Source organism: Microcystis sp. M049S2, from assembly GCF_020245625.1.
Taxonomy (GTDB): domain Bacteria; phylum Cyanobacteriota; class Cyanobacteriia; order Cyanobacteriales; family Microcystaceae; genus Microcystis; species Microcystis ichthyoblabe_A.
Genome location: NZ_JADBUN010000035.1, coordinates 1 through 55937 on the forward strand (window position 1 = coordinate 1; position 55937 = coordinate 55937).

At 42.7% G+C, this 55937-nt stretch carries 64 protein-coding genes and 4 pseudogenes (1 of these 68 running past the window's edge); 37 read left to right on the forward strand and 31 right to left on the reverse strand.

Translation table 11 applies throughout. From position 1 onward, the window contains the following. Window positions 1-285 precede the first annotated feature (285 nt). The 9 genes and pseudogenes from IM496_RS02740 (at window position 286) to IM496_RS02780 (ending at window position 5906) form a co-directional block, all read left to right on the forward strand. Window positions 286-630 carry a hypothetical protein gene (locus IM496_RS02740; RefSeq protein WP_110579308.1) on the forward strand — a complete coding sequence of 115 codons (345 nt, stop codon included), beginning with the start codon at window positions 286-288 and terminating at the stop codon, window positions 628-630. A 54-nt stretch (window positions 631-684) separates the two neighbouring features. Beyond that, window positions 685-3201: a tetratricopeptide repeat protein gene (locus IM496_RS02745; RefSeq protein ID WP_287661177.1), complete on the forward strand. Its 2517-nt coding sequence runs from the start codon at window positions 685-687 to the stop codon at window positions 3199-3201. A 72-nt stretch (window positions 3202-3273) separates the two neighbouring features. After that, complete coding sequence (locus IM496_RS02750; RefSeq protein ID WP_002736659.1) at window positions 3274-3495, forward strand: hypothetical protein; 222 nt, start codon at window positions 3274-3276, stop codon at window positions 3493-3495. After that, window positions 3473-3729 (forward strand): annotated as a pseudogene (locus IM496_RS02755) (ParE family toxin-like protein). Before IM496_RS02750 ends, IM496_RS02755 begins: the two are co-directional and overlap by 23 nt. 16 nt (window positions 3730-3745) lie before the next feature. Next, window positions 3746-4057, forward strand: a complete 312-nt coding sequence (locus IM496_RS02760; RefSeq protein ID WP_287661178.1) for a tetratricopeptide repeat protein — start codon at window positions 3746-3748, stop codon at window positions 4055-4057. A gap of 93 nt (window positions 4058-4150) precedes the next feature. Beyond that, window positions 4151-4393, forward strand: coding sequence for a hypothetical protein (locus tag IM496_RS02765; protein WP_002735297.1), 243 nt, complete (start codon window positions 4151-4153; stop codon window positions 4391-4393). A gap of 2 nt (window positions 4394-4395) precedes the next feature. Continuing rightward, window positions 4396-4803 carry a type II toxin-antitoxin system VapC family toxin gene (locus IM496_RS02770; protein ID WP_008197333.1) on the forward strand — a complete coding sequence of 136 codons (408 nt, stop codon included), beginning with the start codon at window positions 4396-4398 and terminating at the stop codon, window positions 4801-4803. 393 nt (window positions 4804-5196) lie between these two features. Beyond that, window positions 5197-5511 carry a nucleotidyltransferase domain-containing protein gene (locus IM496_RS02775; RefSeq protein WP_002737075.1) on the forward strand — a complete coding sequence of 105 codons (315 nt, stop codon included), beginning with the start codon at window positions 5197-5199 and terminating at the stop codon, window positions 5509-5511. Then, the gene (locus IM496_RS02780) at window positions 5508-5906 is read left to right on the forward strand and encodes a HEPN domain-containing protein (protein WP_002736237.1); all 399 of its coding nucleotides are present in this window, start codon (window positions 5508-5510) and stop codon (window positions 5904-5906) included. Before IM496_RS02775 ends, IM496_RS02780 begins: the two co-directional genes overlap by 4 nt. 291 nt (window positions 5907-6197) lie before the next feature. On the opposite strand, the gene IM496_RS02785 is transcribed toward IM496_RS02780, so the two are convergent. Further along, the gene (locus IM496_RS02785) at window positions 6198-6731 is read right to left on the reverse strand and encodes a DUF2062 domain-containing protein (protein ID WP_287661179.1); all 534 of its coding nucleotides are present in this window, start codon (window positions 6729-6731) and stop codon (window positions 6198-6200) included. A 53-nt stretch (window positions 6732-6784) separates the two neighbouring features. Here IM496_RS02785 and mnmE point away from each other — a divergent pair, with 53 nt between their 5' ends. Further along, window positions 6785-8158: a tRNA uridine-5-carboxymethylaminomethyl(34) synthesis GTPase MnmE gene (gene mnmE / locus IM496_RS02790; protein ID WP_287661180.1), complete on the forward strand. Its 1374-nt coding sequence runs from the start codon at window positions 6785-6787 to the stop codon at window positions 8156-8158. A 62-nt stretch (window positions 8159-8220) separates the two neighbouring features. On the opposite strand, the gene IM496_RS02795 is transcribed toward mnmE, so the two are convergent. From IM496_RS02795 to IM496_RS02805, 3 genes are all read right to left on the reverse strand, one after another. Continuing rightward, window positions 8221-8538, reverse strand: a complete 318-nt coding sequence (locus tag IM496_RS02795; protein WP_104396203.1) for a polyhydroxyalkanoate biosynthesis repressor PhaR — start codon at window positions 8536-8538, stop codon at window positions 8221-8223. 112 nt (window positions 8539-8650) lie between these two features. After that, entirely contained in the window at window positions 8651-8947 is a 297-nt protein-coding gene (locus tag IM496_RS02800; protein ID WP_147069333.1) for a polyhydroxyalkanoate biosynthesis repressor PhaR, read from the reverse strand. A gap of 113 nt (window positions 8948-9060) precedes the next feature. Beyond that, window positions 9061-9336, reverse strand: coding sequence for a polyhydroxyalkanoate biosynthesis repressor PhaR (locus IM496_RS02805; protein WP_084990060.1), 276 nt, complete (start codon window positions 9334-9336; stop codon window positions 9061-9063). A gap of 368 nt (window positions 9337-9704) precedes the next feature. On the opposite strand from IM496_RS02805, the gene alr reads away from it, so the two are divergent. Continuing rightward, complete coding sequence (gene alr, locus IM496_RS02810) at window positions 9705-10901, forward strand: alanine racemase (protein ID WP_194014140.1); 1197 nt, start codon at window positions 9705-9707, stop codon at window positions 10899-10901. 416 nt (window positions 10902-11317) lie between these two features. After that, the gene (locus IM496_RS02815; protein ID WP_287661204.1) at window positions 11318-12622 is read left to right on the forward strand and encodes a cytochrome P450; all 1305 of its coding nucleotides are present in this window, start codon (window positions 11318-11320) and stop codon (window positions 12620-12622) included. 90 nt (window positions 12623-12712) lie between these two features. Here the strand turns inward: IM496_RS02815 and IM496_RS02820 are convergent, their stop codons facing one another. The 8 genes and pseudogenes from IM496_RS02820 to IM496_RS02855 form a co-directional block, all read right to left on the reverse strand. Next, window positions 12713-14704, reverse strand: coding sequence for an ABC1 kinase family protein (locus tag IM496_RS02820; protein ID WP_194014131.1), 1992 nt, complete (start codon window positions 14702-14704; stop codon window positions 12713-12715). Window positions 14705-15003: 299 nt separating this feature from the next. Beyond that, the gene (locus IM496_RS02825; protein ID WP_287661181.1) at window positions 15004-16098 is read right to left on the reverse strand and encodes a glycosyltransferase family protein; all 1095 of its coding nucleotides are present in this window, start codon (window positions 16096-16098) and stop codon (window positions 15004-15006) included. A 74-nt stretch (window positions 16099-16172) separates the two neighbouring features. Continuing rightward, on the reverse strand, window positions 16173-16862 hold the full coding sequence (locus tag IM496_RS02830) for an HNH endonuclease (protein ID WP_194017931.1): 690 nt from the start codon (window positions 16860-16862) through the stop codon (window positions 16173-16175). Next, on the reverse strand, window positions 16859-18283 hold the full coding sequence (locus IM496_RS02835; RefSeq protein WP_232306169.1) for an AAA family ATPase: 1425 nt from the start codon (window positions 18281-18283) through the stop codon (window positions 16859-16861). Before IM496_RS02835 ends, IM496_RS02830 begins: the two co-directional genes overlap by 4 nt. 71 nt (window positions 18284-18354) lie before the next feature. Further along, window positions 18355-19428, reverse strand: coding sequence for a magnesium chelatase ATPase subunit I (gene bchI, locus IM496_RS02840; protein ID WP_002803387.1), 1074 nt, complete (start codon window positions 19426-19428; stop codon window positions 18355-18357). 83 nt (window positions 19429-19511) lie between these two features. Further along, window positions 19512-19901, reverse strand: coding sequence for a hypothetical protein (locus IM496_RS02845; protein WP_194017933.1), 390 nt, complete (start codon window positions 19899-19901; stop codon window positions 19512-19514). Between the two features lie 308 nt (window positions 19902-20209). Beyond that, complete coding sequence (gene glyS / locus IM496_RS02850) at window positions 20210-22342, reverse strand: glycine--tRNA ligase subunit beta (protein WP_287661183.1); 2133 nt, start codon at window positions 22340-22342, stop codon at window positions 20210-20212. Between the two features lie 51 nt (window positions 22343-22393). After that, window positions 22394-22600: pseudogene (locus IM496_RS02855) on the reverse strand (transposase); the annotation flags it as partial. 255 nt (window positions 22601-22855) lie between these two features. On the opposite strand from IM496_RS02855, the gene IM496_RS02860 reads away from it, so the two are divergent. The 3 genes and pseudogenes from IM496_RS02860 to IM496_RS02865 all read left to right on the forward strand — a co-directional run bounded on the left by IM496_RS02860 (window position 22856) and on the right by IM496_RS02865 (window position 23988). Continuing rightward, the gene (locus tag IM496_RS02860; RefSeq protein WP_104396191.1) at window positions 22856-22996 is read left to right on the forward strand and encodes a DUF4277 domain-containing protein; all 141 of its coding nucleotides are present in this window, start codon (window positions 22856-22858) and stop codon (window positions 22994-22996) included. A 384-nt stretch (window positions 22997-23380) separates the two neighbouring features. Continuing rightward, a pseudogene (locus tag IM496_RS22605) lies at window positions 23381-23488 on the forward strand (bluetail domain-containing putative surface protein); the annotation flags it as partial. Between the two features lie 176 nt (window positions 23489-23664). After that, window positions 23665-23988, forward strand: a complete 324-nt coding sequence (locus IM496_RS02865) for a HesB/IscA family protein (RefSeq protein WP_002774150.1) — start codon at window positions 23665-23667, stop codon at window positions 23986-23988. On the opposite strand, the gene mraY is transcribed toward IM496_RS02865, so the two are convergent. Genes mraY through mutT form a run of 3 tightly spaced genes read right to left on the reverse strand, consistent with a single transcriptional unit; the run spans window position 23989 to window position 25784 of the window. After that, window positions 23989-25056: a phospho-N-acetylmuramoyl-pentapeptide-transferase gene (gene mraY / locus IM496_RS02870; RefSeq protein WP_287661184.1), complete on the reverse strand. Its 1068-nt coding sequence runs from the start codon at window positions 25054-25056 to the stop codon at window positions 23989-23991. Between the two features lie 45 nt (window positions 25057-25101). Then, on the reverse strand, window positions 25102-25365 hold the full coding sequence (locus IM496_RS02875) for a DUF3134 domain-containing protein (protein ID WP_287661185.1): 264 nt from the start codon (window positions 25363-25365) through the stop codon (window positions 25102-25104). Then, on the reverse strand, window positions 25362-25784 hold the full coding sequence (mutT, locus tag IM496_RS02880; protein ID WP_002746036.1) for an 8-oxo-dGTP diphosphatase MutT: 423 nt from the start codon (window positions 25782-25784) through the stop codon (window positions 25362-25364). The genes IM496_RS02875 and mutT overlap by 4 nt, the downstream gene beginning before the upstream one ends. A 103-nt stretch (window positions 25785-25887) precedes the next feature. On the opposite strand from mutT, the gene IM496_RS02885 reads away from it, so the two are divergent. After that, window positions 25888-26211 (forward strand): 30S ribosomal protein PSRP-3, encoded by a 324-nt coding sequence (locus IM496_RS02885; protein ID WP_002760450.1) that lies wholly within the window; start codon window positions 25888-25890, stop codon window positions 26209-26211. 428 nt (window positions 26212-26639) lie between these two features. Here IM496_RS02885 and atpC read toward each other — a convergent pair whose 3' ends face one another. After that, entirely contained in the window at window positions 26640-27056 is a 417-nt protein-coding gene (atpC, locus tag IM496_RS02890; RefSeq protein ID WP_002735380.1) for an ATP synthase F1 subunit epsilon, read from the reverse strand. 74 nt (window positions 27057-27130) lie between these two features. Further along, a complete protein-coding gene (atpD, locus tag IM496_RS02895) occupies window positions 27131-28579 on the reverse strand; it encodes a F0F1 ATP synthase subunit beta (protein WP_194014005.1) in 1449 nt (482 codons plus the stop codon). 606 nt (window positions 28580-29185) lie between these two features. Between atpD and IM496_RS02900 the strand changes: the two genes are divergently transcribed. Beyond that, a complete protein-coding gene (locus IM496_RS02900) occupies window positions 29186-29329 on the forward strand; it encodes a hypothetical protein (RefSeq protein ID WP_194014007.1) in 144 nt (47 codons plus the stop codon). 51 nt (window positions 29330-29380) lie between these two features. Here IM496_RS02900 and IM496_RS02905 read toward each other — a convergent pair whose 3' ends face one another. Further along, complete coding sequence (locus IM496_RS02905) at window positions 29381-31768, reverse strand: ATP-dependent Clp protease ATP-binding subunit (protein ID WP_287661187.1); 2388 nt, start codon at window positions 31766-31768, stop codon at window positions 29381-29383. A gap of 162 nt (window positions 31769-31930) precedes the next feature. Beyond that, on the reverse strand, window positions 31931-32230 hold the full coding sequence (locus IM496_RS02910; protein ID WP_194014011.1) for a hypothetical protein: 300 nt from the start codon (window positions 32228-32230) through the stop codon (window positions 31931-31933). Window positions 32231-32401: 171 nt separating this feature from the next. On the opposite strand from IM496_RS02910, the gene IM496_RS02915 reads away from it, so the two are divergent. Genes IM496_RS02915 through IM496_RS02925 form a run of 3 tightly spaced genes read left to right on the forward strand, consistent with a single transcriptional unit; the run spans window position 32402 to window position 33312 of the window. Then, window positions 32402-32686, forward strand: a complete 285-nt coding sequence (locus IM496_RS02915) for a helix-turn-helix domain-containing protein (RefSeq protein ID WP_194014013.1) — start codon at window positions 32402-32404, stop codon at window positions 32684-32686. Window positions 32687-32715: 29 nt separating this feature from the next. Continuing rightward, entirely contained in the window at window positions 32716-33045 is a 330-nt protein-coding gene (locus IM496_RS02920; protein WP_194014015.1) for a DUF6883 domain-containing protein, read from the forward strand. Between the two features lie 6 nt (window positions 33046-33051). After that, the gene (locus IM496_RS02925) at window positions 33052-33312 is read left to right on the forward strand and encodes a DUF4926 domain-containing protein (RefSeq protein ID WP_002774162.1); all 261 of its coding nucleotides are present in this window, start codon (window positions 33052-33054) and stop codon (window positions 33310-33312) included. Window positions 33313-33375: 63 nt separating this feature from the next. Here IM496_RS02925 and IM496_RS02930 read toward each other — a convergent pair whose 3' ends face one another. Continuing rightward, complete coding sequence (locus tag IM496_RS02930; RefSeq protein WP_228009492.1) at window positions 33376-33585, reverse strand: BrnA antitoxin family protein; 210 nt, start codon at window positions 33583-33585, stop codon at window positions 33376-33378. Then, window positions 33572-33883, reverse strand: a complete 312-nt coding sequence (locus IM496_RS02935) for a BrnT family toxin (protein ID WP_061430167.1) — start codon at window positions 33881-33883, stop codon at window positions 33572-33574. The genes IM496_RS02930 and IM496_RS02935 overlap by 14 nt, the downstream gene beginning before the upstream one ends. A 458-nt stretch (window positions 33884-34341) precedes the next feature. On the opposite strand from IM496_RS02935, the gene IM496_RS02940 reads away from it, so the two are divergent. After that, window positions 34342-35220: a hypothetical protein gene (locus tag IM496_RS02940; protein WP_287661189.1), complete on the forward strand. Its 879-nt coding sequence runs from the start codon at window positions 34342-34344 to the stop codon at window positions 35218-35220. Window positions 35221-35375: 155 nt separating this feature from the next. Here IM496_RS02940 and IM496_RS02945 read toward each other — a convergent pair whose 3' ends face one another. From IM496_RS02945 to IM496_RS02955, 3 genes are all read right to left on the reverse strand, one after another. Continuing rightward, window positions 35376-35564 (reverse strand): hypothetical protein, encoded by a 189-nt coding sequence (locus IM496_RS02945; RefSeq protein WP_104396182.1) that lies wholly within the window; start codon window positions 35562-35564, stop codon window positions 35376-35378. A gap of 72 nt (window positions 35565-35636) precedes the next feature. Beyond that, window positions 35637-36548, reverse strand: a complete 912-nt coding sequence (locus IM496_RS02950) for a hypothetical protein (RefSeq protein ID WP_061430168.1) — start codon at window positions 36546-36548, stop codon at window positions 35637-35639. Window positions 36549-36639: 91 nt separating this feature from the next. Continuing rightward, entirely contained in the window at window positions 36640-37593 is a 954-nt protein-coding gene (locus tag IM496_RS02955; protein WP_147069581.1) for a branched-chain amino acid ABC transporter permease, read from the reverse strand. Window positions 37594-37792: 199 nt separating this feature from the next. On the opposite strand from IM496_RS02955, the gene IM496_RS02960 reads away from it, so the two are divergent. After that, window positions 37793-37984: a hypothetical protein gene (locus tag IM496_RS02960; RefSeq protein ID WP_194018325.1), complete on the forward strand. Its 192-nt coding sequence runs from the start codon at window positions 37793-37795 to the stop codon at window positions 37982-37984. Window positions 37985-38269: 285 nt separating this feature from the next. After that, window positions 38270-38842, forward strand: a complete 573-nt coding sequence (locus tag IM496_RS02965; RefSeq protein WP_012265686.1) for a manganese efflux pump MntP — start codon at window positions 38270-38272, stop codon at window positions 38840-38842. Window positions 38843-38859: 17 nt separating this feature from the next. Here IM496_RS02965 and queC read toward each other — a convergent pair whose 3' ends face one another. The 4 genes from queC to IM496_RS02985 form a co-directional block, all read right to left on the reverse strand. After that, a complete protein-coding gene (gene queC / locus IM496_RS02970; RefSeq protein ID WP_193961533.1) occupies window positions 38860-39558 on the reverse strand; it encodes a 7-cyano-7-deazaguanine synthase QueC in 699 nt (232 codons plus the stop codon). Beyond that, a complete protein-coding gene (locus IM496_RS02975) occupies window positions 39558-39920 on the reverse strand; it encodes a hypothetical protein (RefSeq protein WP_002789279.1) in 363 nt (120 codons plus the stop codon). The genes queC and IM496_RS02975 overlap by 1 nt, the downstream gene beginning before the upstream one ends. Further along, entirely contained in the window at window positions 39917-40234 is a 318-nt protein-coding gene (locus IM496_RS02980) for a hypothetical protein (RefSeq protein ID WP_194018402.1), read from the reverse strand. The genes IM496_RS02975 and IM496_RS02980 overlap by 4 nt, the downstream gene beginning before the upstream one ends. 334 nt (window positions 40235-40568) lie before the next feature. Next, window positions 40569-41186: a 7-carboxy-7-deazaguanine synthase QueE gene (locus IM496_RS02985; protein WP_194017988.1), complete on the reverse strand. Its 618-nt coding sequence runs from the start codon at window positions 41184-41186 to the stop codon at window positions 40569-40571. Here IM496_RS02985 and IM496_RS02990 point away from each other — a divergent pair. The 6 genes and pseudogenes from IM496_RS02990 to IM496_RS03015 all read left to right on the forward strand — a co-directional run bounded on the left by IM496_RS02990 (window position 41163) and on the right by IM496_RS03015 (window position 43902). Beyond that, window positions 41163-41720, forward strand: a complete 558-nt coding sequence (locus IM496_RS02990; RefSeq protein WP_002781770.1) for a Ycf51 family protein — start codon at window positions 41163-41165, stop codon at window positions 41718-41720. The two genes, IM496_RS02985 and IM496_RS02990, sit on opposite strands and share 24 nt — an antisense overlap. A gap of 19 nt (window positions 41721-41739) precedes the next feature. Continuing rightward, complete coding sequence (locus tag IM496_RS02995; protein ID WP_002750186.1) at window positions 41740-42849, forward strand: iron-containing alcohol dehydrogenase family protein; 1110 nt, start codon at window positions 41740-41742, stop codon at window positions 42847-42849. 294 nt (window positions 42850-43143) lie between these two features. Continuing rightward, window positions 43144-43346: pseudogene (locus IM496_RS03000) on the forward strand (type II toxin-antitoxin system HicA family toxin). Continuing rightward, window positions 43346-43555, forward strand: coding sequence for a type II toxin-antitoxin system HicB family antitoxin (locus IM496_RS03005; RefSeq protein WP_002750184.1), 210 nt, complete (start codon window positions 43346-43348; stop codon window positions 43553-43555). The pseudogene IM496_RS03000 and the gene IM496_RS03005 overlap by 1 nt, the downstream one beginning before the upstream one ends. Before the next feature lie 40 nt (window positions 43556-43595). Beyond that, complete coding sequence (locus IM496_RS03010) at window positions 43596-43676, forward strand: type II toxin-antitoxin system HigB family toxin (protein WP_287661205.1); 81 nt, start codon at window positions 43596-43598, stop codon at window positions 43674-43676. A 4-nt stretch (window positions 43677-43680) separates the two neighbouring features. Further along, window positions 43681-43902, forward strand: a complete 222-nt coding sequence (locus IM496_RS03015; RefSeq protein ID WP_194017990.1) for a hypothetical protein — start codon at window positions 43681-43683, stop codon at window positions 43900-43902. Between the two features lie 188 nt (window positions 43903-44090). On the opposite strand, the gene IM496_RS22275 is transcribed toward IM496_RS03015, so the two are convergent. Then, on the reverse strand, window positions 44091-44135 hold the full coding sequence (locus IM496_RS22275) for a helix-turn-helix domain-containing protein (protein WP_110980728.1): 45 nt from the start codon (window positions 44133-44135) through the stop codon (window positions 44091-44093). A gap of 89 nt (window positions 44136-44224) precedes the next feature. On the opposite strand from IM496_RS22275, the gene IM496_RS03020 reads away from it, so the two are divergent. The 5 genes from IM496_RS03020 to IM496_RS03040 all read left to right on the forward strand — a co-directional run bounded on the left by IM496_RS03020 (window position 44225) and on the right by IM496_RS03040 (window position 48193). Beyond that, window positions 44225-45358: a HetZ-related protein 2 gene (locus IM496_RS03020; protein ID WP_287661192.1), complete on the forward strand. Its 1134-nt coding sequence runs from the start codon at window positions 44225-44227 to the stop codon at window positions 45356-45358. 168 nt (window positions 45359-45526) lie between these two features. Beyond that, window positions 45527-45685: a hypothetical protein gene (locus tag IM496_RS03025; protein ID WP_002776561.1), complete on the forward strand. Its 159-nt coding sequence runs from the start codon at window positions 45527-45529 to the stop codon at window positions 45683-45685. A gap of 2 nt (window positions 45686-45687) precedes the next feature. Next, window positions 45688-47220: a cryptochrome/photolyase family protein gene (locus IM496_RS03030; protein WP_287661193.1), complete on the forward strand. Its 1533-nt coding sequence runs from the start codon at window positions 45688-45690 to the stop codon at window positions 47218-47220. Window positions 47221-47374: 154 nt separating this feature from the next. Continuing rightward, window positions 47375-47716, forward strand: a complete 342-nt coding sequence (locus IM496_RS03035) for a translation initiation factor (RefSeq protein ID WP_002802447.1) — start codon at window positions 47375-47377, stop codon at window positions 47714-47716. 9 nt (window positions 47717-47725) lie between these two features. Continuing rightward, window positions 47726-48193: a TspO/MBR family protein gene (locus tag IM496_RS03040; RefSeq protein ID WP_002799098.1), complete on the forward strand. Its 468-nt coding sequence runs from the start codon at window positions 47726-47728 to the stop codon at window positions 48191-48193. Window positions 48194-48809: 616 nt separating this feature from the next. Here IM496_RS03040 and cobM read toward each other — a convergent pair. Next, complete coding sequence (gene cobM / locus IM496_RS03045) at window positions 48810-49598, reverse strand: precorrin-4 C(11)-methyltransferase (protein WP_194018146.1); 789 nt, start codon at window positions 49596-49598, stop codon at window positions 48810-48812. A gap of 195 nt (window positions 49599-49793) precedes the next feature. On the opposite strand from cobM, the gene IM496_RS03050 reads away from it, so the two are divergent. From IM496_RS03050 to IM496_RS03060, 3 genes are all read left to right on the forward strand, one after another. Then, on the forward strand, window positions 49794-52412 hold the full coding sequence (locus tag IM496_RS03050; RefSeq protein ID WP_194015016.1) for a replicative DNA helicase: 2619 nt from the start codon (window positions 49794-49796) through the stop codon (window positions 52410-52412). A gap of 1 nt (window position 52413) precedes the next feature. After that, window positions 52414-53991, forward strand: coding sequence for a glycosyltransferase family 39 protein (locus tag IM496_RS03055; RefSeq protein ID WP_287661194.1), 1578 nt, complete (start codon window positions 52414-52416; stop codon window positions 53989-53991). Between the two features lie 92 nt (window positions 53992-54083). Further along, on the forward strand, window positions 54084-55400 hold the full coding sequence (locus tag IM496_RS03060) for a family 10 glycosylhydrolase (protein WP_194015012.1): 1317 nt from the start codon (window positions 54084-54086) through the stop codon (window positions 55398-55400). 508 nt (window positions 55401-55908) lie between these two features. Here IM496_RS03060 and IM496_RS03065 read toward each other — a convergent pair. Further along, window positions 55909-55937 carry the final stretch of a hypothetical protein gene (locus IM496_RS03065; RefSeq protein ID WP_184891232.1) on the reverse strand. It continues 145 nt past the right edge of the window, so 29 of the gene's 174 nt are visible here — the last part of the coding sequence; the start codon falls outside the window, past its right edge; the stop codon is at window positions 55909-55911.

Below are 55937 nucleotides of genomic sequence, written 5' to 3' on the forward strand. Positions count from 1 at the left end.
AGTCAGGGGAAAATGTAATAATTTTAAATGATGCAGAGTTTACGCCCCGGGTTTGGTAGGTTTAGCTTTTTCTCGAAATCTTCTAGGTTCTGTGTGATCAGTTTAACTTACATAGGATCGATCTTTGTGTCCTTTGTGTCTGGAGTGGTTCCTTCCACTCCCTCGCTAGGAGAAATGTATCTTAGAATACATTTTACCCACCAAATCCAAGAGAGCCATTTTTGTTACGATATACTGAACAGAAATCTGAATTGTCCCTCGTTTTAATCGGTGAGAGTACGAGCTATGCCTGATTCACCAGAAGTACAACAGAACTTTAATGCACCCGTTTACGGAGTAGCCGGAAAAGTTGCCGGAGACCAAATTATCTACCCCTCTTCTCAGAAGCAAGATTTAGCCGAAGCTGCCGCAGAAATTCAGCGATTGCTCAAACAACTGGAAGAGACAAATCCCACTGCGACGGAAAAACAAAAGGAAGCTTACATCAATGCGGCGGTGTCAACTCCTCTCAGAAAGCGATTGCTAGGCGCGGTGACATCAGGGGGAAAAGCTGCCCTTGAGGAATTTCTAGATAATCCTTACCTCAATGTAACAATGGCTTTAATTGAAGGTTGGAAAACAGCAGAGTGATATTGAGATGGGTTACGAATCCATCCTACAATGTGGCAAAGGAGGCATCCGACAATGGCAGAAGAGTCCAAGATTGAGCAAAACTTCAACGCACCAGTTTCTGGTGTTGCTGGGAATGTAGAGGGAGACCAAATCATCGGCGATAAGGTACTTGGCGATAAGGTACTTGGCGATAAAATCATTCAACTCCCTCAGACTCCCCAAGCTGAAAAATCAGCAGAATTGCCTAATAATCTCAATCGAGCGCGGACTGGGGCGGTTAATTTCGTGGGGCGTGAAGATGCAATGGTACAACTGCACCACCATTTACAGCAACAAGAAAGAATTGCGATTACCGCCGTCGTTACGGGAATGGCAGGAGTCGGTAAGACAGAGTTAGCCCTCCAGTATGCCCTACATCATAAGAAAAAATCGACTTATCCCGGCGGTATTTGTTGGATAGGGGTGCAAGCGGAAACGGTGGGGGTACAACTATTAAATTTTGCTAAGTCGCTGTTGGGTTTGTTTCCCCCTGAAGATTTGAATTTGCGGGGGCAATTGGATTATTGTTGGGCGAGATGGCAACCGCCGGGGGATGTACTGCTAATTTTAGATGATGTGCATCAGTATGAGGAAATCCAAGATTATTTGCCTCCCCAAGAACAACGCTTTAAGGTGTTGATTACGACTCGGCAACATTGGCTGGCGGCATCGTTTGAGCAGTTGCGCTTACCCGTTTTAAGCGAATCAGCCGCCCTTGCTTTACTGGAATCTCTGATTGGTGCGTCACGTCTGCAAGCTGAATTAGAGGTAGGGAAGGGGTTATGTGCGTGGCTGGGTTATTTGCCTTTAGGGTTGGAATTGGTGGGGCGTTTCCTCAAGCGGCGTACTAATTGGACGTTGGCAAGGATGCAACAGCAGTTGATAGATAAGGGTTTACAGTTGTCTGCTTTGCAGAATCCTTCGGCAGATATGACGGCGCAAAGAGGGGTAGAGGCTGCTTTTGAGGTGAGTTGGGAGGAGTTGAATCAGCCAGCGCGGGATTTAGGCTGTTTCCTCAGTCTCTTTGCTTTGGCTCCTATTCCTTGGCGGTTGGTGATAGAAAGGTGTTTGTCTGCTGAGGATGAGGAGGAGTTGGAAGATATTAGAGAGGAGCAATTACTCAACCTTCATCTGTTGCAAGCAGTAGAAGGAGAAGTTTATCAGTTTCATCCGTTGGTGCGAAAGTTTTTTCAAGCTAAGTTAGCACTGCGAGAGGATGGGGATGAGTTGAAACGCTCCTTTTGTCGGGGTATGGTTGAGGAGGCAAAGACTATTCCTCAAGATTTAACCAAGGAGCAAGTAGAAGCCGTCGCCCTATCTATTCCCCATATTGCGGAGTCAGCGACAGCGTTGGAACAATGGCTGGAGGATGAGGATTTAATCCCGTCTTTTGCAGGATTGGGGCTATTCTATGAAGGGCAGGGATTGTACGATTTAGCTGAACCTTGGTATGAGCAATGTCTAGAAGTAACTCGCCGCCGCTTAGGAGAGGAACATCCAGATGTTGCTACTTCCCTCAACAATTTAGCAGCATTGTACTATTTGCAAGGCAGGTACACAGAAGCGGAACCTTTCCTTCTAGAAGCTTTAGATTTGAGAAAACGACTATTAGAGGAGAATCATCCCCTTGTAGCACTTTCCCTCAACAATTTAGCAGGATTGTACAATTCCCAAGGCAAGTACACAGAAGCCGAACCTCTCTATCTAAAAGCATTAGATTTGAGAAAACGGCTATTAGGAGACAATCATCCCTCTGTGGCAACTTCCCTCGACGGCTTAGCAAACTTGTACTATGCCCAAGGCAGGTACACAGAAGCCGAACCTCTCTATCTAGAAGCTTTAGATTTGAGAAAACGACTATTAGGAGACAATCATCCCGATGTTGCTACTTCCCTCAACAATTTAGCATACTTGTACTATTCCCAAGGCAGGTACACAGAAGCGGAACCTCTCTATCTAGAAGCTTTAGATTTGCATAAACGACTATTAGGAGACAATCATCCCTCTGTGGCAACTTCCCTCAACAATTTAGCAGGATTGTACGATTCCCAAGGCAGGTACACAGAAGCGGAACCTCTCTATCTAGAAGCATTAGATTTGGATAAACGACTCTTAGGAGACAATCATCCCGATGTGGCAACTTCCCTCAACAATTTAGCAGGATTGTACTATTCCCAAGGCAGGTACACAGAAGCGGAACCTCTCTATCTAGAAGCTTTAGATTTGTATAAACGACTATTAGGGGAGAATCATCCCCTTGTGGCACTTTCCCTCAACAATTTAGCATTCTTATACTATTCCCAAGGAAAGTACGAAGAAGCAGAACCCCTCTATTTACAAGCTTTAGAATTGAGAAAACAACTATTAGGCGAGAATCACCCCGATGTTGCAGTATCCATCAATGGTTTAGCCTCATTGTACAAATCTCAAGAAAAGTACGAAGAAGCAGAACCCCTCTATTTACAAGCTTTAGCAATTGCTGAGCAAGCTTTAGGGGAGAATCATCCTACTACTGTTAAGATTCGGAAAAACTTAGAGTCGCTCCCGTAGGATGGGTTATTAACCCATCCGATAATACAACAATATAAAATAATACAATCACCTTCAATCAACCAAACAATCATGACTACACTCAAAGATATTGAATCCGCGATTCTCCAGTTGCCTGACGAAGAAATCCATCAATTATCAGCTTGGTTACAAGACTATCTTGATGATAGTTGGGACAAACAGATAAAAAACGATCTCGAATCAGGGAAACTCGATCGACTATTACAAAAAGTCAACAATGATATCAGTAACAATCAAGTTAAGCCTTTAGATGAAATCCTTAACAACTCCTGATTTTTGGCAATGTTATGCCAACTTATCTCCCTACATTAAGCAACAGGCAAAAAAGCCTATCGTCTCTGGATTAGTAATGTTTTCCATCGATCATTACATTTCAAGAAAGTAGGGAAAAATGTCTGGTCAGTCCGAATAACTGAGAATTATAGAGCTTTAGCATTGAAAAAAGGTGAAGATTATTACTGGTCTTGGATTGGTTCTCATGATGAGTATGAAGAGTTAATTAAATAGAAGGAGAAAATTAACCATGCTAGAGCCTAAAGAATTTCGCAATATTATCCACCAAGATTTTACTGAAGTTACCTCACAGGAATTTCTGGCAAATCAAAAAAAATACTGTCCAGAAATTTTTGAAGGCGATAACTATCCCAATATCACTGAAAATCTTAATAATTTAGCAAAACTCTACCAATCCCAAGGAAGGTACGCGGAAGCTGAACCACTCTACCAGCAAGCATTAGCAATTGCCGAGCAAGCTTTAGGGGAGAATCATCCTGCTACTGTTAAGATTCGGGAAAACTTACAAACGCTGCGACAACAGCAACATCCATCGTCTTAACTGTGATTGATGGGATTATGGGATGGACTATAATTGAATTAATCACTGATAACTGATATAGGCTATAGTTGAAGAACTTACAAAGGTAAAATTATGACCATTAAAGAACAACTAATTCATGAAATTGAAACAGTATCCGATGAGGTAATAGAAGAAGTTTTTGACTTTTTATTGTTAGCCAAAATCAAACATCATCGATCGCAAGAACAATCTAAACCTTTCGCGCGATTTATCGAAGAACTCACTGCTGATATTCCTCAAGAAGTTTTAGATACCTTACCAACCGATAGTGCAGAGCAACATGATCATTACATCTACGGTACTCCTAAACATTAACCATGAAGCAAATTTTTGCCGACACCTTTTATTGGATCGCTTTACTCAACCCCAAAGATGACTGGCATCAAATCGCACTCAACTATGCTCATAATTGTATCAATGATCAACTAATAACAACGGATGGCATTATTGATGAGATACTGAACTATGCTTCATGTAGAGGAACTATTATGAGACAGAAAGCACTCTTAATGTGTACGCAAATGCTACGGGAAAAAACAATACAAGTTATTTCCTATACACCAGAATTACGTCAATTAGGTTTTGAATTATATAAACAACGGTCAGACAAAGGTTATAGTATTACAGACTGCATATCAATGATAATTATGCAACAAATGGATATTTTTGAAGTGCTTACCCATGACAAGCACTTTACCCAAGAAGGTTTTATTATTCTTTTTTAAAAAATAGAACTACTATAAAATGGAGTCAACGACTATTAGGAAAAATCACTCTACTATTGTTCAAATTCGGAAAAGTTTACAAATGATGCGACAACAGCAATATCCATCGTCTTAACTGTGATTTATGGGATTATGGGATGGACTATAATTGATCATTGATGAAGACTTGCTGAATACAACACAATCATAGTATTCATTCAATCATTTCAATCATAGTTTGGACTTATTATGGGATTATGGGATGGACTATAATTGATCATTGATGAAGACTTGCTGAATACAACACAATCATAGTATTAATTCAATCAAATAACAGTTTAGACTTATTATGGGATTATGGGATGGACTATATTGTTAATATTGTTTTGCAGTACAAAAAGGTAATAAAAAATCATGGACAAACAACTATTACTCAATAAAATTAAACAAGCAGTACAAGCGATCGAACCACAAGCGCAAATATTTCTTTATGGTTCACGGGCGCGAAACGATGCTCAACCAGACTCTGATTGGGATATATTAGTATTAGTTGATGGGATCACTAACCCTACTCGCACATCTCAAATCCGTCGTCAAATTTATGAAATCGAATGGGAAACAGAAGAAGTTATTTGTACCATTGTTCGCAGCAAAAATCAATGGGAACATCCCTTATTACAAACTACTCCTTTCTGGCAATCAGTTAACAAAGAAGCTATTATGCTATGAGTAAAAATTCCCCTCACGATCAACTAATTAGGTATCGTTTAAATCGTGCAGAGGAAGCTTATCAAGATGCTTGTTCTCTTGCTGATGGTGCAAGATGGAATAGTTGTATCAATCGTCTATACTATAGTTGCTTTTATGCTGTTACGGCTTTACTTGCTTATGATAATCTCTCATCTCCAAAACATACAGGTGTCCGTAGTCTCTTCAACAAAAACTACATCCGTAGCGAAATTATTTCAAAAGACTTTGGTGCAGTTTATAACGAATTGTTTGAATACCGTCTCGAAGCAGATTATACAGACTTTGCAGATTTTGATGAATTACAAGTTCTTCCTTTCATTGCAAAAGTGAGAGATTTTTTAAATATAATTTCAGACCTACTTCCTACTGATTAAATGACAAAAGTATTGTATGTCAATACATTAAGTAAAGAGCATCTCAATACACAAATGATTCGTAATAATTTACAAATGATGCGACAGTCACATCCATCGTCTTAACTGTGATTGATGGGATTATGGGATAGACTATAACTGATCATTGATGAAGACTTGCTGAATACAACACAATCATAGTATTCATTCAATCAAATAACAGTTTAGACTTATTGTGGGATTACCGTAGGTGCTTCTCATCGATCCCCCTTAGATTACCAGATTTTGTCCCCCCCGAACGGTGACAATTTATCAGCGTTTTCTCCTTGTTTGTCGCCGGTGATGCCATTGACTGAGGAGACGATAACTAACAAAATAAGTGATAATGCTCGCCAACAGACCTGTAATCAAACTACCAAAAAATAGCGTTAATAAAAATTCACCGCTCAAACTTGCCCAATTTTCCGCCCAACTTTGGTTAGAGGCAAAAATACGACTATCGATCGCCTGATTTCCTTGACCTAAAAATAATTCTCCCAATTTATAATTAAACAAAAACAGGGGAATATAGGTAAAAGGATTACTCACCCAAGTGGCTGCTGCTGCTGCGATTTTATTGCCCCGCACACAGAAAGCTAAAAAAATCGCAATAATGATCTGTAATCCCATCCAAGGAAAAGCCCCAGAAAACACCCCCACCGCTAACCCGCGAGCGATTTCGATCGGATGTCCCTGCAATCGCACCAAGCGAATCCACCAGTAGCGACAGGAGCGCGTCAGACGATTAATTAGGCTATTTTCTTTATTTTTCGCTTTTAATGACCGTGAGCGCATATTTTCGGGCATAAATGCTGACAAAATTGATACCAACTTCAATTTTAGCAAGGAGTGATTAAGAGATGTTAAACACAGGGGATACGATCGCCGCCATCGCTACGGCGATCGTTCCAGAACAGGGTAGCATCGGTATTGTCCGTTTATCCGGTAGTGAGGCAGTGGCGATCGCTCGTCGGCTTTTCCATACCCGCAATCGTCAAAAATGGCAAAGTCATCGTCTTCTCTACGGTTATATTCGACATCCCCAAAGTCAGGCAATTATCGATGAAGCTTTGCTGTTGCTCATGTTAGCGCCTCGCTCTTTCACCCGCGAGGATGTGGTGGAATTTCACTGTCATGGCGGCATTATGCCCGTACAACAGGTGTTACAGTTATGTCTAGAAAATGGGGCGCGTTTGGCACAAGCGGGGGAATTTAGCCTGCGTGCCTTTCTGAACGGCAGAATTGACCTAACTCAAGCCGAAAGCGTCGTCGATCTCGTTGGGGCGCGTTCTCCTCAAGCGGCACAATTTGCCCTCGCTGGTTTACAGGGAAAACTCGCGCAACCGATTCGGCATTTGCGTGCCACCTGTCTCGATATTTTAGCTGAAATTGAGGCCCGTATTGACTTTGAAGAGGATTTACCGCCCTTGGATCACGAGGCGGTTCTCCATAGCATAGAACAGGTTTTTTGTCAAGTAAATTTAATTTTAGCTACTGCCGAGCGCGGGGAATTGCTGCGTAGTGGTCTAAAAGTGGCGATCGTGGGACGGCCGAATGTGGGTAAATCAAGTTTGTTAAATGCTTGGAGTCGGAGCGATCGAGCGATTGTCACCGATTTACCCGGCACTACCCGCGATATCGTCGAATCTCAGCTAGTTGTGGCGGGAATCCCCGTACAAGTCCTCGATACGGCTGGAATTCGCTCGGCCAGCGATCGAGTCGAACAAATTGGGGTGGAACGTTCCCGCCAAACGGCCCGGTCTGCTGATTTAGTTCTCTTAACCGTCTCCGCAGAGTCAGGATGGACCGAAGAGGACGAGGAAATTTATCGCTCTGTCAGCGATCGCCGATTAATTTTAGTGATTAATAAAATTGATTTAGCTCATCCCGAAACGGTAATTTATCCAGCAGAAATTGAGCGAGTTGTCAAGCTTTCCGCCGCCCAAAATCAGGGTATTGAAGAGTTAGAAAAAACTATTATTAATGCTGTCCAAAATCAAGAAATACAGGCGGCTAATTTGGATTTAGCCATTAATCAACGACAGGCGGCCGCTTTAACTAGGGCGAAAATTGCTTTGCAACAGGTCAAAAACACAATTGACCAAAATTTGCCTTTTGATTTTTGGTCGATCGATCTGCGTACTGCCATTCAAGCTTTAGGAGAAATTACCGGCGAAGAAGTGACTGAATCGGTACTTGATCGCATTTTTAGCCGTTTTTGTATTGGTAAATAAGCAATGAGGAAATCTGGTCAACTGTGTTGGGTTAACTGTAGTTTTGTTGAGGATTGTATAACTCAGATATTACTGGAAAAAAATACTTTCCAAGCGGCCGTAATAATGGCACTTCCCAAAAGGATAATCAATGTCCAGACCTGATTTTTTTGGGTTCCTTCCACTGATTTTAGCCGGTTGTCGATGCCTTCAATTTTCCCGTCTAAAACTTTAATATCCCCTTTGATATCTGCTTGTCCTATCTCAAGTTTTGTTAAGCGATTATCTAATCGATCAAACCGTTCATCAATCTTATCGAATTTCTGGCTAACTTCCTTGATACTGTCTTTAATTTCTTTAAGGACGACATCCAGGGAATAAGTAACAGTTTCGTTAGACATTGGGTCAACTCCTATACTGCATCTGGTTGGATATAATTTTATCTTAGTCTAGGCTTTAAAAAAATTTTCTTTCAGGAGCGGTTAACTGTAGTTTTGTTGAGGATTGGAGAACTCAGATATTGCCAGAAAAAAAGACTTTCCAAGCGGCCGTAATAATGGCACTTCCCAAAAGGATAATCAATGTCCAGACCTGATTTTTTTGGGTTCCTTCCACTGATTTTAGCCGATTGTCGATGCCTTCAATTTTCCCGTCTAAAACTTTAATATCCCCTTTGAGATCGGCTATTCCTATTTCTACTTTGGTCAAGCGCTCATCAATCTTATCGAATTTTTGACTAACTTCCTTGATACTGTCTTTAATTTCTTTAAGGACAGCTTCTAGGGAATAAGTAACAGTTTCGTTAGACATTTGGTAAACTCCTATACTGCATCTGGTTGGATATAATTTTATCTCAAGTCTAGGCTTTAAGAAAATTTTCTTTCAGGAGCGGTTAACTGTAGTCTTGTTGAGAATTAGAGAACTCAGATATTACTGGAAAAAAATACTTTCCAAGCAGCCGTAATAATGGCACTTCCCAAAAGGATAATCAATGTCCAGACCTGATTTTTTTGGGTTCCCTCTACCGATATTAGCCGATTGTCGATGCCTTCGATTTTCTCGTCTAAAACTTTAATATCTCCTTTGAGATCGGTTAATCCTATTTCTACTTTTGTCAAGCGCTCATCAATCTTATCGATCTTTCCCTCAATCCTTGTGAGGACAGCTTCTAGGGAATAAGTAACAGTTTCGTTAGACATTGGCTAAACTCCTGTACTGCATCTGGTTGGATATAATAATTTTATCTTAGTCTAGGCTTTTTGGCATTCCTTACCCTATAGTTAACTTCACTTCTGTCCAACCACTGAGATAGTGTTAGGTGAAAACTTCGCTACTTTCTTGTCACTGATTAGCGGTTACTGTTCATTCTCTGCGAAAAAACCCTAACCCCTAACACCGATAACCCTAACTGCCAATTTTTTCGGGAACTTCCTAACATCCCATTCATCTTAAAGCCTAGATTCCGCCTGGAAAAAGGAGGAAATCCAGAGGAGTTTCCGGCTTTTTTCCTAGCCCTCTCGGTTTTCTTTTGGTATAAATTGGGTAATGTGTGCAAAGGAGTGAGCGAGTGGTGTTTAGCATCGAACCAAAAATTATCAATCCGCCCAAAAACCGTCATGATTATCAATTGTCGGAAGTAATTCGCTATCGTGCTTGGGTAGAGATTGATCGCTCTGCCTTACAACAAAACGTGCGAAAAGTCAAGGCCTTATTAGCCCCAAAAACGGAATTAATGGCGGTAATTAAAGCTGATGCTTACGGACACGGGGCAGTTAAGGTGGCTAACAGCGTTTTAGAAGCCGGGGCGCAATCTTTAGCCATCGCGACTATCGGGGAAGGTATCGAACTACGCGAAGCGGGAATCGTTGCCCCAATTATGATTTTAGGGGCAGTCAATACCCCAGAAGAAGTGGCAGCCTTAGCCCATTGGCAATTGCAACCCACCCTGGTACAAATCGAACAGGTGCAAATTTTTGCCAGCGTGATGAGACGCTTAGAGCAGCGGCTGCCAGTTCATATCAAACTAGATACGGGGATGTCTCGCTTAGGTACACAATGGCACAACGGCACCAAATTCGTCGAACAGGTTTTAGAGGCTCCTAACCTGAAAATTGCCAGTATATACTCCCATTTTGCCACAGCTGACGATCCCAATCCCGAGATCATGCAGTTACAACGGCAAAGATTCCAACAAGCGATCGCCGAGTTAAGATCAAAAGGTTATCATCCCCCCTGTCTGCATTTAGCCAACTCTGCCGCTACCCTAAGCGATCGATCTCTGCACTACGATCGAGTTAGAGTCGGATTAGCTCTCTACGGTCTTTATCCTGCCGATCATCTCACCGATAAAGTCCCTTTGCAACCGGTGCTACAAGTAAAAGCGCGCATTGCCCAAGTCAAAACCATTGCCGCCGGCTCCGGGGTGAGTTATGGTCATCAGTACATAGCGGCAAAAGATACTCGTATTGCTGTGGTCGGTATCGGTTACGCCGATGGAATTCCCCGCAATCTCTCCAATCGTTTAAAAGTATCCCTGAGAGGACGTTTAGTACCCCAAATCGGCGCGATAACCATGGATCAGTTAATGATTGACGTGAGCGAGATTCCAGAGGTAAAAACAGGGGAAATCGTCACACTTATCGGTAAAGACGGCCCACAGTGCATCACCGCCGACGATTGGGCGCGGGATTTAGGTACAATATCCTGGGAAATTCTCTGCGGGTTTAAGCATCGTTTGCCGCGAATTACTATTAGCAATGGCTAATTAGGGTTTGCGGCAAAAAGTTTTTCGGTGGGTGTAGGGTGTAGGGTGTAGGGTTTTAGCGATTTTGAGGGGGTCAATTACCTAATTTTCAGGGAAAAAGTACCTAAATTTTCCCCCTGATCACTCCCATATATGCTACTTTTTGGTTTCTAAAAAGTCTAAAAGTTTTACCCAACAAGGTTTTCAGATTTATTGATCAAGCCCTAATTATGGAGGTGATCTTAAAAAATGTCAATTGGCGGCAATTATCACTGTTGACTGGTGAGATGTGTAATTAATTTTGCCTAGATACTTGCCTTGGTCAAGTGCGATCGCTGATTGCTGGGCTAGATGAGGGGATGAATTCTCCGGTGCTTTAGGTTAAAATAAACGGGGTTAATCGACGGCAAATGATTAGTTTTACCCTAGAGGCAGCGATGACTATAAGCAAAGATTTACCCTTACCCCCCGGCAGTTTCGGATTACCCCTATTAGGAGAAACAATCGCTTTTTTGACCGATGGGGATTTTGCCAGTAAACGTCATAATAAATATGGTCAACTTTTCCGTACTCATATTTTTGGCAGTCCCACGATTATTTTATCCGGTGCCGAAGCTAACCGGTTTCTCCTCAGCAACGAGAATAAATACTTTGCAGCAACTTGGCCTAAAAGTACCAAGACTCTCCTCGGTAGCGCATCTTTAGCAGTGCATACGGGAGATGTTCACGCTTCCCGTCGTCGTTTAATCTATCAAGCTTTTCAACCCCGGTCTCTAGCAAGTTATATCCCTACGATAGAAACAATTACCGCTCGCTATTTAGAGCGTTGGCAAAATGCAAAAACCCTGTCATGGTATCCTGAATTAAGAAACTATACTCTCGATATCGCCTGTAAATTATTTGTCGGTCTTGATCATGGTTCTGCTACTAAATTAGGAGAAGCTTTTGATACTTGGTGCGCGGGACTATTTACCCTTCCTCTTCCCCTTCCCTGGACAGCTTTCGGCAAAGCATTACGCTGTCGAGAAGAATTACTAGAAGCCATAGAAACTATCATTTTAGAAAGACAAAAAAATGATGACTTAGGCCAGGATGCTCTGGCTATCCTTTTACAAGCTAAAGACGAAAACGGTCAAAGTTTATCCCTAGCGGAATTAAAGGATCAAGTGCTATTATTACTCTTTGCTGGTCATGAAACTTTAACCTCCGCTATCGCCACTTTCTGCCTACAAATGGCACTGCATCCCGATATTTTTCAGCTTGTCTTGGAGGAAATAACTAATTTTGATCTATCCAGTCCTTTAAGCGTCGATACCCTCAAACAGATGACCTATTTAGATCGCGTTTTAAAGGAAGTTTTACGTTTTACTCCACCCGTGGGAGGAGGATTCCGTCGGGTAGTAGAAGACTGTCAATTTAACGGTTATCATTTGCCGAAAGGATGGGTAGTGCAGTATCAAATCACCAATACCCATAAAGATAATAATATTTATTCCCATCCTGAAACCTTTGATCCCGATCGCTTTTTAGCCGAGGAAAAACCCTACGGATATATCCCCTTTGGTGCGGGATTGCGCGAATGTATCGGCAAGGAATTCGCTCGTTTAGAGATGAAAATTTTAGCCGTCCGTTTAGTAGAAAAATACGATTGGCAATTACTCCCCAATCAAGATCTAACCCTCACCTCTATCCCCACTCCCCACCCCCGGGACGGTTTACAAGTCACCTTTAAACCTCGTTAACTGGCTAGGATAAAAAAACTTTAAAAACAGTTTAACGTTTTTCTCGGAGCCGTGAAATAAATTTCACGGCATTTATTGACCGAACAGAGGTTAATCGGCAGCGGGTAAAGCTTTCGATAATTCTCCATTTTGCTGATGATTTGGTCTATCAAATTCGAGAACTAAGTAACGAATTAAACGCGCTAGGGATTTTTGTAGTAAACCTTCAGCAATTTTTTGTCCCATCTGTTGGGTTTCTGGTTTAGCGATTAGTTTAGTCATCACTGGCACCATAGCCATGGCATCGAATCCTTTCGTTTCCTGTAAAATACTAAAGATGTTGCGAAGATGCTCAAAACTCTTGGCATCACCTAACAATTCTGGGGGAGTTTCTTGTACCGCTAAACCCACCTGTTGCCGGAAATTAACTGTGAGATTAAACCAAGTGCGACGGCCGAAGTTATCTAGCGCATTTACTAACTCATTAACTAATTTTTCGCGGATAAATATACCCCTGTCTGAAAGGAGAAAATCTAACGCTTGATCGGTGACTTTCTCGAAGTTAAAATCATTAGAATCTTTAGCATTACGCAAGAGATTTTCTAAACGATTCCAGCGAAAAGTACCGTCTTTAAACAATAAATCCCGCAGGGAATCTCGCAACTCCGTCGAAGGATCGGTGAGCAGACGTTTAGCAATATAAGGATAGGCTTTACTCAGTACCTTAAAATTAGGATCGATGCCAATTGCTATTCCCTCTAAAGTCACCATCGAGCGAATAATCAGGGCATAATAGGCAGGAACTCGAAAGGGAAACTCATACATCATCGCCGACATTTTATCGGTGATACTTTTAAAGTTTAATTCTGCTACACTTGCCCCTAAAGCATTACCGAAAACTTCCGAAAAAGCGGGAACAATTGGCTCTAAATTGGTGGTTGGTGATAGGAAGTCTAACTTAACGTAATCCTTGGCCAAAGACTCAAAATCCCGGTTGACTAAATGCACCACCGCTTCGATTAAACCGTAGCGTTGATAGGGTTCAATATTGCTCATCATGCCGAAATCAAGATAAGCTAATTTACCGTCGGGAGTCGCTAATAAATTACCCGGATGGGGATCCGCATGGAAAAATCCGTGTTCAAGTAATTGACGCAAAGAACACTGCACCCCCACATTAACTAAGTGGGTGGCATCAATACCCTGGGCCTGAATTTCTTTGATATTAGTTAATTTTGTGCCGTCCACCCACTCCATGGTTAAAACCCGTCGCCCGGTATATTTCCAGTAGATTTTGGGGATGTAAATTTCGGCAATATGACCGTAAAGTTGAGCGAATTTTTCGGCGTTTTGTCCTTCGTGCAGATAATTAATTTCTTCAAAAATACGAGCGGCTAATTCGTCGGTAATTGCCACTAAATCGGAGCGAAGTCTTTTAATATTACCTTTCACCCAAGTCGCCAAACTACGCATGATATACACATCTAAAGTTATACAGCGAATCAAATCGGGACGCTGTACTTTAACGGCGACTCTCTCTCCGGTTTTTAATTTACCTTTATAAACTTGTCCTAGGGAAGCGGCCGCTATGGGATTGGGGGATAATTCTGCATAAATTTCTTCGGGACAATAACCTAATTCTTCTTCGATAAAACGATAGGCAATTTCGTTAGGAAAAGAGGGAATTTGATCCTGGAGAGTGGTTAATTCTTCTAAATATAAAGGTGGTACTAAATCAGGCCGGGTAGAGAGAGCTTGACCGATTTTAATATAGGTCGGTCCCAATTTGGTCAACATTTCCCGCAATTGTACGGCCCGTCTAATTTCATTTTTTGGCGATTTTCCCCGCAGTTTATCCCACCAGATACCGATGACAAAAGATAAAACCGGCAGGGCAATTTCGATTAATCTCCCCAAAACGTCTAGAGGTCGCCGACGGTAATAGTCGTTAATAACTTGGGGATTGTAGCGCCAACTTTCGGCTACGTTGTCATCCATGGGGCCGATATCTTCCCGATGCTCTTCGGGAATATGGATCGGCTGCACTTCAACGGTAATCGCTTCTGGGGTTTGCGTCTCCGGGGAGATCATCTGTTCGGACATAGTTCGGTGACGGGGCAGGGTGATTTGTAAACTATTGTAACAAGTATCGGCTTTCTGCCCGATCTTGTTTCTGTCTCCCTAGTTCTAGGTTCAGGTTGGCCGTCAACTTTCCCAGGATGGTTATCGGTGTTTTTGACGATTTCGAGGCTGATACTGCCCTGATTATCCTGAATGTAGGTGTCAAAAAATAGGGCGGTAATTTGGCTGATTTCTAGGACTTTGTTAAATAAACTAGGGACGGCTGACCGATAACTAAATTCACCGCTAATCATCCGAGGTTAAATTGGCTAAGTTAATCATTATTGTTGCCTCTCAAAGTATTCTATGATAGCTCTCGCTATCGATTCTGCACCATCTTTAGCCAGTTTAACCTTTAATCTGGGCGGTTGGGGAGCTTGCCGTAAAAAGTCCCAATTACCTTGAAAAAATTCTTCACTGCTAATAATTTGATGATAACTATAATCTTGGATCCCAGCCAATAAAATCGCTGATTCGGCGAAACCTTCTCGCATCAGGGAAACAATCGGAACCTCTAATTTTAAAGCCTCGGCAAAGGTACTATATCCCGGTTTGGAAATAATTCGATCGCACAGGGGCATAAAATCCACAGGACGATATCTCCGATCTGGTTTATCCTGTAAGCGGACTAAATTGGGCAATTCGGGCGCGTTTTTTTCAAAAGTGATAAATTGCCAATCGGGAAAACTGGCGAGGTTATCATAGGGAATTGCTTCTAATCCTAACCCACCAAAACTCAATAAAATAGTTTTTTCTTTAGGTGAATTTAGCTTAAATTCCTGTCGTAATTGTTCTTCACTGTAGCGAGGTGTCCCCCCGGTTAAATTTGCCTCTGTAACGTGAGGAAATGCTGTCATCGCTTCTGCTAAAGGCAGTTTAAATAAGCGATCGCATTGATTATAACAACGACTAATCCAATCACTAATACTGGCAAATTCTTCACCCCAATCACGATAGATAAAATCCCAGCCGAAGTTACCAATCATCCAACAAGGAAGCCCCGCACTTTTGGCAATTAGTGCCGCTAAGGGCGGTAAATCTGCTACAACTAAACCCACGCGATTAGTTTTAATAAAATTAACTTCACTGGCAATAATTGACCTTGATTGAGCAATTATTTGTTCTAATTTTTCTTTGGTAGCTAATTTATCCATCGTTAAACTATCCGATTGGATTACCCCCACATCAAACCCCCGATGTCTTTGAATATATTCTCCGGATATATAGGAATCTAATAACCAGCGCGGGGCCGTGGTGACTAATATCGGCAAAATTTCGGGATTAAGTTCAATAATATTAGCTACCACCGAAGCACTGCGGACAGCATGGCCAAAACCATGATTAGTAACGGCAAAATAAACAACAGGACGAGACATAAATAGCAAGTAAGGTGAGAATAATAAGCGAGAAATTTTGTTTTTCAGACTGTAGATAATAATTACCCTTAATTTTAGGGAGGCAAATGAGGCAGGATATAAATACTAGCAAAAGCATAATATTCCGCTCCCGGTTGACAAGCTTCTTGCAGTAAAGATAAAACCTCCGAGTCTCCTTGTTTGGCGTAACGTAATAATGCTAACAACTTTTTAATATATTGACTACGATGGTTGATTAATTCTTTTCGTCCACGCATACCATTGAGATCGAACAAATCTTCAACAATTTGACCACGCCGATCCCGACCATAAACACTGGCCAATTTTGCCATTTCATCCCAAACAAATTCAAGATGTGTATTCGGATCGGTTACTCCATCCGTGGGGTCTATTAACAGAGGATTTCCTGTGATATCATCGAGAGGAAAATTTGTGCCTTTGTGATTGGCATCATTACATTTATCACAAGAAAGCAGTAAATTCTCCCAAGTAAAAGTCAGATCAGGATACTGGCTTTTTGGATAAAAATGTTCGATCGCTCCGTAAGTTACCACTATAATCTTACTTTCACAGTAAGCGCATTTCCCATTAAACATTTTAACTAATGCGTCTTTAACTTGCGGATGACTGTATTTATTTTGTGCTTGGTTAATTTGAGCTTTAGTTGCCTTGTTGTTTGATTTTATTGATTCTAAAGCCTCTAGCCAACGAGCGGCATTTTTAGCTAATACGGGTGGCTCTGATATTCTGGTGACAGCAATCAAGATAAACGCTCCTCTAGTAAGGCATCAATTCGGGATTCTAAACTATTAGGTTGACTGATTTCGCCAAAGGGTTTAACTTCTCCAACAAATAATGACAGTTGTTCATATTCTTGCTTTTCTGCTGCCGCCAGATTTTTCTTTTTACGATTTAGTTGGTGGTAACGCTTAATTTTATTTTCTGTATCAGTGGGATAGGTTGATTTCAGACCAAAAGCAGAACTTGTTAAAGTACGATCAACATTAGCCGCTAATTCTTTATAATGAATTTCTACAATCTCTAATTCACACGCTACCAGATCGATTCGTAGGGTTAAAGAATTTGGCCCCGCACCGGCAGCGATTAAAGGACTATGAGTAGCGACAAAGAATTGAAGCTTGGGAAAAACTTCCTGTAACCATCCAGCAATTTCCCTTTGCCAAGAAGGATGTAAATGAATATCTAACTCATCGATTAAGACGACTCCAGAAGCCTCTGTGGGGTTATCTAGATCGGGGAAGGATTGTAATAATCGCCAAATTAAATCCCCAGCTAAAGCAATCATACTCCGAAAACCATCGGATAAACTAATGGTTGGAACTTTTTGGCCGTTAACTAGAAACTGAATCAAGCCATCGGCAGTTACTTCAGCAATTTCTACATTACCGGGTAACAGTTTAGTAATTGCTTCTTCGCCGATTTTTTTCATTTGTTTGGCTTGAATATCTGTGGGATTTTTGGCTATTCGATAATCTAAATACACCATCCATCTCTCAAAAGAACTTAAAGATGTATCCTCATTAAATTGGCTGAAAAAGTTGCTAGAGCGTTTCGGAGGTTCAAGACTAGGAATGATCACTTGACTCACTCGTGTCAAACGACGGAAAGCTCCATAACCGACGGCAAACCAACCATGATTATCGGAGGCAAAAGCATTGGCTCGCAACCAACTCAAAATTTTAGTATTTTCTTCGATTAATGCTGGTTCTGTATAGGTTTGTTTGTCCTTACTGCCTCCTAACTCTAACCTTTCCTTGCCTGTAACAAAATAGGAATAAGCAAAAGTTTTTCGAGTTTTATCCGTACCAAATTTTCCCGCATCCCCATCTTCTTGATGAAGCACTGCGGTTAATTTACCCGGTGTCTTGGGATTACATATCCAACCAGTCGGACGTGGTAATAATTCTTTCGCTGCTTCTGGTCCGGCGAGCAGCAAAGCTAAAGCCTGTAAAATCGTGCTTTTTCCTACTCCATTTTCTCCCAATAAAGTGATCCAACGACAAGGTTTAGCATCCTGACGACGTTTATTATCGGGATTACTAATAAATTTAATCTCTTGATTCTGGAAGCATTTAATGTTTTCGAGTTTTATACTTTCAACCCACATGGACATTCCCCCAGAGAATAACAGCGATCGATAAAATTCTAGCTTATTTGGCCACATCTAGCCCTTTTTGGCCTTCATCTCTAAATCCAGTCAAAAACCCTCTCTTCGGAGAGAGGGTAAAGTAGGGTTTAGGAATTTTCCTCTAATCCAAAGACGCGATTAAAAGCTTTCAAGACTTTATAACCAGAATCGATCGATTCTAGGGGATCTTTCCGCAAACGGTGACGTAAACAGAGAACAATTACCCGACGGATATCATCTACCGTCACAGTTGTCCGTCCTTCTAAAGCGGCCAGAGCTTTAGCTGCGCGATTGGTAACGATATCGCCGCGCAATCCGTCCACGTCTAACTCGGAACAAACCTCGGAAATTTTCACCCGCAGATCATAATCAAGCTCCACAGAAGGCAAAAGATTCTGGGCCTCCACTAGCTTTCTTTGCAGTTCTTCCTGTTCTAAGTTATATTTCTCTAAAAACGAGAGGGGATTGCCATCAAATTCCGCACGCTGTTCCACGATTTTGACCCGTAGAGGTGGTTCTTTGACGGTGTGAATCTCGGCGTGCATTCCAAAGCGATCGAGCAGTTGTGGGCGCAATTCTCCCTCTTCTGGGTTGCCCGATCCCACCAAAACAAACCGGGCCGGGTGACGGATGGAAATTCCTTCCCGTTCCACCGTATTCCAACCACTAGCGGCCGAATCTAATAGCACATCGACGAGGTGATCGTCAAGTAAATTGACTTCATCCACATAGAGAATGCCGCGGTTAGCTTTGGCCAGCAATCCTGGTTCAAAAGCTTTTACCCCTTCTGACAGGGCCTTTTCGATGTCAATCGTGCCACAGACCCGATCCTCCGTCGCACCGAGGGGCAAATCTACCATAGTGACTTTTTTCTTGGCAATGGTCAAGGGGATGGCCTCGTCCACCCTTTGCCGCACCTCATCGCTCATTAAATCGGGATCATTGGGATCAGAATTAAAGGGATCGTTAGCAACTACGTCAATTTCTGGTAAAAGGTCGGCTAAAGCCCTAATTGTGGTCGATTTTCCCGTACCTCGATCCCCCATAATCATCACCCCGCCAATTTTGGGGTCGATGACGTTGAGCATTAGGGATAATTTCATTTCTTCCTGGCCGACAATAGCGGTGAAGGGAAAAACCACGCGGCGAGTTTTCGGAGGAGCTTGGGGAGTCACGGTCATAAGTGGATTCAAAAGTCAATAGTTGTTGCGTAAAGAATTATATCTAGTGGGGGTTCTAGCCGTCAGCTTTCAGCAAAGCTTTATCATTGTAAGTCTTTTTCCCTGCTTTTTAAGATCCAGCGCCAGAGGGGATGACGCGACCCTTCGTCCCGAATTTTCCGCACCCGTTGCTCTAAGCGCAGTTTTTCTCTGGGGGAAAGTCCTAAAATAATGTTGCGACTTTGCCAGACTAACACTGCTCCTGTAATGGCAAGACAAAAGGCTAGACCGATAGAAGGCCAGTAATTGAAAGCTAAAGCGTATCTTAGGGCTGTCCAAGTAAAATATTGCCGCATTAAGGCTATATCATCCCATAAAACCCATAAACTCGCCGAACCAATCACTAACCAACAACCCAACACGAATAACCAACGACCCCATACTGTCAGTCGATGTAATCTTTGGACTTGTTGCTGTAGTTCAAAATCGGCCATTTCAGTGAACATTGTGCATTAATCAGTGGAGGTGTGGGGTGATGGGGTGTGGGGTGTGGGGTGTGGGGTGTGGGGTGTGGGGTGATGGGGTGATGGGGTGATGGGGTGATGGGGTGTGGGGTGATGGGGAGTGGGGTGTAGGGTGTGGGGTGTGGGGTGTAGGGTGTGGGGTGTGGGGTGATGGGGTGATGGGGTGATGGGGAGAATCAATAAAGGTAGTCTATTGACAACTGCTCACTGATTACCACTGTCCACTGAAAACTCAAATCTGATAACTGATAACTGATAACTGATAACTGATAACTGAATTATCCCTTGACAATTGCCCCAAAATCTGCTAGGACTCGGGCGTGATTTCGCAGTAAACCCAACAGATTTAAACGATTGCGACGGACAGATTCTTTTTCTGCCATGACTAACACACTATTTTCGCCATCAAAAAAGTCAGCCACCAGGGGAGAAATTGCCGTTAAAGCAGTGACGAGACGCTGATAATCTCTTTGCTCTCTTGCGCTGATAGTTTCGGGAATTAGGGCAATTAAAGCGTTATAAAATGCTGATTCGGAGGATTGTTCAAATAACTCCGTATTGATGATTGCCTTGGCTTCTAGGGTAGTTGTATCTAAATCTCCTTTTTGTGCCAAACGGGTCGAGCGATTGACGGTTTCATAGATGTTGGCTAACTGACCATCCTGACGAATTTGGCATAAAAAGCGGGCGCGTTCACGGGTATCTAATAAATTTTCTAAAGCGCGAGACTTATACTCCAGATCGTTTTCCCCTAAAACTGCATTAACGAGATCGTAATCTATCCTCAAATCATCAATTAAGAGAGTTTGCAGACGTTGTAAAAAGAAATCTTTAATCAGATTTGCCGGGTTGGGTTTATCGGGATGACTGGTGACAAAATCCTCAGCTATTTGCTCAATTAATGCCAAAAGATTGATATTAAAATCGCCTGACCAGATAATACTAATTATCGCATTGGCAGCCCGACGGAGAGCGAAGGGATCTGAGGAACCAGTGGGCAGCATTCCCAGTCCAAAAATACCGACTAAAGTATCTAAGCGATCGGCAATTCCCACCACTTGACCGGTGATTGTTTCCGGGAGTATATCCCCAGCATTGCGAGGCAGATAATGTTCAAAAATGCCCCGGGCAACTACAGCAGATTCGCCACTAATTAAAGCATATTTTTCGGCCATTACTCCCTGTAATTCGGGAAATTCGTAAACCATTTGGGTAACTAAATCCGCTTTACAAAGCATGGCAGTGGACTCTATATCACTGCGACTTTGTTCATCGAGATTTAACTGTTCGACGATCATCTGGGCAATTTCCATAATCCGATCAACTTTATCGCGCATGGTTCCCAATTCTTCTTGGAAAGTGACGGTTTCCAGTTGGGGAAGGAAACTATCTAAGGGTTCATCACAATCGGCAGTATAGAAAAATCTGGCATCGGCTAACCGCGCGCGGATAACCCTTTCATTTCCCGCGGAAATAATCTCAGATTTCTGGGGATCGCCATTGGAAATAGTAATAAAATAGGGTGACAAACCCTGGGGAGTTTTCACCGGGAAATAACGCTGATGTGTCACCATCACGGTAATAATTACTTCCGGGGGTAATTCCAGAAATTCATCGTCAAATTTGCCGACAATTGCCGTGGGATATTCGACTAAGTTAGTCACTTCTGCTAATAAATCGGCGGGAATTTCTGCCACTCCCTCCAGCTTTTTGGCTAGGGTGCTAATCTGATCAGTAATTATCTGTTGACGCACTTGCGGATCCGCTTCCACAAAAATCGATCGCAAACTGGTTAAATATGCTTGGGGGTGACTAATGGCTAGGGATTGGGGGTGTAGAATGCGATGACCAAAAGTTAAGCGATCGCTGGTTAAAGTGGTAGAGCCATTAATTAATTCTAGGGGCAAAACTTCCCCATCCACTAAAGTTAATAACCAACGAATTGGCCGAGGAAATCTTAAATCTCCATCTCCCCAACGCATAAAACGTCTTCCTTCCAAACGAGTAATCCATTGGGGAATTAATTCGCTTAAAATCTCGGCTGTTGGACGACCCGGAATCGTTTTTTCAATATAGACAAATTCTCCTTTGTCCGTGGCACGAATGGAGAAAGCAGCGGTGCTAACTCCCTGTTTTCGAGCAAAACCCTCACCTGCGGGGGTAATTTGGCCATTTTTGTAGGCGGCACTAACTGGCGGTCCTTTGATCTCCTCGCTGCGAGCCTCTTGCTCCGTCGGTAATCCTGTGATTAACACGGCCAAACGGCGCGGGGTTGCGTAAACTTGAATAGCAGTCGCGTCCAGAGATTCCGTCTCTAAACTCTTGCTAACTCTTTCCTGCAATTGTGCGATCGCGCTATCGACAAAATCTGCGGGTAGTTCTTCTGTACCGACTTCCAGTAAAAAATCCATCTGATTGATTGGCCGTGTTTATCGAAAATTTGGGTTTAAAACCCCGTCGTTCTACGACGGCTTTTCTTGATCCCTAATATAGCACTTGAGAACTTCATAAAGCGCACCTCCCAGAGAAGAAACAAAATGACTAGGAGATCAAAGAGCATCTTTCCCCTCTGGTTTGGGATAGCCAGCTTGTCCATACCTGCGACCAGAAACCCCTTTTAAGGAATTAACCATTACAGAAATAGAAAGTTTCGGTGGGTATTCAATCAGTTATCAGTTATCAGATGTGAGTTTTTAAGTGTGCAGTATTAAATAGAAGTTTCCTACTGTCTTTTTACTGTTTACTGATTATAAAGTGTCTTTCGTTTCGCAGCCGACTTGCCCTTATTGACAGACCTAATTAAAATATAGTGCAGACACACTTATTTTAACCCCTATTCCGTACTGGTTAAGAGGAGGTAAAAAATAAACTCAGAAATAGCGACGGAATAGCTACAATCAAATCAACCAGTCACTCACCTGACAATGACTCAACTAACCGTTAAAAATCTCGACCATTTAGGCATGATCACTGCTATCATTGATGAGCTAGGCATTGTGGACTATATAAATCAACAACTTGGAGAAAAAGACACCACTAAAATCAATGCAGGTCTAGTCGTTTGAGAGGATTATGGCATTAGCCTTGATTATGGCGTTGTGTTTGTTAGTGTACAACCTAGGGCAACGTCCACTGAGACTAGCTCTAGAAGAGCAAGAGGAGACGGTGCCGAATCAGTTGGGAAAGCCGACTCAGCGTCCGACATTGCCTTGGATTTTTCAATGTTTGAGGGGGATTCATTGGGTTGTACTGGATAATTGTCCCCAAATTATCAATCTAACCCATGAGCGAGAGAGGCTTTTAGGCTTTTTGGGAGCTACTACTTGCTAGTATTATCTGTTGTCATGAGAGTTTTTCTTATTTTCTTTGTCCTTGTTTTTTAGTACGGAATGTGGGTTTCTAACTGCGAATCACCGTCATTTGTCGTCCCACAGGACTCATTACCGTTTCTGATTAATGGTGGCACAGATGGCTTCCAATCCAGCAATGATTTATTGATAAATATCACTGGATTTGCTGGTACTTTACCAGCTTTAGGGAGCATTCTATCCTTCTAAGTCACCTAGAAAACGGGTTTCTTCAAGAAACTATTTAGAAACCCGTTTTCTGTGTTAAAAATTGTCAGCTACCCCCGCCATTTATTAGTCACATATTTCTTAACATAAAGTTTGACAACAACTGTGTTATAACTTCACAATAACTTGATATTATTATTACAATAGTCTCAAAAACAATGATCGAATTAAGTCCCGCCGCCGCTAGAGAAATTGAACGTTGGAGTCAAAGCCGTCGCTTGACTGGTTCCTATCTGCGTTTGGCCGTAAAAAACGGTGGTTGTTCGGGACTTCACTACCATCTCGAATTAACCGATATTGCGGCAGAAAACGATCGCTTTTATCAAAGTCAGGGTATTAATATTTTAGTCGATCCTGACAGCGATCGCTACCTACAAATCTTAAAATTAGACTATTCAGAGGATTTAATGGGTGGTGGTTTCCGTTTTACCAATGCCAACACCCAAAATACCTGCGGTTGTGGTCTTTCCTTTAGTGCTTAATTAACTGCTCCAAATAGCCAAGACAACTAAAAGCGCATTAGCCAGATAAAAAGCTCCCACAATCTTGGTTTCCGTCCAACCACTTAATTCTAAATGATGATGAAAAGGAGCCATTTTTAACAATCTTTTGCCCTTGCCATCGGGTCCTTTTGTGGCTTTATAATAGATAACCTGAGCGATTACCGAAAGAGATTCCAGAAAGAACAGACCACTAATTAAAAATAATCCCCAGAGATGTCCAGTAATTAAACCCACCGCAGCTAAAGCGCCTCCCAAGGCGAGGGAACCCGTATCACCCATAAAGACTTTAGCGGGGTTGCGGTTATGAAAAATGAAGCCTAGACAAGCACCACTAAAACAAGTGCAGAAAATCGCTAAATCCGGATGACTAGGGGCGATAATAATACCTAAACCCAAAAATGCGATCGCACCTGTTCCCCCCGCTAATCCATCCACCCCATCGGTGAGATTAGTGGCGTTACTTTCAGCCACAAGGACAAATCCCGCCAAAATCCAGAAGAAAAAGCCCAAAGGAACGACTAATCGACCCCAAAGGGTGATATCGGTACTCACCTGATTGACCAACATCCAGAGACAAAAAAGCACCGCCCCCGCTATCTGTAAAATTAACTTCATCCGGGGAGATAGGCCCTTATTCGACTTATAACGCAGAATTTGCCAATCATCTAACCAACCGATACCCATGTAAGCAAAAGTCAGCAAAGCAACCGCCACCACATTAGGAGTAAATTTAGACCAGATTAAAGCGAAAATAAGGGCTACTGGCACAAAAAAGCTGCCTCCCATAGTCGGGGTTCCTGCTTTCTTTAAATGGGCCTGGGGTCCATCTTCGCGCATGATCTGACCCATTTTCAAGCGCCGCAGCATCGGGACTACTTGACAACCAAGACCACCACTGATTAACGTTGTGGCCATCAGGGGGAGTAACAGGGAATTAGTGGACTGAAAAAAAACTACTAACAGAAATAGTAATCCCGTTAGTAGAATCAGGAGATGGGTTCCAGTGGGTTTTTTAAAGATAGGGGCGGAAAAAATGTTAGCGTTCACGACTAAAGCGCCAGATAAGGGTAAAATTTGCCAAAGAAGACGGGATTAATCTTCATCTAAGACTAATTCATCCTCTTCGTCATCATAACCGATATCATCGACATCCATCAGTTCAGATAGTTCCACATCTTCTTCGAGAGTCAGATCTGGTTCGGCGATTTTATCCCGGGGAATCATGCGATTATTTTTTTCTAACCACTCGACAATGGAAGCGTCTTTTTTTAGGGGAATAACCGCGGCCGGTTCGTAGCGGGGTTCTTGACGAATAGAAGGATTAAGCATAATCACTCGACGATTAACAGCAATCATTTCGAGTTTACCATGTCTTTTAAGGCTCTGATAATCTCTTGATTGGCCGCGGGGAAAGTGTAATGATCTAGTTCCTGGATAGTGACCCAGCGGATTTCTTCACATTCGATCGCCCTTGCTTCGCCGCTGAGATAACGACAGTTATATACTTGTAGATTCACCCGAAAATGACTATAGGTATGATCGATGGTGATTAAATGACTATCAACCGCGATGTCAATGCCAATTTCTTCTAATATCTCCCGTTTAATACATTCCTGCACCGTTTCATTGCCTTCGATTTTGCCGCCGGGGAATTCCCAAAAACCGCCCAGGAGTCCCTTGGCTAGACGGCGATCGATTAAAATTAAATCTCGATCATCTCTAATTACGGCCACACCGATTTGTTTAGAAGCTAAAGAGTCTGTTTCGGGAATCATAGCGGTTATTGGCGAAAAAATAGGAAAAAATAGTTAAAAACTGACTGCGGAAAATTGAGTCAAAAGATGATATAATCGAGAATTGTACGATTAACGATTAACAATGACAGTCAGTTCCGAATCAAAGTTTATTTTAAAAGTATTGTGGTTAGATCAGAACGTAGCGATCGCTGTGGATCAGGTGGTCGGCAAAGGAACTAGCCCCCTCACCGCTTATTTTTTCTGGCCGCGCAATGATGCTTGGCAACAACTGCAAGAGGAGTTAGAAGCAAAACACTGGATTGATGAGTCCGATCGCGTTGATGTTCTCAACAAAGCCACAGAAGTAATTAATTTTTGGCAAGAGTTACGCAATCAAGGCCGACAAATCCCCATGGCCGATGCACAGTTAAAATTCCCCGAAGTTGTGTTTAGTGGTAGCAATTAATTTATAAGCTGTTCGTAATTTAAATTGCTTGTTGAGACGAGGCAAGAGGCAAGAGTCAAGGGATTGGGGAAGGTTCGGCTAATCTAAGAATAAGCGTTTTAAATGCGTCTTAGCTTAGCAGTTATCTTAATGGGGAGCGACAAAATCTCCAGTTTTAGGCAACGGAAAACAGGAAACTTTTTCAGTGATCACCGATCAGTAGCAGAACAGCAACTTCTCAATAAGTACCTAAGCAAAATTAATTACACATATCTAAACACCTCTTGCCTCTTGCCTATCTTCACTAGGAAATTAATTTTGCACGACTACTTAACAGTATTCACTGAAACCTCAAATCTGATAACTGATAACTGATAACTGAAAAAGAATCGGGTAGGTTTATATAAACCCGCCCGATTTTGCTTTAATTTAATTTGATTTGGTTGGGTTTAAACCGATACTAAACCGCCGGCGGCCTGGTATCTAGCGCGAGCTTTGCGCCATGATTGTTGCGCTTGGATAGTTTTGCGACGGTCATCCCCTTTACTGACTTCATCGAGACGAGTTTGGGCCCGTTCGTATTCGGCGCGAGCTTTTTCTTTATCGATTTTTGAGCCTAATTCCGCCCCATTAACGAGGACTTTGATCTCATTATTTTCGACTTCAGCAAAACCGCCCAAAACTGCGATATTTTCCCAGTCTTTCCCCGGTCGAATTCGCATTACGCCAATATTCAGGGCAGTTAATAAAGGAGCGTGACCGCTAAGAATACCTAATTGTCCCGTGGAACTGGGTAGGATTACTTCTTCGGCCACGTTATCCCAGACAATGCGATCGGGTGTAATAACCCGTACTGTAATGCTCATTGGTGATAATAACGATAATTTTGGCAGATTTCTGGGTTAAGTAACCGCGTTTAGCGGTTACTACTGACTTTTAACTAGCCTTTTTTGAGTTTTTCGCCTTTAGCGATCGCTTCATCGATATTGCCGACCATATAGAACGCTTGTTCGGGTAAGCTATCGAGTTCACCTTTGAGGATCATCTGGAAACCTTTGATCGTATCAGCGAGGGTAACGTATTTACCGGGGGAACCGGTGAACACTTCCGCCACGAAGAAAGGTTGCGAGAGGAAACGCTCAATTTTGCGAGCGCGGTCAACGGTGAGACGATCTTCTTCCGACAATTCGTCTAAACCGAGAATAGCGATGATGTCCTGTAACTCTTTATAGCGTTGCAGGGTAGATTGAACAGCGCGAGCGGTGCCGTAGTGTTCATCACCGACGATATCAGCTTGGAGCATGGTGCTGGTGGAACCGAGGGGATCTACCGCCGGATAGATACCTTTGGAAGCCAGACCACGGGATAGTACAGTAGTTCCATCCAAGTGAGCGAAGGTAGTAGCGGGAGCGGGATCGGTCAAGTCATCCGCCGGTACATAGACCGCTTGGATGGAAGTGATCGATCCTTCTTTGGTGGAGGTAATCCGCTCTTGCAGGTCGCCTACGTCAGTGCCGAGGGTAGGTTGGTATCCTACCGCAGAAGGCATCCGACCGAGGAGCGCCGATACTTCCGAACCAGCTTGCACGAAACGGAAGATATTATCAATAAATAAGAGTACGTCTTGCTTGTTGACATCGCGGAAATATTCGGCCATGGTCAAAGCGGAGAGACCGACGCGCATTCTCGCTCCGGGGGGTTCGTTCATCTGACCGTAAACGAGGGCGATTTTCGAGTCTTCGGGGTTATCAGCGTTGATTACCTTCGATTCGATCATCTCGTTGTAGAGGTCGTTTCCTTCGCGGGTTCTTTCACCCACACCGCCAAAAACCGAGACACCCCCGTGTTGAATGGCGATATTGTTGATTAATTCCATCATAATGACGGTTTTGCCCACACCAGCACCCCCAAAGAGGCCGATTTTGCCACCTTGACGGTAGGGGGTGAGCAGGTCAATCACCTTGATACCGGTTTCAAAAACCGTCGGTGTTACTTCAAGATCGACTAATTTGGGAGCGGGACGGTGAATAGGAGAGGTTTCGGTGACGTTAACCGGTCCTTTTTCGTCCACGGGTTCACCAAGAACGTTAAAAATCCGACCGAGGGTGCATTTACCCACGGGAACGCTAATCGCTGCGCCGGTATCGACGATATCCATACCGCGCACTAAACCATCGGTGGTACTCATGGCAACGGCCCGCACTTGGTTGTCACCGAGTAACTGTTGCACTTCACAAGTAACGGATAAATTTTGACCGGCGGAGTTGGTTCCTTTTACGGTTAAGGCATTATAAATACGGGGCAGGTTGCCACTGGGAAATTCGGCATCGATGACAGGACCGATGATCTGGACGATTTTACCAACGTTAGTTTCTGTTGTCGCTACCATTGTTTATGTCTACTCTGGGTTTTAGCTGATAACTCCCACAAGGGGAAAGTCTTAATTTTTTGTAAAATTAGCCAATACACAGCTTATCACGCTAGGGGATCAGATCAGTTATCAGTTATCAGTTACCAGTTACCAGTTACCAGTGATCAGATGTGAGTTTTCCGTGGACAGTCTAAGCAGTGATCGGTATTAAATGGCAATTTTCTGCTTACTGGTTGCTGATCACCGATAAAAAGTAAGGCAGGCTAAGGCCTGCCTTAAAACAAAGCGAGGTTGATCAACTTTGGGGATGCCGATGCAGTGGATGAAATTGGTTTTATACCATATATTGGCGATTATAGCAAGGGTTTTGCTGGTTGCATGGATTCAAATAAAAAATAATTTAAAGCTTGACCATAGAGTTGAGCCTATGTCTTGAGCCGCAAACACTATCTCCTGTCAAATTTTCAAGGGACAGCTTTACCGAGATGCACTCCCTTGTCTCAACTGTCCGGGAGAATTGTGCTGTAAGATATCCTCAGTTTCAATTGTTTAGGCTCGCAATCGTAGATGAGAATAAATTTCGGTAGCTTTTGCGGCAATCTCAGGAAATTAACGTTTAACTATATGAATTCTGGTAAAATTATCGCCATTATCACAGGAGCGATTTCGATTTTAATCGCCGTTGCCTATTTAATCCTAGTCCAGATTCTGGACTTTCGCACCGAGATGATTCCCGCTCCCCTAGAAGTTATTTTTCCAAGATGGTAAAAACCGGGGTTGAAAAATTTTCAACCCCGGAAAAAGCAATTTTTGAGGGGATTAACCCACTGGTTGTAACTGTAATTGCGAGAGAATATCGCTCTGCTCGGAGCGCTGATGACTAGAGACTGTCACCACACCGTCCGCAGTTACATCTAATAGCGCATGGTCTCCAGAATTGACTTTTCCCGATAACATCGCGACCGCTAAACTATCCTCTAAGCGTCGAGTTAAGGCACGACGTAAAGGCCGCGCACCGTAGCTAGGATCATAACCCTCATTGATGACCAAATCCTTGAAAGCGGCGGTAACTTCCACAGAAATTCCTTTTTCTGTCAATTGTTTGGCTAGATCTGCGATCAGAATATCGGCAATCTGGGTAACTTCTTCGCGAGTTAACTGTCGGAAAACAATGATTTCATCGAGACGGTTGAGAAATTCGGGACGGAAATATTGTTTTAACTCCTCTGTCACCCGATTAGAAATCTGTTGGTAACGCGATTGAGCAAAATCGTCAGCCATCTCGAATCCTAAGCTATTACCGCCTTTTTCGATGACTTTTGAGCCAATATTCGAGGTCATGATAATTAGGGTATTCTTAAAGTCCACCCGACGACCTTGGGAATCGGTCAAACGACCATCTTCTAACAGTTGCAGGAGAAGATTAAAAACATCGGGATGTGCTTTCTCGATTTCGTCAAACAAAACCACTCTATAGGGTTGACGACGCACTGCTTCCGTTAACTGACCGCCTTCATTGTAACCGATGTATCCGGGAGGCGCACCAATTAATTTAGAAACCGTGTGGGATTCCATAAATTCCGACATATCTAGGCGAATCATACTGGATTCCGAGCCAAAGAGTAACTTAGCTAAGGCTTTCGTTAATTCAGTTTTACCCACTCCCGTGGGACCGGCAAAAATAAACGAGGCAATCGGACGGTTAGGATTCTTTAAATTGACTCGCGCTCGACGAATAGCACGAGAAACGGCATTTACTGCCTCCTGTTGACCAATAATCCGCTCGTGCAGTTGATATTCCAGATTTAAGAGCGATTCCGACTCAGTTTCAGTTAATTGGGTAACGGGAATACCAGTCCAAGCGGCGACAATTTGGGCGATTTCCTCCGCATCCACCACCGGAATTAAAGATTCGGGGTTAATTAGGGGTGATTCTTCGCTAACCTCCGCAGGACTTTTACTTTGTAGGGAATAGCGTAGATGGGTGCGGGATCCCGCTTCATCGAGAAGATCGATCGCTTTGTCCGGTAAAAAGCGATCATTGATATAGCGAGAGGATAGATGAACAGCAGCTTCGATCGCTTTTTGATCGTATTTTACCTGATGGAAATCCTCGTAGGTGGCTTTTAAACCGCGTAAAATCTCGATCGCTTGCTCTTTAGTCGGTTCTCCCACCATAACTGGCTGAAAACGTCTTTCTAGAGCCGCATCTCGCTCAATATGCCGTTTATACTCATCGAGAGTGGTGGCTCCTAAACACTGTAACTCGCCGCGAGCTAAAGCAGGTTTAAGCAAGTTAGAAGCATCCATAGCTCCTCCCATGCTACCAGCACCCACAAGAGTGTGAATTTCATCGATAAACAGGATAATATTGCCCGATTTGCGAACTTCCTCCACAATTCCCTTTAAACGTTCCTCAAAATCGCCGCGAAAACGGGTTCCCGCCAGTAAAGACCCCATATCGAGGGCAATTACCTGTTTATCCTGCAAAAGTTCGGGAATATCGCCATTATGGATGCGTTGTGCTAACCCTTCAGCGATCGCTGTTTTCCCCACCCCCGGCTCACCCAGTAAAATCGGGTTACTTTTGGTACGACGGCCTAAAATTTGGACAACTCGCTCGATTTCTGGCTCTCTACCGATTACAGGGTCAATTTTGCCATTTTTGACCTCTTGGTTTAAATTGCGACCATATTGGGCTAAAATACCGTCTTGGGGAGTATTTTTCTGGTCTTCATAGTCACTCTTGGCCGTGAAGCGACCACTAGCGACTTTTTCCCCAGCATTTTTAATTAAAAGGCCGCGAAGTTTGATCAAATCAACACCCTGCATAATTAAAATTTTAGCGGCTAGGGATTCGGGATCGCTGGTGATAGCGAGTAATAGATGTTCAGGTGCGATCGCCTGTTCCCCTAATTGTCGAGCTTCCTGAAATGCTTGCTCGAACATCTTTTTCGCTTTTGGGGTAAAAGGGATATTAACGGGACTGTAACCGGTGCCGCGGCCGGTCATTCCTTCAATCAGGCGGCGACTTTCGTGCAGGGTGACTTTTAAATCCTTGAGAATTAAGGCTGCGGTGGCGGTGGCTTCTCCTATCAATCCTAACAGTAAATGCTCCGTACCGACGACACTGTGACCGGTACGACGGGCTTCTTCTTGGGCGAACATCACCGCTTTGATAGCTTTCTGGTTAAAGTATTCAAACATGATCGACGGCTTCCTGGCTACTGGGCTTTACTTGTTACTGTAACGTTTTCTTTACATTAGCCGGAAGGGGGATATCCGTATCAGTAGGGTGGGTTAGTCAGTGGTGAGCTTGGGCGATGCTTAAAATCCTTAACAAAAATTAAGGCTACTGGCAGTTATAACCTAACCCCTGTGCAACTGTCGCTCTACAAAACTAATGCAGAAATGATAATTATTGATGTACCATATAAGGCGCGATAACTGAGGACGTAAGGATTGAAAAGGCTGCCAGCCAAGTTTTTTCGAGCCGAAGGTGGGTCGGAGCCAGTCAAAGATTGGTGGAAAACTCTCAGCCGTGAAGATTGCCGGATTATTGGCAGCGATATCAAGGACGTAGAGTTTAGCTTTCCCATCGGCTGCCCCTGTGCCGTTCACTTTCCGGTTATCAAGACTTATGGGAGGTGCGGAGTAGGGGCAATTCATGAATTGCCCCTACGGGCAGACGCATCACGCGGGTCATCTTTTACATCAGCCGAGGGGAGATGATTCTGCCGCACGGCAACATCGGCGAAGTCCCAAAAACCCCAAAACGGGAAATCTAGTAGGGGCGAACGGCCGTTCGCCCCTACTAGCGCAAGAAGGAACAGGAAAAATATGACCGCTAACCCCCATACTGGCTCCGATTTCGATGCTTTTCTCAAAGAAGAAGGTCTTGAGGAGGACTGTAGTGCGGTGGCACTCAAACGGTTACGGTTGCGGCAGTTGGCTGAGGAGATGAAACGGATCTCTCTGACGAAAACGGAGATGGCGGCGCGGATGCAGACCAGTCGAGCGCAACTTGACCGCCTCCTCGACCCGGAAAAGACGGGCGTTTCTCTCGATACTATCCAACGGGCGGCTTCTGTGGTGGGCCGCCAATTGCGAATCGAGTTGCTCTGAGGGAAGTCAGAAAGTTCGGAGTGCCGCAGATGAAATTACCCAACGGGGAACTGGCAGAAATCTCGATGGAAAAACTGATTGGCTATTGCTTAAATCCAGAACATTCCAGAGGAAAAAATAAAGCCAGAGTCTTTCGCTCTCGTCTGGGAATAACTGCCGAGAACGCTGAGGTTTTGCGATCGCTCATCTCACAGGCTGCCCTGGAGGGGGAAGTTGTGCAACAAGCTGTCACGGAATTCGGCCAGCAGTTTAAAGTGGATTGGACGATACCAGAACGGGAAGAAACACAACTGCGAACTATCTGGGAAATCGGCTTAATTAATCCCAACCCTCGTCTAATTTCTGCCTTTATCAAGTGAAGTACCATGAAAGACATCAAACTCTTAGATACGGTTGCCATCCTCAACTCCGTCCCTCGGGAGCGATTGACTTTAGTTGAGCCAGATTATGAGGCTGTCCCCAGCTTGCCAAGCGGACAGGTGGGAACGGTGGTTGAGGTATATGAAAAAGGTTCGCGCTATCAATATTTAGTGGAATTTTCTGACAGTCAGGGGCGGGAATATGCGATGGCTATTCTGCCAGGCGATGAGCTTCTGGTCTTGCATTATGAACTGGAGGTGGCGTGAATTCTGCTTAAGGGAAAACACTTATGGCTCAAGTAAAAGTTTTCTATGAACTGGAAATCGCACTTAACAATTATGTTCTAGCATATATTTTTTTAGTACGGCATTAATTAAAGTCTGATATTTTTTGGGAAATTGCTGTTTATACCAAGCAACAACTGAGGGTTCAAGCTGCAGAGTTACAGGAACTTTTAGAGGAGAATTAACAGTAGCTTCTTGCCAAAATTCGGCATCAGTAGCAGGTACATCTGAATAATCTATATCAGAATCTTTCATCTGACCAAGGATATTTAATTGTTCCTCTCTCGACATACTCATAATAAATTCCCCTTTCCTCTGCATTAGCGCGTCTTGTAGATATAAGCCGTATTTTCTGTTCTCGTAGAGTGTACACTGCAACTAGGACAAATTCTCCTAAAAGTCCCAAAGCGATTAATCTTTCTTCGCCGTAGTCTCTGCGATTATCAGGTTTTGATATCCAGACTCCTGAAAAGATTTCCTTGGCAAAATTAAAGTCGATCCCGTGTTTTTCAATATTGATGTTGTTCTTTTGGTCATCCCACTCGAACTCCATCTTTTGACTCTAACTCCATAAACTAAGAAATTATACTGCGATCGCAAGCGATGTATAATACACCCTCCCAACTACCAAGATAACCTCTAAGTCTAGAAATCATGCCTACCGGGGAGATGCAAGACTTAACAACAGTTAATAAATAATTACCTAACAATGTTAGCGAAATTTTGAACCCTATTACCGAATCTGACACACCGCGCCACAATCCCTCACGGAAGGCGATAGGTCGCTTGAGAAGCAGTAAAACAGGGGAAAATACCTGAAACTCTTTCCCCTGTGAATCCCTAAGCGAGGGAGAAGAATATAAAGATTTATTAAATTGTAGCTTTTGCTACAGTTGTGGGGGGGGAGTGTGTATGCTTCTGCTATCTCCCTTTGGTGTTGGGTTGGGGTGTTGCTTGACCTGGCTGTGAGGGAGGCGATCAGAAGTAAATAATTTAGTGGGGTATTAACAAATGAAGATATTTTTTTCAGATCCTAAGAAAATAGGTTTAGTAGCTTTTTCAATTGCATATGCAACAACTTTAATGTATGGAGAAGCAGTATTTGGAGCGGCCGCTACCCCAGCAACTATTGGTGCGGCTTCATTGTCATTTGGTGCAGCTGCAACTATTGCTGGGGCAGGGGCTACAATAGCTGTTAAAAAAGAAGGTTGGTTTGCAACCGCTGTCGGTGGTGTAGTTGCTCTTGGGGGAGTTGCTGTTGGTTTAGCCGATCCTCCATCCGGTATTTTTTATTCTGGGACTTTTACTTATCATTACGACAGTAATGTTATGGAAATTTTAAACTCTGGGTGGCTAGGCTCGTGGGGAGCAGATCCAACTTTGCTTGCGCCGCCCGTGAATCCAGACCTCTGGGATGGACCAAATGGAGAGCCAACTATCATAACACTACAACAGCCGAATTCTAACCTTTCAGCAAGTATTGTAGATGATATACCAAATGGATTAAGGACTATTTCATTCGATTGGGGTTCTACTGGTCATCCAGAAGATTCACCAGATCCTTTTAACTTTTTTGCCACTACTTTTGAATTCAAAAAAACAGCGAAAATTACATACTTAGGTGACTTTACCGCTCCTCCTCCTACAGCAAATTTTTTTCTTTCTAACGATACTTTTAAATGTAGTATACCTACCTTACCACCGCCCGACGATACAATAATTAAGGAGTGTGGCAGACCAGTAACCTCGTATTTCCTCGTAACGGCAGTCCCCGATCCCTCCTCCATACTAGGTCTCCTCGCCCTCGGCACACTAGGCGCAGCTTCTACCCTCAAGCGCAAACTAAAACCCTCCCAATCCATCAAAAAAGAAACCACAAAAGTAGGCTAAATTGCCCACTAAAAATATGACAAATGCCCCCTTGATTCAGTCAGTTGAAGGGGTATTTTTTACATAACTCTCTCAATTTCCATAATTTCAAGGAGGATGGTTTATCCTTTCATCCGATATCTGCTACAATAGAGATACAGGAAATAAAATTTTTATCAGTAGGGTGGAAGTGGCGGTAAAACTCGTAGGTTGGGTTGACGCAAGGAAACCCAACAACTTCCCGGAATATTTTCACAATCTTGGTTGGGTTTCGCCTTTTGAGCCGATTGGTAATACCTGCTCAATAATAATAGCTCAATCCAACCCACGGCTAGAGCGTCTGAGGGAATGCTAGATTTGACCATGACAGTAACTCAGCAGACAAACTACCATCAGGATTTTGGCATGAAAATTCATGGCTTGAGCGGACTAAAACTTTAATCTTTTCTCAATCTTTCTAACAGTTCAGAGCGGGATAAATTCACTAAAGAAAGAAGTAACCCGGTGCGTTCTGAGATGGGAAGTTGGGCAATCTGTTCAACTAGACCAGACAATTCCGAATCTAGGGTTCCAAACCGCCCTTCCAGAAGACTAGCTATCAGCGAGAGTTGTCCCTCTAAAGTGCCTTCCTGTTTTCCTTCTATTTTCCAATCTTCTCGCTGTTTTAGATAGGCTGGTGATAGGTTCATGATGTCCTCCTGTTCCTCGCTACTTAAATTATCTCTCAATTCCAAATTCTTACGCCAGTTGGCTAGAATTTCTAACAAATTTTCTTTAAAAGAGTTATCTTCTGGCAATTGAACTAACTCTTCTACGGCTCTTTTTTGTGTTTCTCCTTTTCCTAAAACCCTCAACCATAAAGTGTCTTCACTCACTGGTAACTGGTGGATGGCAACGATTGCCACTTTGAGGAAGTCAGCTAAAAAGTAAACCCCTTTTAACCAATTCCTCTCATCGCTGTCAGCCCTGAATCCTTGAATCATTCTAGCTGAAAAGGTGGGGGTGAGAATCCATAAAACTGGCAATTCTGCGACCGTCAGAGTTTTGTTTGCCCGTTTCGCCTTTCTTAACAGGTCATTATGAACAGTATATAACTTTGATATACAACTGCGAATCTCTATTTCTGAGGGCGGGTTACGGAAAGGTTCAAACAAACAGGAAGTCGCCGCCATTTTTCCGAGTAAACCTAAAGGGAGTTCGGTCCTTGATGGTGAACTGGCCGGTTCAAACCAGACATCTATTTCTTGAACCTCACTTTTCACTTTCTTACTCTTTTTTATGGTTCCTAGAGGCGCTAACAGTTCCTCTAAATATTCCTTGGCAAATTGGTCGTGAATTTGGCGGGTCATTCTCGGAGATGACTGAGAATATAAAGGGGGATAAACTATCCTATTATATCATTAATTAAAAAGGAATCCAATCGACAACATTGATCCATGACTAGGAATCAAATTGACTAAGAGAGGAACGTCTTTTAAAAGGAATTAGTTTTTTGATTAATTCAGGTGTAATTAAGCCTTGCGGATAAAAAATTGTTCCCAAAACGATTAAAATTCCAAAAATAATCAAACGACCATCGCGCAAGAAATTCCCTAACCAAATTGGTAAACCATTCACGCCGCCGAGGGCGCGTAAAACTTCGGGCAAAGCAGTTAAAACAATGCCTCCCACCACGGGCCCGACAAAAGTTCTGGAACCACCAATTAAAACGAAAGCCAGGAAAATAATACTGGCATCAAAAGTTCCTTGACGGGAATTCCAAGTATTGAGAAAATGGGCGCTTACCGCTCCCACAACTGCCGCTAAAACTGCCCCGAAAGTGAAGGATAAAACCTTGTGATAGGTGGGATTAATTCCCATAGACGCAGCTGCCAATTCATCGGCACGAATGGCATTAAATGCCCGACCAATTTTGATGTTTTCTAACCGATAGAGAAACAGCATAGTTAGGAATAAGAGGGGCAAGGCCAGCCAAAGGTAGGCTAATTGAGTAGTGAAGGGTTGGGGAATGGCGAAAATACCAACCGCACCGCCAGTTATCTCGAGATTAAGGGCAATAATTCTCAAAATTTCTACCCAGGCGATCGTGGCAATGGCTAAATAAATACCTCGCAAACGGAGAACAGGAATACCTAAAACTATGGCTAATATTCCCGCAATAATGCCAGCAATTAACATTTCTAAAAAGACCAAAGCCAGGGGATAATTGCTGCCGGTATTAGTAAAAACTTGCGTGGAAAGAATGGCGGCCACATAACCGCCTAAAGCGTAAAAACCGGGGGTTGCTAAGGATAATTGACCGGCCATTAAGGGCAGATAAATTGAAATGCCTAATATGGACCCAAAGATCATTGAAACAATTAAAAAACCATAGGTGTTAAAAAAATCAGCCATATTTTCAGTGAGCGGTTATTGGGTGCTTAAGTTAGGGGAGTCAATTAGCTAATTTTATCACCGTTCTCTCCCACCTCATTCTCTGGTAATTCTCGAAATTATCATAATTTTTTACTTGGCACTTTTCCTATATGGTAGCGTTCGCCACCTTAAAAGCAGACGGGATGATCGATGATGGGAAAAAGTATCTTCTTTAACTTTGTCCTGGAAAAAATTCGGGGGAATTTATAAAACAGCAGCATTGGTTCCTCGGACTCCTACGGTTGAATTTCCCGATAAAATCACAGTAGCGGATGAAAAAGTCCTAGAAGCTGAGTATATCATCAATTTTACCCCAGAAGCGATCCATCAGGTGCAGGCGATCGGTGAGGAACCAGTAATGTGGTTTTAAACCTTTTCAATTCGATCCTCTCACTAATTAAGTAGCTGGTTATAATTAAATTAAAAATGGATTTTAGGTTCGATCCCCCCTGCCCCCTTGATAAGGGGGGTGCCGATCCCCCCTTAGTCCCCCCTTTAATCCCCCTTGATAAGGGGGGCATCTGACAACTTTTAACGCCTACCTACTTAGGTTAGAGAAATGATAGATAAATGAGAGGATCATGAGATAAATATGAAAGTTTTCTGGGTAAAAATTAGTTAAGATAAGGGGAAATTAAAGGATAAACAACTATAGATGTTTACTTCACTCGAACTTTTAACCACTTCCTTTGTTGCTGTGGGATTAGCCGCCGATGCCGTGGCCGTTTCTCTGACCAGTGGCCTGATGATTCGTCATATTCATGTTAATAAGGCTTTGAAAATTGCTTTGTTTTTTGGCGGATTTCAAGCAATTATGCCGATGATTGGTTGGGGTATTGGTCTAACTTGTCGCGATTTTCTTGCTTCTTTTGACCACTGGATCGCTTTTATTATTTTAGGAGCGATCGGCAGTAAAATGATCTACGAAGCTGTTCAAAATGATGACGAGGAAAAAAAATTTAATCCTCTAGATTCCTATACTTTAATCGGATTAGCGATCGCTACTAGCATCGATGCTTTAGTAGTTGGTTTGGGTTTATCGATGATTAAAACTCCCTTACTTTTAGCTTGCACTGTCATCGGTTCTATTACCTTTGCTTTATGTTTTATAGCTGTTTTTATCGGGCATAAATTCGGTAATTTATTTAGTCAAAAGGTGGAAATTCTCGGCGGTTTAGTTTTAATATTAATCGGCAGTAAAATCCTCATTGAACATTTAATTGCCTAGATTATCTCCATTTTTCACTATCGGCCTCCTTTTCCTGACTGTTTCAAGAAGGAAGTAGCTAATTCGGGATAACCAGCCTCAATTAAAGCCTGATCTCTGATGCGGCAGGAATCGCATAAACCGCAGGGTTCAACTTCTCCTTGATAACAAGACCAAGTATCAGCAATGGGAACCCCTAAACTAACGGCACGACGGACGATATCTACCTTACTATCCATCACCAAAGGGGCAATTAATTGGGGTGCTTTCCCTTCTAAACCCGCTTTCGATGATAAATTAGCTAAAGTTTGAAAGGCATCTAAATACTCGGGACGACAATCGGGATAACCAGAATAATCCACCGCATTAATTCCTAAATATATCGCCTCCGCTTCCCTTGCTTCCGCTAAAGAAAGAGCGATCGAAATAAAAACTGTATTTCTCCCCGGCACATAGGTAATCGGGATAATATCTGGGTTAATTCCCTCTTGGGGAATAGCTATAGATTGATCCGTTAAAGCGGAACCTCCCCACAAAGATAGATTGACTTCGATCAGATGATGTTCTTTAATATTGAGGAAATTAGCAATTTTTTTCGCCGCCGCTAATTCCCGCTCGTGTCTTTGTCCATAACGAAAGGAAAGGGCGATTAATTGATAACCAGCCGCTAGAGCGATCGCTGCTGTCGTCGCTGAATCTAATCCCCCGGAAAGTAAAATAATCGCCTTTTTTGTCATTACCCTAATGTCACCTGTGCTTGTTGATAATTAGCTACTAAGATAAATTGTTTGAGCCACCGCGAACCTAACAAAATCTCCTTAATTGCCTCCCCTGCAAAAACGGGAATTTCGTATTCCTGACCATCAATTCTTACTCTGCCTAAATATATATCAAAAAATGCTTCTCCTTGAGCGGTTATCAATTTATTTTGTCGCAAAAAACGCCAATCAAGACTGTCAGCATCTTGACTATTTATGGCTAAAAACTCGGTAAAACCCGTATCCAGCATAACTTCTGCGGGTAGAATCAATCCATCATCGCCAACTAAATCGATATCAAAATAAATTTGTCCTTTGGTTCCAAATCTCCCTTCAATCATATTCTGCCACTAACTCCAGTTTCATTAATGCCAAAAATATGATGGATTTTGTCGGGATATTTTGCCCTTGCTTTTTTACTGGCCACTTCTTGATCGGGATCGATAAAATAATCGCCGCTATCGGGTTCGATCGCAATGTACCAACCATAATAATATTTCATTAACCGGGGCTGTAAACTCTGAAAAATCGGCCAACAACGATGATAAAATTCTAATTGTCGGGCGCGATGTTTGGCCTTTTCTTCCTCTGTAGATTGCATCTCTGGAAAAACTCGACCACGACGCACTACTCGTTCAGAATTGTTGTTAGACATAGTATTTAACCTCTTGTTAGTAAATTAGGGATTGGGAATTATGAATTATGAATTATGAATTATGAATTGGGGAGATGGGGAAGTGGGGAGACCACTTCGTGCGCGTTGCGGGGGGAGATGGGGAGATGGGGAAGTGGGGAAGCGGGGAGATGGGGAGATGGGGAAGTGGGGAGATGGGGAAGTGGGGAGATGGGGAAGTGGGGAGAATAAATAAAAAGTAGTCTCCTGACTCCTGACTCCTGACTCCTGATAACTGACTCCTGATAACTGACTCCTGATAACTGACTCCTGATAACTGATAACTGATAACTGATAACTGATAACTGATAACTGACTAGCGGACTCCTAAAAACTTATGGGTTTGGAGACTGAGACGCCATTGGGGATGCCGGAGAACATAATTAAAGACTAACTCTTTGCTTTCCACTGTATTCCATTCGGGTTGTAGATATTTAATCACCCCTTCCGATAACTTACTTTCCTGCATAGCTGCCCAGTCTAAATCCTCTGGATTAGCCACGACAATTTTTAACTCATTTACCCGTGTATAAATACTAGGATCGGGCATTTTATAAGTTTTAGGAGAAAAAGTCACCCAATCGAAAACCCCAGTAAAAGGATGAGCGCCAGAAGTTTCTAAATGTACCCGTAAACCCTGATTTTTTAATTCCTTGGTCAAAGGATCAAGATTATGCATTAAAGGTTCACCCCCGGTAATCACCACCATAGCGGGGTTAGCCCCTTTTGCCATCTCTACCAATTCCCGCAGGGATTGTTGGGGATAACGGTGAGCATTCCAAGACTCTTTTTGGTCGCACCAAGGACAATAGACATCGCAACCTCCCAAACGGAGGAAAAAAGCATTGCTTCCCGTCCAAAAGCCTTCGCCCTGGACAGAATGGAAAGTTTCGACAACAGGATAGGTACAATGGTTTATGCTAACCGTTTTCATAGAATCAGTATTATAGAAAATATGGACATTCCCCTGAACTTTGCCAAATACACCCAATGGTCCGGTATTGCCACGCTGGTTTTTTTGGTACTCACGATTATCGCTTTTCTCGTCGGTTGGGGAATCCGCTTTCGTCTCGTCGGTGTCACTAGCTTTATGGCCGTGTTGACGGTGGGGATTTTCGGTCTTGGGTTAGGATTATTTACCCGTACCGAAATTCCTGGAGCGGTGAGATTCTCCCTTGTCTATGATAACGGAGCTAATCAAGCTGTTATCTCCCTGCCCAATACTGTTACTCCCGAGCAGGTGGAAGCAACCCTAAAACAAGCCGCTAGTGACTTGTTTTCCTCCGGTCGCGCCGGTGCTGGCGGTAATAATCAATTTATCATTAGCGCTCGCACTCTGGTTCACCCTCAGCCCGGTTTATCTGCTCCTTTGTACCTGGGACAGATTAAAAAATCCTTCTCCGCCCCGGGGGATAATACTCCTGAACTACAGCTTTTTCCCGAAAGTTTCGCTAAAATTAGCCAATAATCCTTGAGGTTGTCAAAAAATGTCCAATGCTGTCGCTGTTTTGCCCCTGTTAATCGCCCCCGCACAAGTGATTCGGGGTGACAATGCCCTAGAAGAATCCACCGGCAAGTTAGCGGATTTGGGCAAACGTCCCCTCGTGGTGGGCGGCGATCGCAATTTAGCTTTTTTGTCATCTCCCCTGAAAAATCTCACTCCTAGTTATCACAGTTACGCCCCCGATTGTTCGGAAAATTCCTTAGCATATTTAAAGGCATCTGTCAAGAGTCATGAGGCAGATTTTATCATCGGTGTGGGTGGCGGCAAGGCCCTCGATACGGCCAAATTACTCGCCCATCAGTGCCATTTGCCGATCGCCACGATTCCCACCTCCGCCGCTACCTGTGCCGCTTGGACAGCCCTATCTAACGTCTATTCTGACGCGGGGGCGTTTCTTTACGATCTGTCCCTAGCCCGTTGTCCGGATTTATTAATTCTCGATTACGGTATTATCCAAACTGCCCCGAAAAGAACCTTAATCGCCGGTATTGGCGATGCGATCGCTAAATGGTACGAAGCTTCTGTCAGTAGCGGTCACTCCACAGAAACCCTGATCATTGCCGCTGTCCAACAGGCCCGGGTTTTGCGGGATATTCTTTTCCAAAAATCCCCGGCAGCCCTGGAAAATATCGGCGGGGAGGACTGGAAACAGGTGGTAGATGCCACCGTTTTATTAGCCGGAGTAATTGGTGGTTTAGGGGGTGCTAATTGTCGTACCGTGGCCGCCCATGCAATTCATAATGGTTTAACCCATATTCCCGCTTGCCATCATGCCCTGCACGGGGAAAAAGTCGCCTACGGCATTCTCGCCCAATTGCGTCTAGAGGAAATAGTTTTGGGCAATCAATTGGCAGTATCGGCCCGGGGGCAACTAATCCAGTTTTATGAACAAATTGGTTTACCTAAATCCCTAGAGGATTTAGGATTAAGAGATGTTTCCCTTGCCCAATTGCGCCACGCGGCCGCAATTGCCTGTCAGCCTAATTCGGACATTCATCGTTTACCTTTTACGGTTTCCCCCGAACAAGTTATGGCGGCCATGGTTTCTACTACCACTGCCGATACGATCGGGCAGAAAGTTAAAGCTAATTAACGGGAATATTTTCGGGACTTATGGCTTTATCTGCTGCGGGTGAGTAGTGATTTTATTGTAGTGGTGATAGCTCAAACCTTTGCTTTGTTGGTCATTGTAGTCATGAATAAAGTACCCCCCTCAATTACAGGTTGGGTTGACGTAAGGAAACCTAACCTGGAGTGACCCTTCGGGGTGTTGGGTTTCGCTTAGACAATCGAATTGATACGTTTTCGACCCAGCATTGTTTCGCTCAACCCAAACTACGAGGACACGGCACTGCGAGGCGATGTGATTGTGTTAAAATCCAGAATCATGAAACTCAAACAAGTGATTAAAGTGTTAGAAGCGGATGGCTGGTATCTTGCTAGAACACGAGGAAGTCATAGGCAGTATAAACATCCCTCAAAATCTGGTACGGTAACGGTATCGGGGAAATCCAGCGTTGATGTTCCTTTCCTATTGGGACTCTTAAAAATATATGGCGACAAGCTCAAATTGAGGAGGACAAAATATAATGCGATATGCAGTCGTTATTGAAAAAGGAGAAAATAGCTATGGTGCTTATGTTCCCGATCTTCCCGGTTGTGTTGCGGTTGCAGAAACATTAGAAGAAGTTAAACAATTAATTGCTGAGGCAATAATTTTTCATTTGGAAGGCTTAAAAGAAGATGGATTAACTGTTCCTGAATCAGTGTCGATCTGTGAGTATGTAGATGTAGCTTAGGGGGTTCCAAGGTGTAAATAAGATTAGACTCATAGCAGCAATTCATTACAATCGACAAAAAGTTTATATTCGAGAAGTTTTAACTCATCCTGAATACAACAAAAACAAATGGAAGGAGTAAAAAAATGCCGACGATAGATCTAGAGAAAACACGGCAAGCCTGGACAAACTTAAAGCCAATACTCTTTATCCCTCGCAGCGAATCAGAATATGAACAATTAGTAATTATGTTAGATAATTTGATAGATGAAATAGGAGAAAATGAAAATCATCCTCTTGCTTTTTTAATGGAAATGTTGGGAATATTAATAGAAAATTATGAACAGGAAAATGTTCCTGAATTATAAATTAAAACAGTCCGTCCACAATCAAATCCATGAAGGGTAGGGGTGGTGCATTCCCAAATATTGGTTAACCTTGAAATTGTCATGTTTTCAGGGAATGCACCCTAGGCAGGGATGCGCACCGCAAAGCGGAACTCTTCGAGATCGCCCTAAATCCTGATCCGGCAAAAGACTTAATTGATTAGTTCGTTCTAGTCGGGTGTTGGGTAAAATCGGTAGCGATAGGCTTTCTCCATGGCTCAGGTTCTAGCATATATCGTGTAAATGCGCTAATATTCAAACTAAAGCCGTCCTCAAAAGACGGGGTTTGGAACTCAATTTTTCGATGACGACAATAATCGACGAGTTAAGGCAACAATGGCAAGATCGCCTCTCTCAAACAGAGGATTCCTTAACCGATCGCCAACGGGATACCATTATCAATTGGTTACTCGGTGAAGATAGCCAACGTTGGGAAAATTTAGACCAGAGAGATTTAGAAATCGCTAAACGGGGATTAGTCTATCTTTGGCAAATTCTGCGGCAACGCTATCTCAAGGTTAGTCCCACCCGCGCCTATCGTAACCTGATCGATCGTCTCGGTGCTTGTGTCACTCTCCGGCAAAAAATTCGCACTTGGGTTTCCTTAAGTCGCGATCGTCGGCAAGCGGTGGCCGATGTCTTGCAAGAAATTATTCAAGAGATGTTAAATAGCGATCGCTATCTGCAATCCCAGTTAGCATGGATCGCTCGTTGTACCAATGATCAAGCTACTCGCGATCGGCTTCTGTTAGCCACCCTAGAGGAATACGCTCTGCGTCCGATCCGCAATCAACCCCTGTTAGCCTATCGTTTTGTTAATTATCTCCGTCGTCAATCGAGAAGCGGTATCACTAATGTGCCTCGGCAAGAAATGATCAGGATTCTCTCCGATGAAATTAGTGGCGATGAGGGGGAAACTAGCTTAAGTTTACTGGATCAAAATGCGATCGCTACCTACGAAGATCAACGCACTTCCCAAGAAGCGCAAATTCAACGGGCAAAAGTTCAAGAGAGTTTTGCCAAGTATCTAGAGGAAAATGTTAGTCCGGAGGCGGTGACTTGGTTTAACCTCTATCTAGGGGGCGAAAGCCAAGATGCGATCGCCAAAGCGATGAATATTCCCATTCAACGGATCTATCGTCTCCGGGAAAAAGTTGGCTATCATGCGATTAAGGTTTTTGCCCTCAAGGAAGGGACAGAATTAATCGCTGAATGGTTAGAAATCAGCCCGAAAGAGCATAATTTTGGCTTAACTCTCAGTCAATGGCAAAGTTACTATGCTGGCCTTTCTCCCACGGGTAAAAGCGTTATCGAGGGCTTAAAAGCGGGTAAAACCCTTGAGGAAATCGCTGGCGAATTAAACTGTCAACGCACGCAAGTGGTCAAAGAATGGACGCAACTTTATCTAAGCGCCCAAAGTCTCAGGACAAAAACCTAATCAGTTATCAGTTATCAGTTATCAGTTATCAGTTATCAGATTTGAGTTTTAAGTTCACTGATTACTGTTTACCGATCACTGAAAAAAACCTCCCCACACCCCACACCCCACACCCCACACCCCACACCCCACAACCCATCCCCTTTTTGATTTTTGACTTCAAGAAATATGTGGATTATTAGCAAAAAAGTCGGGGTATTCACCCATTATTTAACCCCTACGGGGACATTTACCCCCAGCATTGATAAAGCCAGTAAATTTTCTGCTCGGGAAATGGCGGATATTATGGCTAAAAAATACGGCGGAATAGTCGAGGCAATGAAATAATTATGACCATTGGTATTTGGATTTTAGGGGATCAATTATGGACAGGACAAGCGGCCTTAGCTAATCGTCAAGCCTATTCACAGGAAACGCCAGTTATTTTAATTGAATCCCACAATCATATTCGACAAAGACCCTATCATCAGCAAAAATTAGTTTTAATCTGGTCGGCGATGCGTCATTTTGCCGAAGAATTAAAAACTTTAGGATGGTCTGTCACTTACGAAGTTGCTGAAGATTTTGAGCCGATTTTATCTGCTTGGATTAAACGATTAGGCATTAAAGAATTACAGATCATGATGCCTAATGATTTGCCCTTTCTTAGATTAATTAAAAATCTCAATTTAGACTGTGCTATAACCCTAATTGATAATAATCACTTTCTCTGGACAAGGACAGATTTTAATAATTGGGCTAAATCTCGTAAAAGACTATTACTAGAGGATTTCTATCGAGAAAGTCGCAAAAAATGGCAGATTTTAATGGAGAATAATCAACCCATAGGAGGACAATGGAACTTTGATAAACAAAACCGCAAACCGCCCAAGGATGGATTAAAAACTGCTGCTCCTCTTTGGTTTGAACCCGATGAAATTACCCTTCAGGTTATCGCTGATGTGGAAGCTTTAGATATTCCTAAATATGGAAAAATCAAACCTTTTCGCTGGGCAGTAACCCGCAGACAAGCTTTACAAGTCTTGGAGCATTTTATTACTAATTGTCTGCCCAACTTTGGACCATACCAAGATGCGATGGTAACGGGAGAAGAAACCCTCTGGCATTCCCTATTATCTCCCTATCTGAATCTAGGATTACTAACGCCGTTGGAAGTTATTCAATCGGCAGCAATTGCCTATAAAAAAGATAATTTAGCCCTAAATAGCATCGAAGGATTTATCCGTCAGGTGTTAGGATGGCGGGAATATATGCAGGGAATTTATCATTATCTGGGAGAAGATTACGCTAATCTCAATTGGTTTGAGCATCAACAACCCTTACCAGCTTTCTTTTGGGATAGTAACCAAACCGAGATGAATTGCCTCAAACAAGTATTATCACAGGTGGAAAATACTGGTTATGCCCATCATATTCAAAGATTAATGATTTTGAGCAATTTTGCCTTAATTTTTGGTTGCTCTCCCCAAGAGATTGAAAACTGGTTTCATAGTGTTTTTATCGATGCCTACGATTGGGTAATGCAGACTAATGTACTGGGAATGGGACAATTTGCCGACGGGGGAATTCTCGCTTCCAAGCCCTACGCCGCATCGGCCAACTATATTGATAAAATGAGTGATTATTGTCGGGGTTGTCTGTATAAAAAAAATGAACGAGTCGGGGAGTTTGCCTGTCCTTTTAACTTTCTTTACTGGGATTTTTTGGCACGACATCGAGAAAAATTAAAATCCCAAGGTCGAGTTAATATGATTTTAGGTCATCTCGATCGAATGTCGGCAGCTGAACTTAATCAAATGCGCTGCCAGTCCAACCAATTAAGAGCTATTAGCAGTCAGGATTTAGGAGTCAGGAGGAGATAGGGTGATAGGGTTTTGGGGTGATAGGGTGATAGGGTGATAGGGTGATAGGGTGATAGGGTTTTGGGGTGATAGGGTGATGAGACAACTTCCCCATCTCCCCACTTCCCCACTTCCCCACTTTCCCACAACCAAAACCCACTATGATAATTGCTATATGAGTAAATCAAAGGAAAAAAACCGGATTGCCTATCAGGAATTTGGAGATCAAAGCAATTCTCAGGCTTTTGAGCGTTCCATTCCCGAATTACCCCCGAATCAGCAGAATTTGCGAGTACAAACCTCCCGATCTGGTCGGGCGGGAAAAACCGTTACCATAGTTACAGGTTTTCAATGCCAAACCGAAACTCTGACGAAATTATTAAAACAGTTAAAAACTGCTTGCGGAACGGGTGGTACAGTGAAAGAAAATGCCATTGAGATCCAAGGAGATCATCGCCAAAAAATTCTACAAATTCTCATTGAATCGGGTTACAAAGCCAAAATTAGCGGAGGATAGCTTAAAATCATGATTCCCTCTTGGTTGCTTATCGGTGTCGTCGGATTTTTGGTAGCGTTAGCTGGGGGATTACTCAATTCTCGCGATGTGCGTTGGTTTGCGCGATTGCGTCGTCCCGATTGGTTAACCTTTGAAAGATTAATCCCTCTTATCTGGACAATTATCTATATTTGTGGGGCAATTTCTGCTTATTTAGTCTGGGAAGCTCAACCGGCTAATCGCTGGTTTTTGATGGCTTTTTATCTGTTGGTGGAATTGACTATTACTGCCTATACTCCCGTCACCTGTAAACTACGCAGTCTCAAAGCGGGAACGATTATCGGAGGTACGGGTTTTTTCTTGGGTTGTCTTCTGGCGCTATTGGTTTTCCCTGTTTCTTCTTGGGCGGGCATCCTACTCCTACCCTACCTGATTTGGAGTCCGATCGGTACCTATGTGACTTGGGAAATGAGCCATCTCAATCCTCGGGATGTCTAGATAGGGTTTGCGGCAAAAAGTTTCTTGTGGTGGCAGGGTGTGGGGTGTGGGGTTTAGGGTGTAGGGTTTTACCGATTTTGAGGACGTTCGGCGAGCTCAGTCGAGCCGGGGTCAATTACCTAATTTTCAGGGAAAAAGTCCAGGAATTTTCCCCCCGATCACTCCCATCGCCGGTACTTTTTGATTTCAAAAAAGTCTAAAGATATTATCCAACAAGGTTTTTAGATTTATTCAGCGAACCCTAGACAGATAAAGTGGGGTGGGTTAAAAATTAACCCATCCCACAGATATTATTGCCATCTACCAACTTACAAATCTAGACTGTTTTTTGCGCTCCAACTCTCTCTACCTTTACCTTGGCAGGACTGGAGCAATCAAGGAAGTTAGGAACCTCCTGACGACAGTGAGGACAATACCAGTAGGCACGACCAACCACAAGGTGACGAAGGGTAATTCCCGAACATATAGGGCAGTTGTGCATGGATTGTTAGACTAATTTTAAAAGCTTTTAAAATTGCCCTACCTCCTACTGCGATTTTAAACAAAATCGCCGCTCTTTAAATCTATCTTTAGGTAGAAACCTAGTGTTTCTTTCGATAGACTTCCCAGAAAATACCTAAGAATGAGGACGGAAAAGATGGGAGTGTTGCGGGTGATAAAGTTGCGATCGAGTTCCTGTAATCTGGTTTAAAGCGGGACTAATGAGATAAAGGGTAGTTCTAGTTAAATTTTCTCGATGGGTTAGTTGGGCCATCTCTGACAGGGGGACAACCCAGATTTTTTCGTCGGGCCAACCGAGACGGAAACAAACGGCCACCTGTTGCTCTGCCGGATAGTATCTTAGGAGTTTTTCCTGGGCTTTGTCAACGTGACGGGCGGCTAAATATAGGCATAAACTGGCTTTATGAGCGGCTAAAGAGGCTAATTCTTCACTTTCTGGCATGGGAGAGGCTTTTCCTTCCACCCGGGTTAGAATAATTGTCTGGACTAATTCCGGAATCGTTAATTCTAGGGCCAATTTGGCCGCTAATCCTTGGAAGGCACTAATTCCGGGGATTAGCTGAAAGGGGATATCTGCTGCTGTCAAAAGCTCAATTTGCTCTTGGATGGCACTATAGAGACTTAAATCCCCCGATTGCAGTCGCACCACCGCTAAACCCCGACGCACGCGATCGATTATTAAAGGGATAATTTCCTCTAGGGTGATGCTACTGGTGGGAATTAACTCGGCATCTTTACGGGTATCCTCAAGAATCTGTTGGGGGACGAGGGAATCAGCAAAGACGATAACATCGGCTTTTTGGAGAATTTTATAGGCTTTTACCGTCAATAATTCCGGATCTCCGGGTCCTGCACCAATAAAGTAAACGGCCGGGGAGAGCGCAGAGGAGTCAATTAAAGTCATACTAAATCCTGTTTACAAGGGAAGTGGGGAAGTGGGGAAGTGGGGAGGTGGGGAAGTGGGGAAGTGGGGAAATTTCAACTAAAACCCCAAAACCCTAAAACCCCAAAACCCAACCCCGATCATTAACCTGAACATTTGTATTTAATTACCGTGAAACTGACTATAATTAATGATAAAGCACAGTCAGCATTGACAATGATTAGCGATCAATCCCTCCCCCCCCAAAATATTGAAGCGGAAGAATCTATCTTAGGTGGTATTTTACTAGATCCAAAAGCTTTAGGTAGAATCAGTGATTTTTTAATTCCAGAAGCTTTCTATGTGAAAACCCATCAAGATATTTATCGTGCGGCGCTCGCTTTACAAGGGAAGGGAAAACCGACGGATTTAATGACGGTTAGCAGTTGGTTACAGGATAATCATCTGCTGGAAGAAATCGGGGGAATGCCGCGATTGTTACAATTAATTGAGCGCACTGTCTCGGCTGCTAACATCGATCGCTATGCGGAATTAGTGATGGATAAATATATGCGTCGTCAGTTAATTTCCACCGGGGGAGAAATTATTGAGTTAGCCAGGGATACGACGCTAGAATTAGAAAATGTTTTCGATGAATCGGAACAAAAGATTTTTCGTCTCACCCAAAAACGACCCCAGGAGGGTTTAATTTTTCTGGGGGATACTTTAATCGAAACTTTTAACGAGATTGAGAAGATGCAGGAAACGACCACTCTACCCGGTATCGAAACTCAATTTTATGATCTCGATGCGATGACCAGTGGTTTACAACCCTCGGATTTAGTTATTATCGCGGGTAGGCCTTCCATGGGAAAAACTTCTTTTGCTCTTAATATTGCCTATAATATCGCTCAACAGAATTTACCTGTAGCTATCTTTAGTTTGGAGATGTCCAAGGAACAATTAGCCCAACGTTTGTTATCGAATGAGGCTAAAATCGAAAGTAATCGGATTCGCTCGGGCCGTTTGGGACAAAATGATTTAGAGAAGGTTCTTGGGGGACTAGAAAAGTTATTAAATTTGCCCATGTATATCGATGATAGTGCCAATTTAAGTGTGCTTCAAATGCGTTCCCAAGTGCGGCGTTTACAGGCGGAAAAAAAGGGACAAATGGGCTTAGTTTTAATCGATTATCTGCAATTAATGGAAGGTGGAGGTGATAATCGCGTTCAGGAAATTTCTAAAATCACCCGCAGTCTTAAGGGTTTAGCGAGAGAAATTCATGCTCCAGTAATTGCTCTTTCTCAGTTAAGTCGCGCTGTGGAATCTCGCAATAATAAAAGACCGATGATGTCCGATTTACGCGAGTCGGGATGTTTAGCGGGTGATAGTTTAGTTGAGTTAGCAGAACCTCGTGCTAAAGTGCCAATTTGTCAGTTAGTGAATTGCTCTAATTTTACGGTTTTTGCTCTTAATGAGGAAACAATGAAATTAGAAAAAGCACTGGTAACTAAGGTATTTTCCACAGGATTTAAGCCAGTTTTTCGATTAACAACTCGTTTAGGTCGCACGATTAGAGCTACAGGCAATCATAAGTTTTTGACTGTCCACGGTTGGCAAAGATTAGATGAATTAAATATTGGTAATTATATCGCTTTACCTCGCTTTTTACCTAGTTCACAATTACAAACTATGAGTAATGCTGAATTAGCCTTATTAGGTCATCTAATTGGTGATGGATGTACCTTACCACCTCATAGTGTTCAATATACGACTAAAGAGTTAGATTTAGCCAATTTAGTTGCTTCTTTAGCGATACAAGTATTTGATAATCGAATTAAGCCTCGAATTAGTCCTGAACATCAATGGTATCAGGTTTATTTAACAGCGAATTATCCCTTAACTCATAATATTAAAAATCCTATTTCTCAATGGTTAGAACGTCTAGGAGTTTGGGGGTTACGTTCCTATGAAAAATTCATTCCTCCTCAAGTTTTTGAGCAAACTCAATCAGCAATAGCCTTATTTTTACGTCATCTTTGGAGTACCGATGGTTCCCTTAAATTGGTTCAAGGAAAATCACCTCGTCCTATGGCTTATTATTCTAGCAGTAGCTTAAGATTAGCCCAGGATGTACAATCGCTTTTACTAAGAGTAGAAATTAATGGAAAGCTATCGAAACACTCACAAACAGGAAAAGGACGAGATCAATACCATGTTACAATAACAGGTAAATCAGACTTGAAGAAATTTACTGAGATTATCGGTGCTGTTGGCAGCTATAAAACCCAGTCTTTACAAGAAATAACTACTTATCTTCAAAATCACCAAGCTAATCCTAATAAGGATATTATTCCTAACGATATCTGGCGATTATATGCTGTACCCGCTATGGAACAAAGTGGTTTAACTACACGACAAATGCAAGCTGCACTGGGTAATCAATATTGTGGGACAAGTTTATACAAATCAAACTTAAGTCGAGAAAGAGCCAATAAATTAGGAGACATTCTTGAATGTTCCCAAATACAGCACTTAGCTGATAGTGATATTTACTGGGATGAAGTTATGGCAATTCAAGCGGATGGAGAGACAGAAGTGTATGATTTAACAGTAGATAAACTGCATAATTTTATTGCCAATAATATCATCGTCCATAATAGTATCGAACAGGATGCGGATTTAATTATGATGTTATACCGAGATGAATATTATAACCCCGACAGTCCCGATCGAGGTGTGGCCGAAGTAATTATTACTAAACACCGTAACGGTCCCACCGGCACAATTAAGCTACTTTTTCAACCAGAATTTACCAAGTTTCTTAATCTTAAACAAAGTCGCTCTAATTATTAAAATGCAAGCAAATATTAATTATAAAAAGACCAATTGGCTCTTAATACTTTTGGCAATTATCCTAACTCTCGGTGTGGTTTTTCGTTTCGCAAATATCGATAAAAAAATCTATTGGCATGATGAATCCTACACCACGATTAGAACCACTGGTTATCAAGCCAAGGAAATCGCCGATACTATCTTTCAAAATCGTCTTTTATCTACCACAGAATTAGGAAAATTTCAACAACTGAAACCCGAAAGCAATGTTTTTGATACAATAAAATCTCTCGCTAAAGAAGACCCTCAACACCCACCTTTATACTTTATTATCTCTCGCTATTGGGAAAAAATATTCGGTTTTTCTCCCGTTTCTTCCCGCAGTTTAGCGATTGTTTTTAGTCTTCTCTCCCTGCCATTTATTTACTATCTATCCCTAGAATTATTTGCAGCAAAGTTAACGGCAATTTTAGCAGTAATTTTATTGGCACTGTCCCCAGTTGATATAATATTTGCTCAAATGTCTCGTCAGTATAGTCTTTTAGTTTTGTTAACGATAATCAGTCAATTACTACTGTTAAAATGTCTCAAAAAAAGAACTATTGTTAATTGGTCTTTATATACCCTCTCTAATACTCTCGGACTCTACACCCATCTCTTTTTTATTCTCAACTTATTTGCTCAAGCAACCTTGATAATTTGGTATCTTGTTATGAAACCAGAGCGAAAAAATAACTTGATATTTTTCCTGTTATCTGGGTTAACAATGATAATTTTATATATACCCTGGTTACAGGTTTTTTTAACTAACTCTCAAAGAGCCTTTAATTCCACCAGTTGGGCTGCCGTTAACTATCTCGATTGGGGATTGTTCAGTAAATTATGGCTCTTAACTTTTACTTGTCCATTTAGCGATAGCGATTTTGGTTTTAATAACATCTTCACCTATATATATAGACTGATTTTTTTAATCTTAATTATCTATGCTTTTTATCAAGTTTATCGCTACAATAACCCGATAGTTTTTACTTTTCTGATTACCTCAACCCTAGTACCTTTCCTAGCTTTAGTCATTCCCGATCTAATTTTGACCACCACTAGATCAACTGTCACCCGTTATCTAATTGCCACCTTTCCCACTATCTATATAACTGTGGCTTTTTTCTTGTCACAATTGCTTAATCAAGGTAGAATTTTAGGTAAAATTATCTTGACTTTTTTGTTAACTGCTAGTATAATATCGAACTTTAATAATGCTCTTTCCGAAACCAGTTGGGCAAAAGTTCCTAGTTATTGGAATGGCGAAGTTGCCAGAAAAATCAATGCTGTACCCAATGCCATTATTATCAGCGACGAAGGTAATGACTGGACTAACTTAGGTGATTTGCTTTCCCTTAATTATCGTCTTAATGCTGATGTACAATACTTCCTGACTACCACTAACCCCGATACCGATAAGTTAAAAGAAGTCCTAGAAATTCCCCAGGCCAACTTATTTCTTTTTCGTCCTTCCCATCGGTTATTACTTGCCTTAAAGCAATTCGATGTTCGTCGTGATGATTTCTATCGTCAAGGTCAATTGTCGCGAGTGAAGAAATAAGCAAATATATATTTTTGGTCAATCTAGCCTGAAAGAGTTGAGCAAAGCTGTTATTATAACCAGTTAAAACCGTTAATCTTCACCTTAAAGAAATGACTTTTCTAATTCCGACCAGCGCTTGGCGGCAAATTCTTAAAAAGCTCCCTATACTACTATTCTTAGCATCTTTTCTAATAGTCCTACTATTAGGCTATTTTTCCGCTGCTTTCTCTCAAAGTCGAGATCCTGATATTCGCGGTGTTTGGATTACCACCAACGATACTGCGATGCTGATGGACAGGGATAAACGACAACAGGCGATCGAGCAATTAGTTAATCTTAATTTTAATGCTATCTATCCCGTGGTCTGGAATTCCGGTTATGCTCTCTATCCTAGCGCGATCGCTCAACGGGAAGGAATACAGCCTTTTGTGCCTACGGGAGCGCAGGGACAAGATATCTTGGCAGAAATGGTGGAACAAACCCGTGGAAGGGGATTATTGGTCATTCCTTGGTTTGAATTTGGATTTATGGCCCCTCCCACCTCAGAATTAGCCTTAAAACATCAGGACTGGTTAACCCAAAAACGCGACGGGGGGACCACTTGGGTGGGGGCAGCCGGTGAGGTGGTGTGGTTGAATCCCTTCCGTCCCGAGGTGCAGAATTTTCTGCGGGAATTAGTCTTGGAAGTAGTGAGACAATACGATATTAACGGCATCCAATTCGACGATCATCTGAGTTTACCGAACGAATTCGGCTATGATCCCTATACTATCGCCCTTTATCAACAGGAAACCGAAAAAACGCCCCCAGCTAACCCCCGGGATCCCGAATGGACAAAATGGCGGGCCGATAAAATCACCGCTTTTCTGGCTAATCTCAAAGAATCAATTGAGGCAATTAAACCGAATATACTGCTTTCGATCGCCCCTAATCCCTACGAATTCGCCTATAATGGTCATTTACAGGATTGGCTCGGTTGGGTGCGGCAAGGATTAGTCGATGAGTTAATCGTACAGGTTTATCGTCCCGATCTGCCCAGTTTTCTCAAACAAATAGACCGTCCCGAAATTCAGGAAACCCAGCAAACTATCCCCACCGGTGTGGGGGTTTTAACCGGTTTACGCAATCGACCGATTGCCCTACCCTTTATTGAAGAAAAGGTATTGGCTGCTCGTCAACGGGGTTTAGGGGTGATTTTCTTCTTTTATGAAAGTCTCTGGCAGCAAGCTTTGGAACCTCCAGAAACCAGAAAAGCGGCAATTCAAGCGCTGTTTTCCCAACCCATCACTCCCCGTCTTCCCGTGGTGGAAAATATTCCCTTAGTTAGTACACCTGAACCTGTTGACCAGCCGGAACTAACCCCCACACCTCCCCCCTTAGCGCCGGACGGGATCGAAATTCCTGTAATTCCCCCTCCGGGTAGTTAATAGCAATTTTTGCCCATAAAAATTAAAGATGGAATCATCGAATTTTGAGTTAGACTTACTCATTCTCTGCTAAATAGGCTCTGCTGAATAAATGTGAAATATAGACGAAATAAGGGTTTTAGGGGACTGTTTTGCGAAAAAGGTGCAAGATTTTGAGAGAATCGTGGCTCAAAAACCTTGTATCTTAACCGGCGATCGCTCCTACTTTTTCAGCCAACCCATAATTAATGGGAAAGGACTTGACTTTGCCGGCGACTTGCGCTATGCTTTTCTTATAATCGGAATCTGTGCAAAATTTTTTTAGACGCAAAGATTTCCATGGTGAATAAAATCTTTTAAAAATATTATCCCAAAATCTCCCGATAAAAGCAAGCAAAATTTTGCCGATAATTGTTAAGTTTTGTTAACAAAGAAATACAGAGATCAGCAAGGTAAAAAAATCGAAATCTCTTGCTGATCTTGTTTGTCGCCTAAGCTATGATTAGGTTAGGCGAATTTGGCGCTTTGACTAATTGTTAGTGCTAACTTCCGTGGTTT

Bases quoted from the DNA above. Each gene is read 5' to 3' on its own strand.
- atpD (WP_194014005.1), bottom strand. From the start codon at position 28,579: ATGGTAGCGACAACAGAAACTAACGTTGGTAAAATCGTCCAGATCATC.
- IM496_RS02865 (WP_002774150.1), top strand. From the start codon at position 23,665: ATGATCGAATTAAGTCCCGCCGCCGCTAGAGAAATTGAACGTTGGAGT.
- IM496_RS03030 (WP_287661193.1), top strand. From the start codon at position 45,688: ATGACCATTGGTATTTGGATTTTAGGGGATCAATTATGGACAGGACAA.
- IM496_RS02780 (WP_002736237.1), top strand. From the start codon at position 5,508: ATGAGTAAAAATTCCCCTCACGATCAACTAATTAGGTATCGTTTAAAT.
- IM496_RS02820 (WP_194014131.1), bottom strand. From the start codon at position 14,704: ATGTCCGAACAGATGATCTCCCCGGAGACGCAAACCCCAGAAGCGATT.
- glyS (WP_287661183.1), bottom strand. From the start codon at position 22,342: ATGGATTTTTTACTGGAAGTCGGTACAGAAGAACTACCCGCAGATTTT.
- IM496_RS03005 (WP_002750184.1), top strand. From the start codon at position 43,346: ATGCGATATGCAGTCGTTATTGAAAAAGGAGAAAATAGCTATGGTGCT.
- IM496_RS02885 (WP_002760450.1), top strand. From the start codon at position 25,888: ATGACAGTCAGTTCCGAATCAAAGTTTATTTTAAAAGTATTGTGGTTA.
- IM496_RS02990 (WP_002781770.1), top strand. From the start codon at position 41,163: ATGGTTTATGCTAACCGTTTTCATAGAATCAGTATTATAGAAAATATG.
- IM496_RS02800 (WP_147069333.1), bottom strand. From the start codon at position 8,947: ATGTCTAACGAAACTGTTACTTATTCCCTAGAAGCTGTCCTTAAAGAA.
- IM496_RS02765 (WP_002735297.1), top strand. From the start codon at position 4,151: ATGACCATTAAAGAACAACTAATTCATGAAATTGAAACAGTATCCGAT.
- IM496_RS02985 (WP_194017988.1), bottom strand. From the start codon at position 41,186: ATGAAAACGGTTAGCATAAACCATTGTACCTATCCTGTTGTCGAAACT.
- IM496_RS02995 (WP_002750186.1), top strand. From the start codon at position 41,740: ATGTCCAATGCTGTCGCTGTTTTGCCCCTGTTAATCGCCCCCGCACAA.
- IM496_RS02805 (WP_084990060.1), bottom strand. From the start codon at position 9,336: ATGTCTAACGAAACTGTTACTTATTCCCTAGAAGCTGTCCTCACAAGG.
- mutT (WP_002746036.1), bottom strand. From the start codon at position 25,784: ATGATTCCCGAAACAGACTCTTTAGCTTCTAAACAAATCGGTGTGGCC.
- IM496_RS02750 (WP_002736659.1), top strand. From the start codon at position 3,274: ATGACTACACTCAAAGATATTGAATCCGCGATTCTCCAGTTGCCTGAC.
- IM496_RS02920 (WP_194014015.1), top strand. From the start codon at position 32,716: ATGAAATTACCCAACGGGGAACTGGCAGAAATCTCGATGGAAAAACTG.
- IM496_RS02760 (WP_287661178.1), top strand. From the start codon at position 3,746: ATGCTAGAGCCTAAAGAATTTCGCAATATTATCCACCAAGATTTTACT.
- IM496_RS02795 (WP_104396203.1), bottom strand. From the start codon at position 8,538: ATGTCTAACGAAACTGTTACTTATTCCCTGGATGTCGTCCTTAAAGAA.
- IM496_RS03015 (WP_194017990.1), top strand. From the start codon at position 43,681: ATGCCGACGATAGATCTAGAGAAAACACGGCAAGCCTGGACAAACTTA.
- IM496_RS02965 (WP_012265686.1), top strand. From the start codon at position 38,270: ATGTTTACTTCACTCGAACTTTTAACCACTTCCTTTGTTGCTGTGGGA.
- IM496_RS03060 (WP_194015012.1), top strand. From the start codon at position 54,084: ATGACTTTTCTAATTCCGACCAGCGCTTGGCGGCAAATTCTTAAAAAG.
- IM496_RS02950 (WP_061430168.1), bottom strand. From the start codon at position 36,548: ATGACCCGCCAAATTCACGACCAATTTGCCAAGGAATATTTAGAGGAA.
- IM496_RS02975 (WP_002789279.1), bottom strand. From the start codon at position 39,920: ATGATTGAAGGGAGATTTGGAACCAAAGGACAAATTTATTTTGATATC.
- IM496_RS02835 (WP_232306169.1), bottom strand. From the start codon at position 18,283: ATGTGGCCAAATAAGCTAGAATTTTATCGATCGCTGTTATTCTCTGGG.
- IM496_RS02900 (WP_194014007.1), top strand. From the start codon at position 29,186: ATGAATTCTGGTAAAATTATCGCCATTATCACAGGAGCGATTTCGATT.
- IM496_RS02815 (WP_287661204.1), top strand. From the start codon at position 11,318: ATGACTATAAGCAAAGATTTACCCTTACCCCCCGGCAGTTTCGGATTA.
- IM496_RS02845 (WP_194017933.1), bottom strand. From the start codon at position 19,901: ATGGCCGATTTTGAACTACAGCAACAAGTCCAAAGATTACATCGACTG.
- IM496_RS02980 (WP_194018402.1), bottom strand. From the start codon at position 40,234: ATGTCTAACAACAATTCTGAACGAGTAGTGCGTCGTGGTCGAGTTTTT.
- bchI (WP_002803387.1), bottom strand. From the start codon at position 19,428: ATGACCGTGACTCCCCAAGCTCCTCCGAAAACTCGCCGCGTGGTTTTT.
- IM496_RS02905 (WP_287661187.1), bottom strand. From the start codon at position 31,768: ATGTTTGAATACTTTAACCAGAAAGCTATCAAAGCGGTGATGTTCGCC.
- IM496_RS02910 (WP_194014011.1), bottom strand. From the start codon at position 32,230: ATGAATTGCCCCTACTCCGCACCTCCCATAAGTCTTGATAACCGGAAA.
- IM496_RS02925 (WP_002774162.1), top strand. From the start codon at position 33,052: ATGAAAGACATCAAACTCTTAGATACGGTTGCCATCCTCAACTCCGTC.
- IM496_RS02745 (WP_287661177.1), top strand. From the start codon at position 685: ATGGCAGAAGAGTCCAAGATTGAGCAAAACTTCAACGCACCAGTTTCT.
- IM496_RS02930 (WP_228009492.1), bottom strand. From the start codon at position 33,585: ATGAAAGATTCTGATATAGATTATTCAGATGTACCTGCTACTGATGCC.
- IM496_RS02860 (WP_104396191.1), top strand. From the start codon at position 22,856: ATGACTCAACTAACCGTTAAAAATCTCGACCATTTAGGCATGATCACT.
- IM496_RS02945 (WP_104396182.1), bottom strand. From the start codon at position 35,564: ATGGTCAAATCTAGCATTCCCTCAGACGCTCTAGCCGTGGGTTGGATT.
- IM496_RS02940 (WP_287661189.1), top strand. From the start codon at position 34,342: ATGAAGATATTTTTTTCAGATCCTAAGAAAATAGGTTTAGTAGCTTTT.
- atpC (WP_002735380.1), bottom strand. From the start codon at position 27,056: ATGAGCATTACAGTACGGGTTATTACACCCGATCGCATTGTCTGGGAT.
- IM496_RS02825 (WP_287661181.1), bottom strand. From the start codon at position 16,098: ATGTCTCGTCCTGTTGTTTATTTTGCCGTTACTAATCATGGTTTTGGC.
- IM496_RS02935 (WP_061430167.1), bottom strand. From the start codon at position 33,883: ATGGAGTTCGAGTGGGATGACCAAAAGAACAACATCAATATTGAAAAA.
- IM496_RS03035 (WP_002802447.1), top strand. From the start codon at position 47,375: ATGAGTAAATCAAAGGAAAAAAACCGGATTGCCTATCAGGAATTTGGA.
- IM496_RS02770 (WP_008197333.1), top strand. From the start codon at position 4,396: ATGAAGCAAATTTTTGCCGACACCTTTTATTGGATCGCTTTACTCAAC.
- cobM (WP_194018146.1), bottom strand. From the start codon at position 49,598: ATGACTTTAATTGACTCCTCTGCGCTCTCCCCGGCCGTTTACTTTATT.
- IM496_RS02875 (WP_287661185.1), bottom strand. From the start codon at position 25,365: ATGATTGCTGTTAATCGTCGAGTGATTATGCTTAATCCTTCTATTCGT.
- IM496_RS02915 (WP_194014013.1), top strand. From the start codon at position 32,402: ATGACCGCTAACCCCCATACTGGCTCCGATTTCGATGCTTTTCTCAAA.
- IM496_RS03055 (WP_287661194.1), top strand. From the start codon at position 52,414: ATGCAAGCAAATATTAATTATAAAAAGACCAATTGGCTCTTAATACTT.
- IM496_RS02740 (WP_110579308.1), top strand. From the start codon at position 286: ATGCCTGATTCACCAGAAGTACAACAGAACTTTAATGCACCCGTTTAC.
- IM496_RS03020 (WP_287661192.1), top strand. From the start codon at position 44,225: ATGACGACAATAATCGACGAGTTAAGGCAACAATGGCAAGATCGCCTC.
- IM496_RS02775 (WP_002737075.1), top strand. From the start codon at position 5,197: ATGGACAAACAACTATTACTCAATAAAATTAAACAAGCAGTACAAGCG.
- IM496_RS03040 (WP_002799098.1), top strand. From the start codon at position 47,726: ATGATTCCCTCTTGGTTGCTTATCGGTGTCGTCGGATTTTTGGTAGCG.
- IM496_RS02955 (WP_147069581.1), bottom strand. From the start codon at position 37,593: ATGGCTGATTTTTTTAACACCTATGGTTTTTTAATTGTTTCAATGATC.
- IM496_RS03025 (WP_002776561.1), top strand. From the start codon at position 45,527: ATGTGGATTATTAGCAAAAAAGTCGGGGTATTCACCCATTATTTAACC.
- mnmE (WP_287661180.1), top strand. From the start codon at position 6,785: ATGTTAAACACAGGGGATACGATCGCCGCCATCGCTACGGCGATCGTT.
- IM496_RS02785 (WP_287661179.1), bottom strand. From the start codon at position 6,731: ATGCCCGAAAATATGCGCTCACGGTCATTAAAAGCGAAAAATAAAGAA.
- queC (WP_193961533.1), bottom strand. From the start codon at position 39,558: ATGACAAAAAAGGCGATTATTTTACTTTCCGGGGGATTAGATTCAGCG.
- IM496_RS03050 (WP_194015016.1), top strand. From the start codon at position 49,794: ATGATTAGCGATCAATCCCTCCCCCCCCAAAATATTGAAGCGGAAGAA.